Below are 57,671 nucleotides of genomic sequence, written 5' to 3'. Positions count from 1 at the left end.
GGGTACTCTATCCCACGCCCCACCCCTCCAGGAATATTCCTCGCGGAGGGTGGGGGTGGCTGTAGATTTGGCGGTTAATTCCAGAATGTCACAGCATCAACAACCTCTCTTGCGACGGTGCCTACAGGTGCGATGTGGGTATGACCTGATCCGAAGCTGCCACCCAGACCGGCCTGGGGTCCTCCGCTGAAGATGACACTGTGAACGATGTCGCCTCTGCTGTTTCTGGTTCCGTAGGTTCCACGATGTGCGAGAGAGACCGGTCCAAGGGTTCCGTTGAACCCTCCTGCCTCGCCTCGCACTTGGTCAATGGAGTCAGCGTTGCTCCAAACGAGGTCAGCGCTGAAGCCAAGGCCTGCCTCTGGCCCGGCCAGATCTTCTTTAGTCCAGGTGAACGCGTAATCGTCTCCCACGCGCATGAAGCAGGCTGTTCTTCCCTTTCCTGCCCCGGCCATGCCGCCGCCGCTCGCGCAGAGCCCGACGGTACTACTGTACGAAAGGACGTAGTCTACCGCGTCCCCAGCCTTACTCTTGGTGTTGTCCCAAGCTGCTCCCCAGGTGCTTCTGGGTGGGCGGTAGGGCAGTTCCTTGAGTTTGCTTAGCTTGTTCGAGAGGGCCACATGACGGCGTTCGTAGCGGAGTGAACCATCCTCTCCTGCGAACAGACCCCGCTCGTACCGGTCCGTCTCCAGTCGGTCCAGCGCCTGTTCCAGTTCTTCGATCTCCTGACGATGGTCCTCGCCCGCCTCGACTACTTCGACCTTGATAGGCCACGCGCCGACCTTCAGCAGGAATTGCTCTTCGGCGTACTTGTCCACAGCCTCGGCGGATACGGAAGCTGGGGAAGTGCATTCTCGTCCGCGCACTCGTGATCGACAAACGTATGTGCGCCTCCTTGGACGCCCCTTTTCAGTCGCCCAGCCTTGGTATATGCGTTCCTGACATGAGCCGCAGAACACCACGCCCAACAAGGGGTGGGCCGAGGAGGCGCGACGGCGGTCGGGTCGACTGCGCCGCGCGAACTCCCGCTGAAGGGCCTGCCAGGTTTCCGCGTTGATGAGCTCTGGTCCGCGAAGCACGGCATTGGCCTCCCCGTCGCGCACGACTTCGCCCCTGTGCTCTACGCGGCCGCGAATCCGTTCGGACGTGATGATCGCGGTCACGCTCTTGCTCGTCCACGCAATCTGTGGATCGACAGGGCGACCCGCGTTGATGTGGCGTTGATTGGTGGGAGGGGGAACGTCGCGTTCGTTCAGGTCGGCTGCGATGGAGAGATAGGACTCGCGGGAGATCACACGACGCGCGATCTCCCTCACGATCTCCGCTGCTGCTGAATCTTCCACGAGTCGTACGCCCTTGCCTCCCGGGCTTGGCTCCGCCCGGTAGCCGTACGGGGCGAGCCCTCCGCCCCACCGGCCGTTTCTTCGCAAGTAGTCGTGTGAGCCGGTGACGCGCTCGCGAATCGCCTCGGCCTCCATCTCGGCGAAAGCCGAGACGATGTACGCGATCACGCGCCCGATCGGGGAGCGGATGTCGATTGTCTCGGTGGCAGAGATCAGGTTCTTGTCGTGCTTCTGGCACCATCGGATCATCTCCGCGAAGTCCGACACTTTGCGGACGAACCTGTCCAGCCGCCAGAACATGAGTGCGTCCCACCGCTCAGGACATTCCAGCCACGCGGAGAGTTCCGGACGCTCCCAAAGGGACTTTTGGGATGCGGATACGTCGATATCTTCGGCCCAGCCGACGATCTCAGCTCCGCGTGCCGCAGTGGCGTTCTCGATGCTGGCTCGTTGTCGTTCCGGAGAGGTCGTGACATCTGTCCTGTCCGAGAGGCGAATGACGCCGATGATCCGCTCGCTCATGATGCGGCCCGGAAGTAGTGTGCATCCATGAATCAAGGATGGCTGTCCTTCTACGACCCGAAGGACAGCGATGCGGTGGAGCTGATCGAGGACCGCTCCCACGGCATGGTCCGCACCGAGGTCCGCTGCGCGCGCTGCGGCTCGCACCTCGGGCACGTCTTCGAGGGGGAGGGCTATCCGACCCCGACGGACCAGCGGTACTGCATCAACTCGCTCTCCCTGCGGCTGACCCCGGCTGGGGACTGAGCCGGGGAGGGGCACCCATGGGGCGGGATCGGGGCTGAGGTCGGCGCCCGCGCCTGTCCCGTCGGGCGTTCCCTTCCCTCACAGCACCTTGCGCTGCACCAGAGCCGAAAGGACCAGGGCCCCCGGCAACAGTGGTACCCAGACCGTCAGGACGCGGTACGCGATGACGGTCGCCGTGGCGAGGCCCACCGGGGCGCCGAAGGCGGCCATGGTGAACACCAGCGCGGCGTCCACCGGGCCGATGCCGCCCGGAGCCGGTACGGCGCCCACGGCCGTGCTCGAGAGCAGCAGGGCGAGGACCACCTGTGCCCAGGACAGGGGCAGCCCCAGGGAGAAGCCGACCGTGGCGATCACGCTGCCCTGTACCAGCGGAGTGGCGGCGGCCCCGCCCCACAGGGCGAGGACCCGGCTGGGGCGGGTGTGCAGTACCCGGGCGTCGGTCAGGGCGGTGCGCAGGAGGGAGAGGACGGGGCGGCGCAGGGGGCGTACCGCCGTGAGCAGGAGCGCGGTCAGGGCGAGCAGGGTCAGCACGGCTCCGGCCACCAGGGCCATCGTGCGTCCGTCGGGGACCAGTTCACCCAGCCGCAGCAGGCCGGGGAAAGCCAGCAGGAAGACGAGGAGCACCAGCGTCTTCGCCACCGGCTTGACCAGGGAGTACAGGGCGAGTGAGGCGGTCGCGCGGCCCGTCGGGATGCCCTGGCGCTGGAGGAAGCGCAGGGTGACGGCATGGGCGCCCAGGCTCGCCGGGAGGACGTGGTTGGCGGCGCCCGCGGCGAACTGAGAGGCCAGCAGCAGGCCCGGCGGCAGCCGCTCCGGCAGCGCGCCCTGCCGGATCAGCGCGGCGACCACCCAGCTCAGGCAGGTGAAGAAGGCGGCGGCCAGCAGCCAGCCGGGGTCGGCGGCGGCCAGGCGGGCGGCGCCGTCCCGCATGGACGGCCAGTCGGCCGCCGCCCAGGCGCCGATCAGCAGCAGCGGGGCCACGGTCAGCGCCCGGCGCACCAGCCGGGAAGCCGTCGGTGAGCGGACGGCGGTGGGGGGCGGCACGGTCAGGGCGTGGTCGATTCCGAGCTGGGACACGGCGCACGTCGTCCTTCCGCGTCCCGGCCGCCGGGGGAGTGGGCGGGCGGACGCAGGGCGGAGGCGGGGAGGGGGACGGCCGCAATGTTCCCCGGCGGTGTGACGGCCCGGTGTCCGGTAGCCGACGGGGCAGCGTCAGCGGGAGGGCGACGTGGCTCGGGAGGGAAAGAGAGCGGGAGGGCGACGTGGCTCGGGGGGACGGAGAGAGGGAGGGCGACGTGGCTCGGGGGGGACGGAGAGAGGGAGGGGGCGGGCTTCCGGCAACGAGGGCGTCCGCCGTGTACGGCGACCCGGGCGTCCTTCTGTCCGGCGCCGGGACGGTCCACCCCGTCCGGTCATCAGGCCCCGCCCCCCGCCCCGCTCGAGCAGCGGGCGCGGCACCGTGCCTGCGGCTGGCCCGGGGAGCCGACCCCGGCGTCGACCTCGCCGCCGACCGGGGACCGTACCGGCCCTGGGCCGAGGCCCTCACCGATCCGGAGTCGCTGGACGCGCTCCCCGAGCCGCCCCCGGACCTGATGTACGTCCACGGCGCCGCCCTCCGCTGCGACGACCGACCGGCCCCGCGCCGGGTTCATGCCCGGCTGCGTCCCGCCACCGGGGAACTCGTAGGCGCGGGCAGCGGGTTGGTGGCCCTCGGGCCGGTGGACGAGTGGCTGGCGAGGATCGGGCGGGCGCTCGGCGGGCCCTGAGCCCGCGCCCCTGACGAACGCGCATCCTTACGAATCCAGGACATCCCGCCCCGCCCGCCGCGCCCCGGCCCCCGGGATGCGAGGCTGGCAGGATGGAGCAGCAGCTGAGCGGGGCCCCAGGGGCCCGGGTGCTGGTCGTCGACGACGACCCCACCGTCGCCGAGGTCGTGTCCGGGTACCTGGACCGGGCCGGATATGTCGTGGACCGGGCGGCGGACGGGCCCGACGCGCTCGCGCGGGCCGCCGCCCACTGGCCGGACCTCGTGGTCCTCGACCTGATGCTGCCCGGCATGGACGGCCTGGAGGTGTGCCGCCGGATGCGCGGGCGCGGCCCCGTGCCGGTCATCATGCTCACCGCGCGCGGTGACGAGGACGACCGCATCATCGGCCTCGAGGTCGGCGCCGACGACTACGTCACCAAGCCCTTCAGCCCTCGCGAACTCGTCCTGCGGGTCGGCTCGGTGCTGCGCCGCGCCCGCCCGGCCGCCCAGCCCTCGGACACCCTGAGCAGCGCCGGTCTCACCGTCGAACCGGCCGCCCGCCGCGCCCTCAAGGACGGCACCGAACTCTCGCTCACCACCAGGGAGTTCGACCTGCTGGCGTTCTTCCTGCGGCACCCGGGGCGGGCGTTCGGGCGGGAGGAGCTGATGCGCGAGGTGTGGGGCTGGGACTTCGGCGATCTGTCGACGGTCACCGTCCATGTGCGCCGTCTGCGCGGCAAGGTGGAGGACGACCCGGCCCGCCCCCGGTTCATCCAGACGGTGTGGGGCGTGGGGTACCGGTTCGACCCCGCCGACGCCCCGGAATCGGCGGAGGACTGAACCGTGCGCGACACCCTCCTCATAGCCTTCTTCGCCTTCCTCGGCGCCGTCACCGCCGGGGTGCTCGGCGCGGGGGTGCTGCGGATGATCCGGCGCTGGTCGCTGACCGCGCACCTCGCCGTGGTCGTCGGGGTCGCCGTCGGCGCGATGCTCGCCGGAACGCTCGCGGTGGCCCAGGCGATGTTCCTGTCCTCGCACGACCTGCACGTGGTGACCACCGTGGTCGCGATGGCCGCCGTCGTCTCGCTCGGCACCGCCCTGCTGCTCGGCCGCTGGGTGGTGGGCCGCAGCCGCGCCCTCGCCCTCGCCGCCCGCTCCTTCGGCGACGGCGGCGACTTCACCTCCCCCGACGGGCCCGCCACCGCCGAACTGGCCGCGCTCAGCCGGGAGCTGGAGGAGACCAGCCGCAGGCTCGCCGAGTCCCGTGACCGGGAACGCGCCCTGGAAAGCTCACGGCGTGAACTGGTCGCCTGGATCTCCCACGATCTGCGCACCCCGCTCGCCGGGCTGCGCGCGATGTCCGAGGCGCTGGAGGACGGCGTCGCCGCCGAGCCGCAACGCTATCTGCGCCAGATGCGCACCGAGGTCGAACGCCTCGACGTCATGGTGGGCGACCTGTTCGAACTCTCCCGCATCCACGCGGGCGCGCTCGCCCTCAGCCCCTCCCGGATCTCGGTCTACGACCTGGTCGGCGACGCCCTCGCGGGCGCGGCACCGCTGGCCCGGGAGCACGGGGTGCGGCTGGTCGGCGACCAGGTCGACGCGGTGCCGGTCGAGGTGGACGGCAAGGAGATGAGCCGGGTCCTGGGCAATCTGCTGGTCAACGCCATCCGCCGGACGCCTGCCGACGGCACCGTGGCGGTGACCGCCGAGCGCCGCCCGGACGGCGTCGTCGTCTCCGTGACCGACGGCTGCGGCGGCATCCCCGAGGCGGACCTGCCGCGCGTCTTCGACACCGGCTGGCGCGGCAGCGACGCCCGCACCCCGCCCGCCGGTGCCGGTCTGGGCCTGGCCATCGTGCGCGGCATCGTCGAGGCCCACCAGGGCCGGGCCGCCGTACGCAACGTCTCCGGCGGCTGCCGGTTCGAGGTGACCCTGCCGACCACGCGGACCTGAGGTCAGCGCGGCAGCCGCACCGTGAACTCCGTCGCCCCCGGCTCACACGTCAGCGCGATGTCGCCGCCGTGCGCCCGGACCAGCGACGCCGCGACCGACAGGCCGAGCCCGCTGCCGCCCCGGTCGCGGCTGCGGGCCTTGTCGACGCGGTAGAAGCGGTCGAAGACCCGCTCGCGGTCGCCGGGCGGAATACCGGGGCCCGCGTCGGTGACCCGTACCAGTGCCGCCCCGGCCGTGACCGAGGCCACCACGCACACCTCGGTCCCGGCCGGGGTGTGCACGGCCGCGTTGGTCAGCAGGTTGTCCAGCACCTGGCGGACTCGCCGGGCGTCGAGCCGTATCCGCACCGGCTCCTTCGGCACGGTCACCGTCAGCGGACGGGCCGGGTGGGCGGCCCGGAACGCGTCGGCCGCCTCCCGCACCAGCTCCACCAGATCGGCGTCCGCGAGCCGCAGCGGGACCTCCATCTCGTCGGCGTCGAGGCGCGCGAGCAGCAGCAGGTCGTCGAGGAGGAAGCCCATCCGCGCCGCCTCGCCGCGCAGCCGCGCCAGATGGCGGTCGCGTTCGGCGGGCGCGTTGGCGGCGGCGTACTGGAACAGGTCCGCGTAGCCGCGTACCGACATCAGCGGGGTGCGCAGCTCGTGGGAGGCGTCCGCGACGAACCGGCGCAGCCGCCGCTCGGCCTCCGCGCGGACGGCGAGCGAGTCGTCGATGTGCTCCAGCATGGTGTTGAACGCGGTGCGCAGCTCCTCCACCTCGGGCCCGGCGCGCGGCCCGGCGGCGCGCAGCGGCAGCCGGGCCGCCGAGTCGGTCAGATCGTGCGAGGCGATGCCGTGCGCGGTGCTCGCCATGTCGCTCAGCGGCTGCAGGCCGCGCCGCAGCACCTTCCGGCCGATCACCACCAGCGCCACCAGCGCGAGCACGAACGCCACCACCTGAACGGTGATCAGCTGCTCGACCGTCTCCTCGACGTCCGCCGTGGGCGCGGCCGTCACCAGCACCACCCCCGGCCCGACCTCGCAGGCGCGCAGCCGGTAGGTGCCCTCGCCGTCGATGTGCGCGGTGCGCAGCAGCTCCTCGTCGGCGGCGGCCCGTCGCTTGGCGAGGGCGGTCAGCGGGCCGGGGTCGGACGGCGCGTAGGAGGAGGCGCGCAGCTCGGCCGTGTCGCCGGTGACGTCGTAGACGGCGGCGTACCACCCGTAGTACGGCTGCCGTTTGATCTTGCCGTGGGACGCCACCTCCCTGGTCTGGCCCACCTCGACGGCCTTCAGCTGGTCGTCGAGCTGGCGCTCCAGATAGTCCCGCATGTAGGTGGTCAGCACGGTGCCGACCACCGCGAACACCAGCAGCGACAGCACCCCGAGGCCGAGGGCGAGCCGGGTGCCCAGGCGCAGTCGCCGGTACGCGCGCCGCAGCCGGGCGATCACTCGTCGGCCTGCCGGACGACGTACCCGAAGCCCCGGACCGTGTGGATCAGCGGCGGGCCGGTGTCGTCGAGCTTGCGGCGCAGTCGGCTGATGACCAGTTCGACGACGTTGGAGCGCCCGCCGAAGCCGTACTCCCAGACGTCGTCGAGGATCTGCGCCTTGGTGAGCACGGTCGGGGACCTGCGCAGCAGATAGCGCAGCACCTCGTACTCGGTGGGCGTGAGCGTCAGCGTCCGCTCGCCGCGCCGCACCTCGCGCGTGTCCTCGTCCATCGTCAGATCCCCGGCCCGCAGCACCGACCGCTGGAAGCCGGGCCCGCCGCTGCGCCGCAGCACGGTGCGCAGCCGGGCCATCAGCTCCTCCACGGCGAACGGCTTGACCAGGTAGTCGTCACCGCCGCGGGTCAGCCCCGCCACCCGGTCGGCGACGCCGTCGCGGGCGGTGAGGAACACCACCGGCACCATCGTCCCCGAGGCGCGCAGCCGGTCGAGGACGCCGTAGCCGTCCACGCCCGGCAGCATCAGGTCGAGCACCACGATGTCCGGGTGGAACTCGGCGGCACGGCGCAGCGCCTCCTCACCGCTGCCCGCGGTGACCGCCTCCCAGCCCTCGTAGCGGGCGACCGTCGCGACGAGATCGGCGATGGGCGGGTCGTCGTCCACGACGAGCAGTCGAACTTTGTCCACCGTCTCATCGTGCGGCACGGCACCCCGTGGGAGAGGGGGCGGGGTGGGCCCGGGGCCGGATCGATATCCACTTGAAAGTTGAATGACAGTAGATCGACAGCAACCGGCGGCCAAGCTCGTCACACCCCCACCGAGGAGTTGCCGCACGTGACGACCGTCCAGTCCCCTCCCGCGCCCCCCACGGCGATCCGCCCCAGGGTGGTGGCCCGCACCGGCCTGTACGCCGTGCTGGCCGCGAACGTGGCCGTGGTGACGTACTTCTTCACCCAGGCCGGTTTCGCCGGTAACACCCTGATCGTCCTCGGCCGCCTCGCCGGGCTGTACGGCGCCCTGCTGATGGCCTTCCAACTGCTGCTGGTGGCCCGGCTGCCCTGGCTGGACCACCGGATCGGCATGGACCGGCTCACCCTGTGGCACCGCTGGACCGGCTTCACGCTGCTGTGGACGCTGCTCACCCACGCCGTGTTCATCACCCTCGGCTATGCCGAGGGCAGCGGCATGGACCCGGTGAGCCAGCTGGTGGACCTCGCCGAGACCACCACGGGCGTGCTCCGCGCGGTCGTCGCGCTCTCCCTCGTCCTCGCCGTCGGCGCCGTCTCCGCGCGCTGGGCGCGGCGCCGACTCGCCTACGAGACCTGGCACTTCATCCACCTCTACACCTACCTCGCCGTCGTCCTCGCCTTCTCCCACCAGGTGTCGACCGGGACGACGTTCGTCTCCTCGGCGGCGGCAAGGGCGTACTGGTGGACCCTGTGGGGCGTCGCCCTCGGTGCGGTGGCCGTGGGGCGGCTGGTGCTGCCGCTGTGGCGCAACGGGCGCCACCGGCTGCGGGTCTCGGCGGTCGTCCCCGAGAACGACCACGTGGTCTCCCTCCACATCACCGGCCGCGACCTGGACCGGCTGCCCGCGCGGGCGGGCCAGTTCTTCCTGTGGCGGTTCCTGACCAAGGACCGCTGGTGGCAGGCGAACCCCTACTCCCTGTCCGCCGCCCCCGACGGCCGCACCCTGCGGCTGACCGTGAAGGCCGCCGGTGACGGCTCCGCCGCCCTGCGCGACCTCCGCCCCGGCACCCGCGTCTTCGCCGAGGGCCCCTACGGCGCCTTCACCACCCTGCACCGCACCCGCCCCGACGCCCTCCTCATCGCGGGCGGCGTCGGCATCACCCCCCTGCGCGCCCTGCTGGAGGAACTCCACGGGCACGCGGTCCTCGTCTACCGCGTGACCACCGAACAGGACGCCGTCCTCTACGACGAACTGCGCGACCTCGCCCACGCCAAGGGCGCCCAGCTCCACCTCGTCACCGGCCCCGCGACCCCCGACCGGCTGGCCCCCGCCGAACTGGCCCGTCTGGTACCGGACGTGGCCGACCGGGACGTCTACGTCTGCGGCCCGCCCGGCATGACCAGCGCCGTCCGGCGCGGCCTGCGCGAGCTGGGCGTGCCGGGCCCGCAGATCCACTTCGAGCGGTTCAGCCTGGCCGGTTGAGCACGGGACACCTGGAGAAGACCATCGTGAAGCGAGCACTGCCCGTTCTGGTCCTGACCGTCGCGGCGCTGATCCCCGTGTGGCGGTACGCCCCGTCGACCGGTACGACGACCGAGGCGGCGGCACCGGCGCCCGTCCCCAGCGTGTCGACGCCGTCCTCCTCGGCGGGACCCCTCGTCCAGGTCGTCGCGGGCTCCACCGTCGCCACCGACAAGGGCCCCGTCCAGGTCGAGGTGACCTTCGAGGACGACACCATCACCGCCGTCCGCATGCTCCAGCAGCCCCACCACCCGCAGACCACGGACGCCGTGCCCGTCCTGATCGAGGAGACGCTCGAGGCGCAGAGCGCCGACGTCGACACGGTCTCCGGCGCCACCGTCACCAGCGACGGCTACCGGGAGTCCCTGCAGGCCGCCCTCGACGCGAACGGCTCCTGACGTGCCGCACCGCGTCGAACACGTCATGGGCCTGCCGGTCTCCCTGCGCGTCGACGACCCCGGCTTCCCTGGCTCGCTCGGCGACCCCGGCTTCCCCGGCTCGCTCGGCGACGCCGTCTTCGCCTGGCTGCGCGAGGCCGACGAGCGGTTCAGCCCCTTCAAGCCGGACAGCGAGGTCTCCCGCCTGGGCCGCGGCGAGATCGGCCAGGGCGAGGTGAGCGCCGACCTCGCCGAGGTGCTCGCGCTGTGCGCGGAGTACCGGGCGGCGACCGGCGGTGCCTTCGACGCCTGGCTGCCCGGCCGTGGCTTCGACCCGTGCGCGGTGGTCAAGGGCTGGGCGGCACAGCGCGCGGCCCGGCTGCTGACGGACGCCGGGGTGACGCGTTTCTGCCTCAACGCCGGGGGAGACGTGGTCGTCGGGGGCGGACCCTGGCGGGTGGGTATACGGCATCCCGAACACGCCGACCAGGTGTGCCAGGTCCTGGAGGTCACCGACGGGGCGGTGGCGACCTCCGCCCGCTACGAGCGCGGCGACCACATCGTGGACGGCCGCACGGGACGCCCGGCGACCGGCCTGCTCAGCATGACCGTCGTCGCCCCCACGCTCACCGAGGCGGACGCCACCGCCACCGCGGCCTACGCGATGGGAGAGGCGGGCGTGACCTGGGCCGCCGCACGCCCGGGCTGCGAGGTGTATGCCGTGGACACCGGACGGCGGGTGCTGCGTACTCCCGGGTTGCGGGTACCGGTCTAGACTCTCCCCGCAACGGCCCACGGACCGTGGTGAAAGTGGGCGGCAACGGCCAAACCCGAGGGGTATTCGGCGTTTTGATACGGATAGATTCAGTCACCAAGCGGTACCCGGACGGCACGGTGGCGGTCGACCGGCTCTCCCTGGACATACCGGACCGCTCGATCACGGTCCTCGTCGGCCCGTCGGGCTGCGGCAAGACGACCACGCTGCGCATGATCAACCGGATGGTCGAGCCGACCGAGGGAACGATCCTCCTCGACGGCACCGACATCCTGAAGCAGCCGGTCAACACCCTGCGCCGGTCGATGGGTTACGTCATCCAGAACGCCGGGCTTTTCCAACACCGTACGATCCTCGACAACATCGCCACCGTGCCCCGGCTGCTCGGCTGGGGCAAGCAGAGGGCCCGGTCCCGCGCCCGCGAACTCATGGAACGCGTCGGGCTCGACGCCTCCCTCGCCAAGCGCTACCCGTACCAGCTCTCCGGAGGCCAGCAGCAACGCGTCGGCGTGGCACGGGCGTTGGCGGCCGACCCGCCGGTGCTGCTGATGGACGAGCCGTTCTCCGCCGTGGACCCGGTCGTCCGCAAGGGGCTCCAGGACGAACTCCTGCGCATCCAGGCCGAGCTGGGCAAGACCATCGTCTTCGTCACCCATGACATCGACGAGGCCGTCAAGCTCGGCACCATGGTCGCCGTGATGCGCACCGGCGGCCACCTCGCCCAGTTCGCGCCGCCCGCGCAGCTGCTGTCCGACCCCGCCGACGCCTTCGTGGAGGACTTCCTCGGCGCCGACCGCGGCATCCGGCGGCTGTCCTTCTTCCCGGCCGCCGGGCTCGACCTCAAGACCGGGCCGATCGTCGCCGTCGACGCCACCGCCGAGCAGATCGCCGCCCGCACCGCCCCCGACGTGCCCTACCTGCTGGTCACCGGCCTGGACGGCCGCCCACTCGGCTGGGGCGAGCCCGACCGGCTGACCGCCGGGGCCATCGACCCCGAGCGGCTGCTGCCCTGCGGGCGCCCCTTCGCCGCGGGCACCGACTCGCTGCGGGCCGCCCTCGACTGCGCGGTGCTCTCGCCCACCGGCTGGGCCGTCGCCGTCGACCCCGAGGGCCGGGCGGCCGGGGTGATCTCTCAGCAGGCCATCGGCGAGGCGATCCGCGGGGCGCACGCGGAGGGCCGTACGGACTCCCGTACGGACTCCCGTACGGACGCGCCGGTCGAGAAGGCCACGCGATGAACAACCTCTTCGACATGCCCAGCGACCTCCAGAACAGCTACTGGGGCCTGGTCACCCTGCATCTGCGCCTGGCCATGGTGCCGGTGCTGGCCGGACTGCTGCTGTCGCTGCCCATCGCCCAGCTGTGCGTGCGGCTGCGCTGGCTGTACCCGCCCGTGCTGTGGGTGACGACCGTGCTGTACGCGGTCCCCTCGCTGGCCTTCTTCGTCATCCTCATCGACTACACCGGCCTCGCGGAGATCACGGTGATGATCCCGCTGGCCGTGTACAGCCTGGTGGTGTTCGTCCCGGCGATCGTCGACGGCGTCCGCTCGGTGCCCCGCGAGACCCTGGACGCCGCCACCGCCATGGGCTTCGGGCCCGTACGGCGCTATGTCCAGGTGCAGTTGCCGATCGCCGCGCCCGCCATCATCGCCGGACTGCGGGTCGCGTCCGTGTCCAGCATCTCCCTGGTCAGCGTCGGAATGCTGATCGGCAACCAGGGTGCCCTCGGCAACCTGCTCAACAGCGGCATGATCTACAACCAGCCCCGCCTGGTCTGGCTCTCCGTCATCGGCACCGCCGTCCTCGCCGTCCTGGTCGACGCCGCGCTGGTGGTGCTGCGGGTGCTGGTGACGCCGTGGATGCCGCGCGGCGACGGCAGGAACACCCGCACGATCGCAGCGAAGGCGGCCACCCGGTGAACGTACTGAACTTCATCGAGGCGTTCTTCAGCGACAGCGCCCACTGGAAGGGCTACGACGGCATCCCGACCCGGCTCCTGGAACACATCGGGTACTCGCTGATGGCGCTCGGCATCGCCGCCGCCATCGGACTGCCGGTCGGCCTGCTCACCGGCCACACCGGGCGCGGCGGCAACACCCTCGCCCTCATCGCCACCGCCGCCCGCGCGCTGCCCAGCTTCGGCCTGCTGGTCCTGCTGTTCGTGCTGCTCGGCCTCGGTCTGGCCCCGGTGATGATCCCGCTGGTCGTGCTCGCCGTACCGCCCATCCTCGTCACCACCTACGAGGCGATGCGCTCCGTCGACCCCGCGCCGGTCGACGCCGCCCGCGGCATGGGCATGCACGAGGCCGAGGTGCTGTTCCGGGTCGAACTCCCGGTCGCGCTGCCGCTGATCCTCAGCGGACTGCGCTCCGCGGCCATCCAGATCGTCTCCACCGCCACCATCGCCGCCTACGTCAGCTTCGGCGGCCTCGGCCGCTACATCGTCGACGGCCTCTACCAGCGCGACTACGAGAAGGTCGTCGGCGGCGCCACCCTGGTCGCCCTGCTGGCCCTGGCCACCCTCGGCCTCTTCTGGACGGTGGCCAGGCTCACGGTCTCCCCCGGGGTGCGGCGCGGCGCCTGAAACCGCGCCCGCCGCGCCTGAGACCGCGCCCGCCACGCCTGAGACCGCGCCCGCCGCGCCCGGTCGCGCGCTGTCCGATGCTCGCCTTCTGCGCCGGGTCCGCGCACGCCAAGGTGAAAGCGGTGCGCGCACGCCGGGCGAGGAGGGGAACCAAGCCGTGCTGGAGCAGATCTACGACAGTCGCAGCATGCCAGCGCCGGACCGCGTCGCGGCCTGGTACGACATCACGGCGAAGGCGCTGGTCCGCAACGAGTTCCGCATCGACCGCGCCGCCGACTTCCAGGGCTCGCTGCGGGCCGCGGCGCTGGGCGAGGCCCAGGTGACCGACATGGTCTACTCGGCGCTCAGATCGGACCGTACGCCGCGGCTGATCCGGCAGTCCGACCCGGGGATGTACGCCGTCGGGCTCACGCTGAGCGGCGTACAGGGCCTTCTCCAGAGCCGGTGCGAAGCGACCGTGGGGCGCGGTGACTTCGTGGTGTACTCGACCTCGCGCCCCTTCACGGCCCTGGTGGACGCCCGGGGCGGCCCGGCGGGCTCCGTGGTGGTGCAGCTCCCGCGCGGCGCGGTCGGGGTGCCGTCGGACCTGGTGGACCGGCTGCTGGCGGTGCGGATACCGGGCCAGGAGGGCACGGGGCGGCTGCTGACCACGTTCCTCACCCAGTTGGCCACCGACACCGAGGCCTGCCCTCCGGTCCAGGCCCAGCGGCTGGGCCGCGTCCTGACCGAGCTGGTCAGCGCGTGGCTGGCCGAACGCGTGGACGCCCTGGGCGAGCTGCCCGTCGAAACCCGCCAGCAGCATCTGCTGCTGCAGGTCCAGGACTTCATCGCCCGGGACCTGGGCGACGCCGCCCTGACCCCCACGGCGGTCGCCGCGGCGCACCACATCTCGCTGCGCACACTGCACCGGCTGTTCCAGCAGCACGCCGACGGCGCCACGGTCGCCTCCTACATCCGCGGCCAGCGGCTCAGCCACGCCCGGCGCGACCTGGTCGACCCGGCGCTGTCCGCCCGGCCGGTCCAGGCGATCGCCCTGCGCTGGGGATTCCCCCGGCCCGCCGACTTCACCCGGGTGTTCCAGGCGGCCTACGGGGTCCCGCCGACCGAGTACCGCCGTCTGGCACTGCCCGCCCACTCTGGCACGCGGCGCTAAGCGCTTGGCACGCGCCGCTATCCGCTCGCCGACCGGGTTCGGCGAGCATGGGCCGCCAGCGAGCCAACGAGAGGGAAGGGAACAGACACATGGAAGACCGTCAGAAGCGAGGCATCCGACGAGGCATCCGGCGTCCCGCCGGACGGTCCTTACTCGTCGTCGTGCTCGGGGTCCTGCTCTCCCTGGGCGCGGGTCTCGGCACGACCGCCGCGGCGTCCGGCGACACCACCTCCGCGTTCACCGCGGCGGCCGAGAAGACCGGACTGAGCAAGGCACAGGCCAACGGACTCCAGAACCGGGTGGACGCGGAGATCGCCCGGCTCGGCGGCGAACAGATCGCCCCCAACAAGGTCCGGCTGGCCGAAGGGGTCACCCTGACCGTCGTGGTACCCGGCGAGACCTACGTCCGGGACCTCAGCCAGCCGGTCGGCACCCTCGCCGCGTGCAGCTACTACTACTTCTGCGCGTACCAGGGCACCTACTTCAGCGGCAGCCAGATCAACATGTACTCCTGCCGCTCCTACTCCATCCCGTGGACCGGCAACGGCTCCTGGGACAACAACCAGAGCACGGGCACCCGCGCCCGGATGTACAACGCCTCCGGCGGCCTGATCTACACCACCCCCGGGGCCCGCAGCTATGACTCCGTCGGCAGCTGGACCCCGGTCTACTCGGTACGACCCTGCTGACAGGCCCTAGCCCTCGGTGCGGGCCAGCGCCTGTTCGAGTACGACGAGCAGCGCGTCCCGCACCGAGCCGCGTTCGCGGGCGTCGAAGACCAGCACCGGGACGCCCTCGGAGACGTCGAGCGCCCAGCGCACCTCCTCCAGGGCATGCTCGACCGTCCCGTCGAAGGCGTTGACCGCCACGGCGAACGGGATGTCCTTGTGCTCGAAGTAGTCGACGGCGGCGTAGCAGTCGTCCAGGCGGCGGGTGTCGACGATGACCAGCGCGCCCACCGCGCCCTCGACGATGTCGTCCCACATGAACCCGAACCGCTCCTGGCCGGGCGTGCCGAACAGGTACAGCTTCAGCGTCGGGTCGATGGTGATGCAGCCGAAGTCCATCGCGACCGTCGTCGTGGCCTTGCGCGGGGTGAGGGAGAGGTCGTCCACGCCCGCCGCGACCTCGGTGATGGCGGCCTCGGTGGTCAGCGGCTCTATCTCGGAGATGGCCCCCACGGCGGTCGTCTTGCCCACGCCGAAGCCGCCCGCGATCACCAGCTTCACCGGCAGCGGCGGTCGTACGGCCGTGTCGGCGGCCGTGGCGCCGGTCAGCGGTTCAGTCGGTGTCACGGAGTACCCCCCGGGAGTCGGGGATGGCGCGGAGGCCATCGATAACCCTTCGCAGGACGGACGCGTCATGGGTGACGGCGGTGTCGGGCACGTGGACCGCCAGTTGCCCGGCGGCACGCAGGTCCTCGGCGAGGACCCGCACCACGTTCAGATGCAGCCGCAGCCGGGCGGCCAGTTCCGCGATGGACTGCGGCTGCTTGCAGGCGGCAACGATGTCGTGCCGCTCGAAGGAGAGCCGGTCCAGCGCGTCAAGGCCCTCGGCGGTGGCGACCACCTGGGTCTCGACGGGGATCGGCGGACCGGTCGCGGCGCCCGCCACCCGGCCCGCGGTGACGAGGAACGGCCGTACGGCGGGGACGGGAGCGACCGGCTCCGCGCCGGGGGACGACGCGACGCCGTCCACTCCGGTACCGCCCGGGATACGGTCGTCCGCCATGGCTCGTTCTTCTCTCTTCTCTTTCTCTCTCGGCCTGAGCCCGCTGTCCCGGCAGGTCAGCCCGTCGACGGGACGCCGACGGTGTTCTTCAGCTCCAGCACCAGCTGCGGGCTGAGCGCGGCACCGGCGCGGTTGGCGAACAGCGTCATCTCGTAGGCGATGTTGCCCAGCTTGGCCTCCTTGTCGGCGACCACGCCGAGCACGGCGCCGCTGCCGATCGCGGAGACCAGGACGTGGCCGCCCTCCAGATCGATGATGACCTTGTTCAGGGCGCCCAGGCCGTAGTTGCCGGAGGCCCCGGCCGCCAGGCTGGTCAGACCCGAGACGATCGCGGCGAGCCGCTCGGAGTGCGCCCGCTCCCGCAGCTGCGCGACCGCGATGAGCAGACCGTCGGAGGACACGGCGATGGCGTCGACGACACCCGCGGTCTCCGTCGCGAAACGGTTCAGCAGCCATGTGAAGTCCGCTGCGGCGGCCCGCAGCTCGTCCGGCGTGGTGCCGCCTCCCGTGGGAGTGTCACTTGTCGACGTGCTCACTGCTCCGCTCCTTCCGGGAGGCTGTCCTGACCGAGGTCCGGCGTGCGGGAGTCCCGCGTGCGCTCGGGGCTGTCGTGCCGCTGGGGTGCGGGGTGGCTGCCGGTGTCGCTGTCGCGGTGCGCCTGCGCCACGGCCGCCTCGAACTCCTCCAGCGCGTCCCGGACCGCGTCCGCGTCCGCGGGCGGCGTCGCCTTCAGCAGCGCCTGTCGCTCGGCCTCCGACGACGTCGTCCGCAGCGTGGCGCCCTTGACCCGGCGGCGCAGGGGGCGGGCACCCCCGCTGGGGGCCGGTTCGCCGTCGCGCGCCTTGGGGATGAACGGGGCCTCGGCGACGGGGGCCGGGTCGCGCCGGGGGACGCGGCGGGGGAGGGGGTCGGGGGTGTCGTCACCGGGGGGCGGGGCGGTGGCCGTGGGGGTGGGGCCGGTGGGCTCGGGTGCGGCGTCGGCCGGGGTGGCTTCGCCGGTTCCGGTGCTGGCGGTTCCGGTACGGGATCCGACCACGGCTCCGTCCTCGGTGTCCTCGGTCCCTGTTCCGGTCACGGCCCTGGTCTCGACGCCGCCTGCGGGCACCCCGACCTCCGTGGTCACGACCAGCAGCAACGACGCCGGAATGGCCACCTCGGCCGTCACCCCGCCGCCCCGCGTACGGGACAGCGAGACGCCGATCTCCCAGCGGCGCGCCAGCGTGCCGACCACGAACAGGCCGAGGACCTTCGTCGGTACGAGGTCGAGCCGCTCGCGGCGGATCAGCCGGGCGTTCTCCTCGGCCAGCCGCTCGGGGCTCATGCCGAGACCGTGGTCGGAGATGGTGATCGTGGCCCCGCCGTCCGCGGCTCCACCGGCGCGGACGGTGACCTCGACGGGGCTGTCCGCCGGGGAGAACGACACCGCGTTCTCCATGAGTTCGGCGACCATCAGCGTCAGGTCGCCGACGATGTCGGGCTCGACCATGATCTCGGCCCCGGCGTGCAGCTCGACCCGCTGGTACCCCTCGATCTGCCCGAGCGCGGCCCGTACCACGTTGGTCAGTTCGACCGGCCCGGAGCCGAGCACCGTCTCCCGGATCCCGGCGAGCAGCATCAGGCTGTCGGCGTTGCGACGCAGCCGGACCGCGATGTGGTCGATGCGGTAGAGGCGTTCCAGCAGCGCCGGGTCGGTCTCACCGCGCTCCACCGCGTCGATCAGGGCGAGCTGCCGGGTGGTGAGGTTGCTGACCCGGCGGCCCACGTTGCCGAACATCTCGGCGACGTTGCGGCGGCTGAGCACCTGGCGTTCCAGCAGCGCCGCCGCCGTGGTCTGCACATGGTTGAACGCGTCCGCCAGGTCGCCGATCTCGTCGCGCGCGGTGACCGGCACCTCGCGCAGCCGCGGCGGCGCGTCGTCCTCGGTGTCGTCGTCGGCCACCCGGGCCAGCTCCCGTCCGGCCACCTCCGCGACCTGCCGGGCGGCGCCGGTCAGCGCCTGCACCGGCCGCACCACGGACCGCCGTACGACGACGGAGAACGCGAGCCACACCATGAACCCGAAGACGGCCGAGCCCAGCAGCCATCCGGCGTTCCACCAGGCCTCGCCCGAGGCGCCGTCGGCGCGGTCGGCGATCTGGTCGATGAGGGACGCGGTGATCTCCAGCCGGGTCTGGGCCTGCTGGCGGTAGGCGGGGTAGGAGGCGAGCGCGCTGGTGAACTTCTCGCGGATCTCGTCCGGGGTCCCCGCCTGGAGGCCGCTGGGGTCGATCTGGAGCTCGGCGTACTGCCGCACGATGGTGGCCTGCGCCGCGCTGTGCTCGATACCGCGCAGTTCGGCGGTCTGCTCCTCGCTGGCGAACCGGGCGAACCGCTCGGCCTGGTGGGTGTAGACGTCGTAGGAGCCGACCGCGCTGATGAACTCGATGAGCGCGTTGGAGTCACCGGTCGTCGCCGAGAACACGCTCGTCTCGAAGGCGCTGTGGGCGGCGTCGGCGCGCAGCAGCGAGTCGAGCAGGTTGCCGGTGTAGGTGGTGGCGAGCGGTGCGGTGCGGTCCAGGCCCAGACCGTCGATCAGGCCCTTGGTCGCCCCCATGTAGGCGGGGTCGATGTTGTCGGCGGGCAGATAGCCCTGTGCGATGGTCGCGCGCAGGCTGTCCAGTCCGCTGATCTCCCTGAGCGCCTGCGCCTCGGTGGCCGGAAGCCGGTCGCCGAAGGCGTCGCGCACCTTCTCCACCTGCGCGTCGACGGCCTTCTGCGCGTCCCGGTAGCCGTCGGTGGAGGGCCGGGTGCCGGGGCCCGCCGCCTCGTACCGGACGGAGAGCAGGATGGCCTGCTGGTGTTCCGTCGCCACCCGGTCGACCAGCTCCGCGACCTGGATGCTGTCGCGGACCAGCTGGGCCGACTCCGCCGCGTCGCGCGCCTGCTGCACCTGGTCGGCGATGAGATAGGAGAGCAGTACGGCGACACCGGCGAGCGGCACGCCCACGAGGACGTTCAGCTTGCGTCGGAACGGCCAGCGGTCGGCGAAGCCGCGCAGTCCGCGCCGCTCGTTCGAGGACACCAGGCCTCCTTCATGGGGGTGTCGCGAGTGGCCGGAGGTCAACAGCGGGGAGACTATCGTCTCTTGTGATGATCGATCGACACGGCAAGTCAAGAATCCGTTACAACCTGCTCAGTCCTGATCGACGCCAATTGGTGACCCGACTGCACTTGACTGACTGAGAACGACCTGGATTGGATCAGTTGACGGCGCAGGACTTGCCCCGCCCACCAACCCGATAGCCCCGGAACGGGAATTGTGACTTCAACAGTGCAGAGCAGCTGGTCCATCACGAGACACCCCGGCGCGGCCGCCATCGCGTTCGCCCTCACCGCGGCCCTCGTCGCGGGCTGTGGCTCCTCCGACGACACGAGTGACAACCCGCTGTCGGAGGACAAGGCGGACGGCTCCACCGTGGTCGTCGGTTCCAACAACTTCGCCGAGAGCATCCTCCTCGCCGACATCTACGGCGAGGCCCTCAAGGCCAAGGGCATCAAGGTCACCTACAAGCCCAACATCGGCAGCCGCGAGACCACTTACGGCCTGCTGAAGAACGGCACCATCACCGTCCTGCCGGAGTACAACGGCTCGCTGCTCGCCTACCTCGACCCCGAGGCCGAGCAGAAGTCGGTCGAGGCGGTGAACGCCGCCGTCAAGACCAAGCTCGACGCCAAGCTGACGCTGCTGGACTCCGCCCCGGCCGAGGACAAGGACTCGGTGTCCATCAACGCCGAGACCGCCGAGAAGTACGACCTCACCGGTCAGTCTACGCTGGCCGACCTGAAGGACATCGCGCCCGAACTGGTGATCGGTGGCTCGCCGGAGTTCCAGACCCGGCACCAGGGTCTGCTCGGCCTGGAGAAGGAGTACGGGCTGAAGTTCAAGTCCTTCAAGGCCCTCGACGCGGGCGGCCCGCTCACCCAGGCGGCGCTGACGAAGAACACCGTGCAGGCCGCGGACATCTTCACCACCGACCCGACCATCACCAAGGAGAAGTTCGTCGTCCTCCAGGACCCGAAGAACCTCTTCGGCTTCGCCAACGTGACCCCGCTGGTCCACAAGAGCGACCTCTCCCAGGAGGGCATAGACACCCTCAACGCGGTCTCCGCCAAGCTGGACACCAAGACCCTGCTCGACCTGGACTCCCAGGTGCAGCTGGAGAACAAGGACCCGCTGGACGTGGCCAAGGAGTGGCTGAACTCCGTCGGCCTGGACTGACTTCGTACGCCGTACCGTGACGAGGGCGCCCCCGGTCACCGGGGGCGCCCTCGTTTGCTCCCATGAACGGTACGTGCATCCAAAGCGGACAACCTCGGTCAACCAGCCGACATAGAGGGTCAGTTCCCGGCCTGATCGAGGGTTTCCCCCGTATCCGCATCAGTGACCCCTTGCCTATCGTTCGGTCACAGCCGCCCCACAGACAACAACCCCACCGGGGCGGCTTCGCACCAACTCCCCTCCGCCTCGACGACGAGGCGACCGACCGCCGCTCCGCGCTGCCCGGAGCACGGCCACGAAGGGCAAGCCCATGCGAATATCCCCCACTCCCCCCACCTCCCCCACGTTCAGACGGAAGCTGGTCTCCGTCGCCGCGGCCTCCGCGTTCTCCGCCGCCCTGCTCACCGGCGCCACCGCCACCAGCGCGGTCGCCCAGGAGAGCGCCGCCCCGGACCCCGCGCTCACCGAGGCCGCCCCCGGCGCCCCCGCCGAGCGCCTGATCGTCGGCTACAAGTCCGGTGCCGAGGAGGCCAAGTCGAACAAGGCCGCCTCCGCCGACGCCACCGCCAAGGGCAAGGAGACCGGCGAGCGCCTCGACTTCGAGCGCCGCCTCGGCACCGGCGCCGCCCTGGTCGGCCTCGGCGAGGACACCACCCGCGCGGGCGTCGCCGACGTCATCTCCGAGTACGAGGCGGACCCGCAGGTCGCCTACGTCGTACCGGACCGCCTGAACAAGCCGCTGGCCACCCCGAACGACACCGACTACGGCAAGCAGTGGGACCTCTTCGAGGCCACCGCGGGCATGAACGTGCCGGGCGCCTGGGACCGCGCCACCGGCAGCGGGGTGACCGTCGCCGTCATCGACACCGGCTACGTCGCCCACTCCGACCTCGCGGCCAACATCGTCGGCGGCTACGACTTCATCTCCGACACCGCCGTGGCGGGCGACGGCAACGGCCGCGACAGCAACCCGGCCGACCCGGGCGACTGGACCGCCGCGGGCGAGTGCCAGGCCGGTGACCCCGCCTACGGCTCCTCCTGGCACGGCACCCATGTCGCGGGCACCGTCGCCGCCGTCACCAACAACGGCAAGGGCGTCGCGGGCGTCGCCCACGGGGCCAAGGTCTCCCCGCTGCGGGTGCTCGGCAAGTGCGGCGGCTACGACTCCGACATCATCGACGCCATCACCTGGGCGTCCGGCGGCACCGTCTCCGGGGTGCCCGCCAACAGCAACGTCGCCAAGGTCATCAACATGAGCCTCGGCGGCGGCGGTTCCTGCACCTCCGCGACCCAGAACGCCGTCAACGCCGCCGTCGGCCGCGGCACCACGGTCGTCGTCGCGGCGGGCAACAGCAACGCCAACGCGGCCAACTACTCGCCCGCGAGCTGCAACAACGTCATCTCGGTCGCCGCGACGAATCGTTCCGGCGCGCGTGCCTACTACTCCAACTACGGCACGGTCGTGGACATCGCGGCCCCCGGCGGCGAGACCCGCACGACGACGTCGAACGGCATCTACTCCACCCTGAACTCCGGCAGCCAGGGCCCGTCCACCGAGTCGTACGCCTACTACCAGGGCACCAGCATGGCCGCCCCGCACATCGCGGGCCTGGCGGCGCTGATGAAGTCGGTGAACTCCGCGCTGACCCCGGCGCAGATCGAGTCCGCGATCAAGACCAACTCGCGCGCTCTGCCCGGCACCTGCACCGGCGGCTGCGGCGCGGGTCTCGCGGACGCGGCCAAGACGGTGCAGGCGGTGAGCGGCGGCGGCTCCACGGGGGGCACCACCTACACCTCCACCACGGCCGTCTCCATCCCGGACGCCGGTGCGGCGATCGAGTCCCCGATCACCGTCAGCGGCCGGACCGGCAACGCGCCCTCGACGCTGCAGGTCGGGGTGGACATCACCCACACCTACCGCGGTGACCTCGTCATCGACCTGATCGCGCCGGACGGTTCGGCGTACCGCCTGAAGTCCGCCAGCACGTCGGACTCCGCGGACAACGTGGTGGCCACGTACACCGTGAACGCCTCCACCGAGACCGCCAACGGGACGTGGAAGCTGCGGGTGCAGGACCTGTACGCGCAGGACACGGGCAGGGTGAACAGCTGGAAGCTGACCTTCTGAGGTCTCCTCCACGGCTCCTCGAACGGGCGGGCCGACCGGTGCGGATGGGCACCGGTCGGCCCGCCTTTGTCATATGCGGGCCCTCATCGGACGCTCCCTGGTCTGGTAACCAAACCGCGCACCCCGTATTCTTCCCAAGACCGTACGACAGGAGAGTGCGCTCCGTTTGCTCCCTGTACGCTGGTCAGAGCCCCGCCAACCCCTTGGGTCGGCGATGCTCGGTGAGTTATCGTGTACGCGCAGTGACAAAAATACGGTGTGACCCGTACTTTTCAGGGAGTCCAGCCCATGGCGAGGCAGTTCCGCGCCGAACAGACCCGCGCGACGATCATCGAGGCCGCCGCTGATCTGTTCGACCGTCACGGCTATGAATCGACCAGCCTGAGCGACATAGTCGAGCACGCCCGGGTCACCAAGGGAGCCCTGTACTTCCACTTCGCCGCGAAGGAGGACCTGGCGCACGAGATCATGGAGATGCAGTCCAGGACCGTGCGGCGGCTGGCCCATGACGTGGAGGAGAGCGGCTACTCCTCGCTGGAGGCCCTGATGCGGATCACCTTCCAACTCGCGCGGCTCGCCGTGGAGCTGCCGGTCGTCCGCGCCGGACTCCGCCTCGCCTCCCTCGGGGTGGGCGTCCGTCCGCCGCTGCCGCATCCGTTCACGGAGCTGCTCGACCTGTCCACGGCCAGGATCCTCGGCGCGGTCAAGGAGGCAGACGTCCACCCGGACACCGACATCGAGGCCGCCGCCCACGCCCTGGTGAGCTTCTTCGTCGGCACCCGCGTCACCGGCCGCACCCTCGAACCCCACGCCCGCCTGCCCCGCCGCACCGCCGAGATGTGGCGCCTGCTCGTCCGCGCCCTGGTTCCGGTGACGCGGCGTCCCCGGTATCTGAGCCTCGCCGCCCAACTGGAGCGGGAGACCAGGGCGGTGTGACGGTCCGGGTCGCTGGACGGGCCCCGTCCCCCACCCGGGTACGGTGAGGCCATGCCCCACACCCCGCCCGTGATCCTCGGTGACGAGCCCGGTTCCTTCCCCCACGGCGTGCTGGCCGAGCGGCATCCCGCGATCATCCGGCAGGTGCGGGACGCCTTCCCCTACGACCCCGAGCGGCAGCGTGCTCTCGACGCGCTGTTGGAGAGCTGCCTCAAGGGGGTCATCGAGCCGCTGCCCGACGACGCGCACGATCGGAACCTCTGGGACGCGTGGGGCCTCGGTGACCACACCGGGCGGTCCTGGTTCGAGGTGCCGTGGCTGTGGTCCGAGAGCTACTTCTACCGTCAGCTCCTCGACGCCGTCGGCTACTTCACGCGCGGCCCCTGGCAGGGCATCGACCCCTTCCGCCCGGCCAAGCGCGCGGAACTCGACGCCCCGGAGACGGACGCGGAACTGGCCGTGCTGGACGACCTGGAGGCCCGCCCCGCCGAGGAACGCGCCACCGCCCTGCTGCACGGCTCACTGTGGGGCAACCGCGCCGACCTCGGCTTCCGCCTCTCCACGGCGGACCTGGCGGACGCGGTCCCCGCGCTGGTCGCCGACGACAGCGACACCCTGCGCGACCTGCTCACCGGCACCGGCACCCTCTGTCTGATCGCCGACAACGCGGGCCGTGAACTCGTCCCCGACCTGCTGCTGATCGCCCATGTCCTCACCCACAGGCGGGTCGTGCTGTACGTCAAGCCGTACCCGTACTACGTCTCCGACGCCACCGCCGCCGACGTGATCGACGCCCTGCGCAGACTGGTCGCGGCGCCGGGCGTGGCCGCCAGGTACGGACGGCGGCTGTGGGACGCGCTCGTCGACGGGCGGCTCGTCCTGCGGGCCCACCCCTTCGCCGCCGCGCCGCTGCCGTTCGCGGACCTGCCCGCCGACCTGCGCGCGGAGTTCGCCACCGCCACCCTGACCCTCGTCAAGGGCGACCTCAACTACCGCCGCCTGGTGGGCGACCGGCGCTGGCCCCCGACCACCCCCTTCACCGCGCTCACCGCGAACTTCCCCGGCCCGGTCGCCGCCCTGCGCACCCTGAAGTCCGAGGTGATCTGCGGCCTCGACGCCGACACCGAGGCCGCGCTGAACGCCGCCGAGGGCGACCGCTGGCGGACCGCGGGCACGCATGCGCTGATCCAGGTACGGACCTGAGCGCCGGGCCCGTCAACGCGGCGTGATTCACGCGATGGTGTGATCATGTCCCGGCGGACGGATGCCGCCGAGCGGGCCCGGGTAGCCCCCGGCCATGACGCAGCCCTTCGAACTCCCGCAGTTCTACATGGCGTATCCCGCGCGGCTCAACCCGCATGTCGACGAGGCCCGCGCCCACTCGACGGCGTGGGCGCGCGAGATGGGGATGCTGGAAGGCTCCGGGGTCTGGGAGCAGTCCGACCTCGACGCGCACGACTACGGTCTGCTCTGCGCCTACACCCACCCCGACTGCGACGGCCCGGCGCTCTCCCTGATCACCGACTGGTACGTGTGGGTGTTCTTCTTCGACGACCACTTCCTGGACATGTTCAAGCGCACCCAGGACCGCCCCGGCGGCAAGGCCCATCTGGACCGGCTGCCGCTGTTCATGCCGCTCGACCTGTCGACCCCCGTGCCGGAGCCGGAGAACCCGGTCGAGGCGGGCCTCGCCGACCTGTGGGCGCGCACCGTGCCGTCGATGTCGACGGGCTGGCGCCGCCGCTTCGCCGTGGCCACCGAGCACCTGCTGAACGAATCCCTGTGGGAGCTGTCCAACATCAACGAGGGGCGGATCGCCAACCCCGTCGAGTACATCGAGATGCGCCGCAAGGTGGGCGGTGCCCCCTGGTCGGCCGGGCTCGTGGAGTACGCCACCGCCGAGGTGCCCGCCGCCGTCGCCGGAGCCAGGCCGCTCAGGGTGCTGATGGAGACGTTCTCCGACGGCGTGCACCTGCGCAACGACCTGTTCTCCTACCAGCGCGAGGTGGAGGACGAGGGCGAACTGAGCAACGGCGTGCTGGTGCTGGAGACGTTCTTCGGCTGCACCACCCAGCAGGCCGCCGACACCGTCAACGACATCCTCACCTCCCGGCTGCACCAGTTCGAGCACACCGCGCTCACCGAAGTGCCCGCGCTCGCCGCGGAGAAGGGCCTCACGCCCACCGAGGTGGCCGCGATCGCCGCGTACACCAAGGGACTTCAGGACTGGCAGACCGGCGGCCACGAATGGCATCTGCGCTCCAGCCGCTATATGAACGAGAACGCCCTCGCCACCCCCTGGAGCCGCGTCCACACCGGCCCCGGCACCTCGGGCGCCGACATCCGCGCGCTGCTCGCCGGGGCGGGCGCCGAGCGGCTGCGCGCGTACACGCACCTGCCGTACCAGAAGGTCGGCCCCTCGCGGATCCCCGACCTCGCCATGCCGTTCCAGCTCCGCCTCAACCCCGACCTCGACGGGGCGCGGCGGCGCCTGCTGCCCTGGGCGACCAGCATGGGCATGCTCAGCGAAGGCGTCTGGGACGAGGACAAGCTCGCCTCCTGCGACCTGGCGCTGTGCTCCGCCGGACTCGATCCGGACGGCACCCCCGAGGCCCTCGACCTCAGCTCCCAGTGGCTGGCCTTCGGCACCTACGGTGACGACTACTACCCGCTCGTCTACGGCCACCGCCGCGACCTCGCCACCGCGCGGCTCACCACCGAACGCCTCGCCGCCTGCATGCCCGTGGCCGGTGAGCCGCCCCTCGTTCCCGCCAACGCCATGGAGCGCGCCCTGACCGACCTGTGGCGGCGCACCACCGCGGAGATGGACGAGGCGGCCCGCCGCAACCTCAGGGCCGCGGTGAACGTGATGACCGAGAGCTGGCTGTGGGAGGTGTCCAACCAGATCCAGCACCGCGTCCCGGACCCCGTCGACTACCTGGAGATGCGCCGGGCCACCTTCGGCTCCGACCTCACCATGAGCCTGTGCCGGATGGGCCACGGCCCCGCCATCCCGCCCGAGGTCTACCGCAGCGGACCCGTCCGTTCCCTGGAGAACTCCGCCGTCGACTACGCGTGCCTGCTCAACGACGTGTTCTCGTACCAGAAGGAGATCGAGTACGAGGGCGAGATCCACAACTCCGTCCTGGTCGTGCAGAACTTCTTCGGCTGCGACTACCCGACCGCGCTCGGCATCGTGGCCGACCTGGTCAACCAGCGCATGGCGCAGTTCCAGCATGTCGCCGCCACCGAACTGCCCGTCGTGTACAAGGACTTCGAGCTGTCGACGGAGGCCCGCGCGATGATGGAAGGCTATGTCGTGGCCCTGCAGAACTGGATGGCCGGGATCCTCAACTGGCACCGGGAGGTGCCGCGTTACCGCGCCGACTACCTGGCCCGGCGGTCCCACGGCTTCCTCCCGGACCGGCCACCGGCCCCGGCGCTGCCCCTGCCGGTCAGCTGATCCGCTCAGCCGTCCGCGCGTGAGCGACGGCGGCGCGGGCCAGGGCCCGGATCACCGGGTGCGGGCGCGCGCCGTCGCCGGACAGCTCCGGCTGGAAGAGCGTGGCCAGGAAGAAGGGGTGTCCCGGGAGTTCGGCGATCCGGACGTGGCCGTCCTCGTCGTGCCCGGAGAACCGCAGCCCGTGCGCCCGCAGGGTGTCGAGGTGCCGGGAGGGCCCGTACGCGCAGAAGTACCGTTCCACCGTCCGCTCGGCGCCGATCACCCTCTGGGCGAGCGAGCCCGGCTCGATCAGGACCGCGTCCTGGTGGCCGACGAGCGAGCAGGCCAGCGGCTCGATGAGGAAGTCCGCCGCGCCGGGGTCGTTCTCGGCGTGCGCCACCCAGGGCAGTCCGCACACCTCACGGGCGTACTCCAGCAGCGCGTGCTGGAAGCCCCCGCAGGTGCCCAGGAAAGGGATGCCCGTCTCGCGCGCCGCGCGGATCGCCGACAGCACCCCCGCCTCACTGCGGTACGGGCTGCCGGGCAGCACCCACACCGCGTCGAAGCCGCGCACCGCGTCCGGGGCCTCGGCGTCCTCGGAGCCGATCCAGTAGGCGTCCAGGACCAGCCGGTCCCGCGTGGCGAGGGCGTCCAGCAGGGCCGGGACGCGGGTGTGCGAGACGACGGCGGGGGAGCGGTCCCCGACCAGGGCGATACGGGCTGCGGTGGTGGTCGCTGTCATGGCGTCCATCCTGGGCGCGCCCCCTGATTCACGTCCAACGATGATTTCTGCACCCTCCATAAGCGGTGCTGATGCGGTGGCATGCTGTCCGGCATGGACCCGCACCTGCTGCGCACCTATGTCACCGTGGCCCGGCTCGCCTCCTTCTCCGAGGCCGCCCGCACCCTGGGCTACACCCAGTCGGCGGTGTCCCAGCACATCGCCGCGTTGGAACAGGACCTCGGCGCCCCGCTGCTCACCCGCCGCCCCGTCGCCCCCACGGCGGCCGGGGGACGGCTCCTGGAACACGCGGGCCCGCTGCTGCTGCGCCTGGACGCCGCCCGCGCGGACGTGGCCCGGATGGCGGCGGCACCCGAGGCGGGGCTCACCCTCGCCGCCGCGCCGACCGCGCTCGGGCCCGCGGTCCTGGCCGCGCTCCCGGCGTCGGGCGTCACCCTGCGGGTGCTCGCGCGGGACGCCGTGCCCGCCGCCGTCGCCACCGGCACCGCCGACCTCGGCCTCGTCGACGGTCTGGCCGCGCCCAGCGATCCGCTGCGGCTGCCCGACGTGGCGCCGCTCAGCACGCACGGCGTCGCCGAGGAACCCGTCTGCGTCCTGCTGCCGGACACCCATCCGCTGGCCCGCCGCGCCGGAGTGCGCCTCGGCGACCTGGCCGACGCCCGCTGGCTGGACGCCCCCGACGCCGGGCTGCCGCTGGCCCAGCTCAGGGCCGCGCACGCGGGGGGCTTCCGGGGCGCGCTGCGCTATGAGGGCACGGATGTGCGCGCCCTGACCGCGCTGGCCGCCGCGGGCCACGGGCTGACGGTGCTGCCGCGCACGGCGGCCAGCGGGGTGCCGGGCGCCGTCGCGGTGCCGGTCGTGGAGCCGAGGCTCGTGCACCGGACGGAACTGGTGTGCGCGGGGGCACCGAGGGGAGCGGCGGGGGTGCTGGCGGGCGTGCTGCTCGGTTGTCGGTGAGTTGCGGTCAGGGCTGAGTGGCGGCGGGGGTGCTGGCGGGCGTGCTGCTCGGTTGTCGGTGAGTTGCGGTCAGGGCCGCCGTTCCGCTCCTGACCGCGCGTCAGTCTCACTCGTTCGTGGCTCGTTGTGCGCCGGTGCGCGGGGTAGTGCATCAGCCGGAGGCGATCCATGGAACAGACTGCGCTGCGTCCCAAGCCGATGCCCGGTCAGGAGCCCGGCTCGGGCCCCGTCGACCGCACCGGCACGGCCCGGCGCCCGCATGCCGCGCGGCGGCGTGGGCGGCGGCTGACGACCCTGATCTTCGGGCTGTTCGTCGGCACGGTCCTGGTGCTGTCCGGCGTCGGCCTGGGCACGGTGGGCGCCACGGTGATCGGCATGAGCAAGCTCGCGGACATCAAGGGCCAGCCGGGGGCGCCAGGGGCGCCAGGGGCGCCGGGGGCCGCTCCAGGCCGGGGGCCGGGCGCCTCGAGTGGGGCGCCGTCCCCGTCCGGCTCCCCGTCCCCGTCCGCGTCCTCCGCCGGGCCGCCGCCGTCCTCGCGCGCGCTCGCCGCGCCCGCGTCCGCCCGCGCGACCCTCGGCCTGGAGGTCGTGGACGCCGAGAAGTCCGGCGCCCTCGTCGTCGGCGTCCACGTCCCCGGACCCGGGCACACGGCGGGCCTGGTCCGGGGCGACGTACTGCTCACCTTCGACGGCGAGCGCGTCGACTCGGCGGCCGACCTCGTCCAGGCGGTCGCGGGGGCGCGGCCCGGGGCGGACGTGGTGCTGACCGTGCGGCACGTGAGCGGGGGATACCAGCAGCTGACGGTGCGGCCGGGGGTCGTCGTCTGAGCCGTGTGACCTCCTGGACGCGGGCCCCGCGCGGCTCTACTCGCAAACCGGCTCGCGTCGCCCCTCAGGTGCGGGCAGGATGCTGACCGTAGTCTCTTCGCGCCGATCCAGGGAGGCCCGGATGACCGGCATCGCGCCCGCGCCCTTCACCGCCGACACCTACCGGGCCCGTATGGAGCGTGCCGCGCGGACGGCGGCCGACGTGGGGCTCGCGGGGCTGCTGGTGGCCCCGGGCCCCGACCTGGTGTGGCTCACCGGGTACGCGCCGCCCGCCGTCACCGAGCGGCTCACCCTGCTCGTGCTGGCCGCCGGGCGGACGCCCACGCTCGTCGTGCCCACGCTGGAGGCCCCCGACGCGGCCAAGGCAGCGGGCGCGCCGGTGCTGACCCTGCGCGACTGGACCGACGGCGTCGACCCCTACGCCGCGACCGCCGACCTGCTCGGCGTGAGCGGCCGGTTCGGCATCAGCGACAACGCCTGGGCGATGCACCTGCTGGGCCTCCAGCAGGCGATGCCGGGCACCTCGTACGCCTCCCTCACCGAGGCGCTGCCCATGCTGCGGGCCGTCAAGGACGGCGCGGAACTGGAACTGATGGCGGCCGCGGGCGCGGCGGCGGACGCGACGTTCGAGGAGATCCGGAAGGTGCCCTTCAGTGGCCGCCGGGAGTCCGAGGTCGCCGCCGACCTCGCCGAACTGCTCCGCCGCTTCGGCCACAGCCAGGTCGACTTCACGATCGTCGCCTCCGGCCCGAACGGCGCCAACCCGCACCACGAGGCCGGTGACCGCGTGCTGCGCCACGGCGACATGGTCGTCCTGGACTTCGGCGGCCTGCGCGACGGCTACGGCTCCGACACCTCCCGCACGGTCCACGTCGGCGAACCCACCGACGAGGAGCGCCGGGTCCACGACCTCGTGCGCGAGGCCCAGGAGGCCGGTGTCCGCGCGGTGCGGCCCGGCGTGGCCTGCCAGGAGGTCGACCGGGCGGCCCGCGCGGTCATCACCGACGCCGGGTACGGCGAGTACTTCATCCACCGCACCGGGCACGGCATCGGCGTCACCACCCACGAGCCGCCGTACATGATCGAGGGCGAGGAACTGCCCCTGGTGCCCGGCATGTGCTTCTCCGTGGAGCCGGGCGTCTACCTGCCCGGCCGCTTCGGTGTGCGCATCGAGGACATCGTGGCCGTCACCGAGGACGGCGCCCGCCGCCTCAACGACACGACGCGCGAGCTGGTGATAGTGGACTGACCCGCCGCCCCCGCAAGCCCCGGCCTCCCCTGACCTCCCCTTCTTTCCCCGAACGACAGCGGCACGACCATGACCCAGGCACCGACACCCACCGCGGACACCGTCCGCCGACTGCTCCACACCCTCCTCAAGGACACCGGGGCAGCCACGTCCGGTGCGGGTAGCGCCGCCGGGCCCGAGGTCCGGCCGGTCGCCGCGACCGGCGCGTACTCCACGTGGTGGGTCGGCACCCGGCAGGTGCTGCGGCTCGCCCCCGACCGCGAAGCCGCCGTCCGCCAGCGCCGCGAGCTGCGGCTGCGCGACCTGGTCCGGCCGCAGCTGCCGGTCGCGGTGCCGACCAGCGTGGCGTACGGGGAGTGGGCGCCCGGTCTGACGTACACGCTGGACAGCAAGGTGCCGGGCGGCTCCGCCGAGGGGCACGAGGTGTCCGCGGTCGGCGAGGCCGACCTGGCCGGGCTGCTCACGGGGCTGCGCGCGGTGCCGGTGCGGCAGGCGGAGCTGCTCGGCGTCCCCCGGGTCGCCCCGCGGTCCCTGGAGGCGCTGCGCCGGGCCGCCGTACGGGCCGCCGAGCGCCTCGCCGAGGCCGACGAGTTCGACGCCGCCCGGCTGCACCAGCTCACGCCGCCCGCCGCCGTGCAGCTCGCCGCGCCGCCCGGTGGCGCCGTGCTGGTCCACCACGGGCTGGCCGACGACCACCTCGTGGTCAGCGCCGACGGGCGGGTGCGGGGCGTCCTCGGCTGGACCGACGCCGTCGTCGGGGACCCGGCCGAGGACATCGCCGGGCTCGCCCTCGCCGTCGGTGCCCCCGCCGCCGTGCGCGCGGCCACCCTCGCCGGGTACGGCGCCCGGCCCTGTCTGCGCGGCCTGTGGCTGGCCCGCTGCGACGCCGTCACCGACCTCGCCGACCGGCTCTCCGGCCGGGGTGACGCCCCGCTGCCGCTGCTGCGGACCCGGCTGCGCCGGGCCTGGGAGGCGATCCTCCTCGAGCGGGTCACGGAGGAGCTGCGGGACGAGGCCCCGTAACCGAGGGACGAGGCCTGGTAACCGCGGGACGAGGCCCCGTAACCGAGGGACGAGGCCACGTAAGCCGCTGCAGAAGGCTCCTACGGCTGTACGAGCACCACGCACGACTCCCCGGGCACCCGCAGCCCGCCCTCCGCGTCCGGCGGCTCCACCGGCTCCCACGCGGCGAGCACCCGCGCCGGGCGGGCGCCCAGCGGGATCGCGGCCGGTTCCTTCGCGAGGTTGACGGCCACGCACACGTCCCCGCGCCGGAAGGCCAGCCAGCGCGCCTCCTCGTCGTAGGCCACCTTGACCTCCCCGAGGCCGGGATCGGTCAGGTCGGGCTGGTCGCGGCGCAGGGCGATCAGCTCCCGGTACCAGGCCAGCACGCGCGCGTGCGGCTCCTGCCGCGGCTCGGACCAGTCCAGGCAGGACCGCTCGCGGGTGGCCGGGTCCTGCGGGTCGGGCACGTCCTCCTCGGCCCAGCCGTGCGCGGCGAACTCCCGCCGCCTGCCCCGCCGTACCGCCTCGGCCAGTTCCGGGTCGGTGTGGTCGGTGAAGAACTGCCAGGGCGTGCCCGCCGCCCACTCCTCGCCCATGAACAGCATCGGCGTGAACGGCCCGGTCAGCGTCAGCGCCGCCGCGCAGGCCAGCAGCCCGGGGGAGACCAGGGCGGCCAGCCGGTCGCCCTGCGCGCGGTTGCCGACCTGGTCGTGGGTCTGGCTGTAGCCGAGGAGGCGGTGCCCGGCCACCCGGGCGCGGTCCAGCGGGCGCCCGTGGTGCCGCCCGCGGAACGACGAGTAGGTGCCGTCGTGGAAATAGCCGCCCGTGAGCGTCTTGGCGACGGCCGCCAGGGGCTCGCGGGCGAAGTCCGCGTAGTAGCCCTGGGACTCGCCCGTCAGCGCGGCGTGCAGGGCGTGGTGGAAGTCGTCGCTCCACTGCGCGTGCAGCCCCATGCCGTGCTCCTCGCGGGGCGCGATCAGCCGGGGGTCGTTCAGCTCGGTCTCGGCGACCAGGAACAGCGGTCTGCCCGTGTCGGCGGCGAGCGCGTCCACGGCCGTCGACAGCTCCTCCAGGAAGTGGCACGCGCGCGTGTCGACCAGCGTGTGCACCGCGTCCAGCCGCAGCCCGTCGATCCGGTAGTCCCGCAGCCAGGCCAGCGCGCTGCCGACCAGATAGTCACGGACCTCGTCCGAGCCGGGCGCGTCCAGGTTGACGGCGGATCCCCAGGGCGTGTGGTGGGTGTCCGTGAAGTAGGGGCCGAAGTAGGGCAGGTAGTTCCCGGACGGACCCAGGTGGTTGTGTACGACGTCCAGGACCACGCCGAGCCCCAGCTCGTGCGCGCGGTCGACGAAACGCTTCAGCGCCTCGGGGCCGCCGTACGGCTCGTGCACGGCCCACAGCGACACCCCCTCGTACCCCCAGCCGTGCCGTCCCGGGAACGGACACAGCGGCATCAACTCGACGTGCGTCACGCCCAGTTCGACGAGATGGCCGAGCCGGTCGGCCGCCGCGTCGAGCGTGCCCTCGCGCGTGTACGTGCCCACGTGCAGCTCGTACAGCACCGAACCCGGCAGCGGGCGGCCGGACCACTCGGCGCGCCAGGTGTAGCGGTCGTGGTCGACGACCGCGCTCAGCCCGTCCGGGCCGTCCGGCTGCCGCCGCGACCGCGGGTCGGGCCGCACGGGCCCGTCGTCCACCGCGAAGCCGTACCGCGAGCCGTCCCGCGCCCGCGCCTCACCCCGCCACCACCCCACTCGCTCCGGATCCGGCTCCATCGCGCCCGCGACGCCCTCGCAATGGAGCGTCACCCGGTCGGCCTGCGGTGCCCACACCTCGAACTGCACGGACGGTTCCCCTTCGTCTGCTCACCGTGATGTAGCCCGTCCATGGTGCGTCAAACGAGATCAATCCGCTTTCGCATATTCCCTTTTGCCGCAGGTGTCGTCAGATGCGGCCGGACACGGGATGCGGCACGCGCGCGTGGCGCCCGCGGTGTCATCCGGTCCCGCGGCCGGTCCACGGCTTTCTGGACACCGGGGGTTCGCTGCCCGACAATCACCAGCGTGACGTCGTCCTTCGAGTTCCCCACGCCCCTCGCGCGGCCGTCCGACGCGGAACGCGACAAAGCGCTGAAGGTGCTGCGTGACGGCGTCGCGATGGGCCGTCTGTCGCACGACACCTTCATCCGGCGCATGGAACTGGCGCTGGCCGCCCGCCGCTCCGACGAACTGGCGGCGCTCACCGCCGACCTGCCCACCGAGGGCCGGGTCTCCCGACTGGTGTTCGGCACCGTCGAGGCGGTCTCCGGCTTCACCGAGCGGCTGCGCCGGACCTGGCAGGCCGAGCGGCTGCCCAAGCTGCTGCTGCCCCACCCGGGCGCCGGTCACCCCCTGCGGATAGGCCGCGACCCCGTCAACGGCCTGCGGCTCACCCATGAGACGGTCTCCCGCGCGCACGCCGAACTCAGCCGCCAGGGCGGCCTGTGGGTGCTGCGCGACCTCGGCTCCACCAACGGTACGACGGTCAACGGCCGCCGGGTCATCGGCGCCGCCGTCGTCCGCGAGGGCGACCAGGTCGGCTTCGGCCAGCTCCAGTTCCGGCTCGCCGCCCACTGATCCGGGGCCGTCGCCCGACCCAAGTCGCGGCCGTCGTCGCGGTGTTGACGTACACCCCAAGTCGTGACTGACTGTGCGTACACCACGCACACCAGGTGAACCGACGGCACCACTTCGTGGAGGTGTGCCCTGCCGCCACTCCTCCGCTATCCGAGCGTCGACGAGCTGGGCGAGCGAGCGGCCGCACTCGTCGCCCGTCATCCGCGCGACGCCCGGCTGCGCCGGGTCGGCACCTCCCGCGCGGGCACGCCCCTGTGGTTGCTGCGCCTCGGCCACGGCACCCGCCAGGCCCTGGTCGTCGCCGGACCGCACGCCAACGAGCCCGTCGGCGGCGCGACCGCCCTGCGGCTCGCCGAGCGGGTGCTCGCCGACCCCGGCCTCGGCGAGGGCGCCGACGCCACCTGGAACCTGCTGCTCTGCCTCGACCCCGACGGCCTGCGCCGCAACGAGAGCTGGCTGGCGGGCCCGTACCTGCTGGACGACTACTTCCGGAAGTTCTTCCGGCCCGCCTTCCTGGAGCAGCCCGAATGGCTGCCGCACGGCGCGGCGGGCGCCGCGCTGCCGGAGACGCGTGCGCTGCTCGCGCTCCAGGACGAACTGAAACCTTTCTTCCAGTGCTCCCTGCACGGCGTCGACGTCGGCGGCGGCTTCGTCGAACTGACCCGTGACCTGCCGGGCCTGGCCCCGCGGATCGAACACACCGCCGCCCGCCTCGGCATCCCGCGCGAGCTGGGCGCCTACGACACCCTGTACTGGCCCTCCCTGGGCCCCGCCGTCTACCGGATCCCCCCGCCGCGCCCCGGCGACCTGGCCGCCGCCATCACCGAGGCCGCCGTCGAGTCGACCTGGTACCACCCGCACCGCTACGGCACCCTCACGGCCGTCGTCGAGGCGCCCATGTGGGGCGTGCGGGCCGTGGAGGACGCCGCGCCACCCGCCGATCCGGACGCGGCACTGCGGACGGTCAGCCGGAACCTGCGCCATGACACACAGTTGCTGAAACGAATCCTCAACCGTCTTCTCCCCTACGTCGCCACCGCCCCGGACGCCGCCCGGCTGCTCGCCCCGGTCGACGACTACCTGCTCGTCTGCCCCGGCCTCGCCGACGCCTGGGACCCCGACACCACCGAGCGGGGCCGCCCGCTGCCGCCGCTCAGCACCGCCCATGTGACCGCCCTGCACATCGCCGGACGACGGCTCGTGCTGCGCACGGCGGGACTGCTGCACCAGCTCGCCAGCGGCGCCGGGCGGGACGCGGCGGCCCTGCTGCCCGAGCTGGACCGGCTCGTCGACGAGTGGTGCGCCGACTACCGCGACGGCTGCGGCGCCCGCTGGATCCCGATCCCCCGTCAGGTGGAGTACCAGACCCGGGTGGTGCTCGCCGCGTTCGAACTGGCCGTACGGGACGCGCGCGAGGGCTCCCGTTCGGGTGAGCCGGGGTGGGGTGCGGAGCCCGCCGTGCCGATGCACTGGGAATGACGTACACCACGACAGCGAACGCGGTGCGCGGCCCCCTGCTGGCGGCGGCCGTCCTCCTCACCCTCTCCGCCGTCCCCGCGCACGCCACGGCCCCGCGGGGCGGGCTCGCGGGCGACTGGCTCTACCTGACCGTCACCAAGGGCAGCGCCCAGTCCGGCGACACGCGCGGGACGCTGCTGCTGTGCGACCCGCCCCAGGGCCACGCGCGCGCGGCCGAGGCCTGCGACCAGCTCGCCGTGGCGGCGGGGGACATCGGGCGGATCCCGCTGCGGGACGGGTACTGCGCGACGGTCTACGCCCCGGTGACCGCGCAGGCGCGCGGGCAGTGGCGCGGGCAGCCGGTGACGTACCGGCAGACGTTCTCGAACCCGTGCGAGCTGGGCGCGCGGACGGGGGCGGTGTTCGCGCTGGACGAGAGCTGAGGGCGGGCGGCCGGGCGGCTACTCCGCCGCCCGTTCCCGGGTGCGCGGCGTCGTGGAGACGACCGTGTGGCTGCTTCGGCCGTTCCCGGGTCCGCAGCGCGTCAGACGACCGGGCGGCTACTCCGCCCGTTCCAGGGCCCGCAGTGCCGCCGCGACGACCGTGTGGGACTGGTGCTCGACCTGGTGCTCCAGGGGCACCCAGCGGGCCTGGAAGCGCTCCGCGAAGGCATCGCTCCAGGTGGCCACCAGGCGTTCGAGGCGCGGTGCCGCGCGGTCCTCGGTCCGGCGCAGGGTCCGCAGCAGCATCGCCGCCGCGCGCAGCGGCAGTCGGCGGGCGAAGGCGTCCACGCTGCCGACGTAGGCGACCGTGTGCCCGGCGGGCGGGGTGTGCGTCCAGTCCGCGGCCAGCCCCGGCACCAGGTCCAGCACCCACCGGGCGGCCCGCGGCAGCGGCCCGTCGAGGAGGTCAAGGCGCGTGCCGACCTCCGCGAGCACCCGCTCCACCTCCCGCGCGTCCCGCCGCAGCCTGCGCGCCAGCTGCCGCAGCGCCGCGGCCGGGGCCGGATGCGGGGCGGGGTCGTTCACCAGGTCGCTCGCCCACATCGGCACCTCGACGACCGCGGTCAGACCGCCGTAGCGGTGCACATGGAACCAGGTGCTGTGCCGCGCGTCGTCCGGCAGGCTCGGATACGGCACGCCCGACTCCGGCCCCGGCATCACGTGCACGCCGGGACCGGACACCGGCCAGCCCGCCGCGTCGGAGGCGCCGGTCTCCACCGGGATGCGCAGCCGGGCCGCCGACCTCGCGAACGGCTCCGCGAGACCGGGGACGTCCTTGGTCAGCTGCACCCAGCTGCCGCCCAGGTCGGTGCCGTGCAGGGTCACCTGGAGGTACGGGCGCAGTTCGTCGATGACGCCGGTCAGGGTCCGGGTCTCGGGCGGCAGCCGGTCCGGCGGGAGCACGGCCGGGGACCACTCGGGCTGCTCGGCGCTCACGGGGCGGTAGAAGCCGAGGTGGTAGTCGAGCAGGCTGCGCGGCGCCGGGGTGCGGTGCAGACTCGCCCCGTCGGGGTCGGCGCACAGCAGGAAGTGCCAGGACGTCCCGGACCGCAGCCCCCGCTCGTGCACGACCCGTTCGGCCAGGGACAGCAGGGTGGGCCCGCCCGTCGGCTCGTTCGCGTGGGCGCCCGCGACCACCAGCACGGCGCGCCGGGAGCGGCCGACCGACAGCAGGTGCAGGGGTCGTCCCGCGCGGGACGCACCGACCTGTCGGAAGGCGCACAGGCCGGGCTGCTCGGCGGCCAACCACCGCGCGGACGCGACGAGTTGGGGGACGGTGGGATAGCGCGGCTCCGGCAGAAGACTCACCCCCGTCTGGCCCAACCGGCTTCGCACCCGCAGTACCCCACGCCCGCCGCGCACTGTCAAGAACACGCCGGGGAGCCTTCCCCGGGCGCCCGGAGGCGCATGGAGCGCCCGGACACCGGGGCGCGGGACGCGCGCTACGGCGGCACGAGCGCCGTCGCGCCCCCTAGGGCCTGTCTGACCATCCCCGCCCGCTCCGCGGCGCCATGCACGCCCTCTCGACGGACCGGGCCCTGACCCACGTACATCCAGTACGTGGGTCAGGGCCCGGCATTCCCCCAAGCTGTTCGAGCAGGGGGGACCCCCAGAGCACGCACCTGACGCCGCTGAGCCGTCCTCCGGGCGACGACGGGAATGGTCAGACAGGCGCTAGCCGTCCGTCTCAGTCCTCGCTCCGCTCCAGCAACGCCACCGGCAGCCCCTCGAAAAGCTCCGCCACGCGCGCGTGCCCGCTGAACTCCCGGCCCGGTGTGAGGACGTCCGTCCAGCGGCCTGGCGGGAGGGGCAGCGAGGTGTCCTGCCACCCGCCCGCCTCCGCCAGCCGCAGGGACAGGCGGGTCACGGCCGTCAGGACCTCACCGGAGCGCACGAAGGCCACGCAGTGGCCCGCGGCGGGGCCCTCGGCCGTCAGCGCGGTGTACGTCGCCGCGTCGCCGAACACCTCGGGGCGCCGCCCGCGCAGCCGCAGCGCGGCCACCGTCACCGCGCCCTTGGCGCCGGTGTCGCCCGGCGGGAAGGAGACCGGGCGCCGGTTGTCCGGGTCCACCAGGGCCCGGTACTCGCCCTCCGTGCCCTGGTACAGGTCCGGCACCCCGGGCATCGTCAGCTGGACCAGGGCGGTGCCCAGCACGTTCGCCCGGACGTGCGGCTCCAGAGCGTCCCGCAGGGCGGCCACAGGGGCGCCCGGGGGACCGCACGGCCCCGCCGCGACGAACGCGGCCACCGCCTCCTCGTACGGCGGCTCCTGCTCGGTCCAGCTGGTGAACAGCCCCGCCTCGCGCACGTGCTTCAGCATCGCCCCCCGGACCCGGTCCGCGTCCGCCGGGCCCAGCCCGAACACCGTCTGCCAGGCCGCCCACGCGAGCTGTGCGTCGGGCACGCCCGCACCGGTGCGGGTGACCTCGGCGAGCACGTCCGCCCACCGCTCGGGACACTCCGTCAGCACGGCCAGGGCGGCCCGGACGTCGGCGCTGCGCTTGGTGTCGTGCGTGGACACCACCGTTCCGCTGACCGGCCAGTCGCGCTGCACGCGCGCGCAGTAGGCGTGGAACTCCTCCGGGGAGAGCGCGGGCCGCCCCGGGTTCCCGCCCACCTCCGTCGCGGACAGCAGCGGCACGTACCGGTAGAACGCCGTGTCCTCCACGGACTTCGCCCGCAGGGCCGACGCCGTCTGCGCGAAGCGGGTACGGAACTCCGTCTGCCCCGGACCGTCCCCGTAGCGCCCGGTCAGCAGCCCGCGCACCACGTCCACCGCCCCGGCCTCCTCGGGCACCACGAAGGCCAGCCGGGCCTCGGCCGCCGCCTCCTCGGTGACGACGGACGCCGCGTCCACCGAGGTGTACGGCCGGTACACCTCCAGGCGGACCAGCAGCTCGCGCAGCGCGGCGTGCAGCGTCCACGGCGCCCGGTCGCGCAGCGCGGGGTCGGGCGAGGTGACACAGAGCCTGCTCGCCACCCGCGTCAGCCGGTCCACCTCGGCGGCCAGCTCGTGCTCGAGGACCCGGTACGCCGCCCGCCGCACCGTCGCCTCCCAGTGCCCGCCCCGGTCCGTCTGCGGGGCCGCGAAGCGCCGGTACTGGCCGAGGAGTTCCCCGGCGCCCGCGGGGTCCGTGAACAGCCCGTCGACGTGCCGCAGGGCGTCGTAGCCGGTGGTGCCCGCGACCGGCCAGGCGGCGGGCAGCCGCTCCCCGTCCGAGAGGATCTTCTCCACGACCGTCCAGCGGCCCCCGGTCGCCTCGTGCAGCCTGAGCAGATACGCGTCCGGGTCGGCGAGCCCGTCGGGGTGGTCGACCCGCAGCCCGTCGAACACTCCGTCGCGCAGCAGCTGGAGGATCTTGCCGTGGGTGGCGTCGAAGACCTCCGGGTCCTCCACCCGTACCCCGATCAGCTCGGAGATGCTGAAGAACCGCCGGTAGTTCAGCTCCGTACGGGCGAGCCGCCACCACACCGGCCGGTACCACTGCGCGTCCAGCAACCGCGGCAGCGGCAGGTCCTCGGTGCCCTCGCGCAGCGGGAAGGCGTGGTCGTAGTAGCGCAGGACGTCCCCGTCGACCTCCAGGGCCCCGATCTCGGCGCCGAGGGGCCCGCCGAGCACCGGCAGCAGCACCTGGCCGTCCTGCGCCTCCCAGTCGATGTCGAACCACCGCGCGTAGGGCGACTTCGGGCCCTCCCGCAGCACCTCCCACAGCGCGCGGTTGTGGCGCGGGACCATCGCCATGTGGTTGGGCACGATGTCCACCACGATGCCGAGCCCGTGCTCCCGCGCGGTCGCCGCGAGCGCGCGCAGTCCGTCCTCCCCGCCCAGCTCGCCCCGCACGCGCGCGTGGTCGACGACGTCGTAGCCGTGCGCCGAGCCCGGCACCGCCTCCAGGACCGGCGAGAGGTGCAGGTGCGACACGCCGAGCGAGGCGAGGTAGGGCACGGCCGCCGCGGCGGCCGCGAACGGGAAGTCCGGCTGGAGCTGAAGCCGGTAGGTGGCCGTGGGCACCACGGGGTCACGTCGCTCAGGTGTCATGCAGAGCTACGTACCCGCCCCGCCGCCTTTCGTGTCATCACTCCCTCCACGTGGCCGATGACAGGGCCCCCGAGCGCGCCGCTCGGCCTCCCCTAGGCGGGCCGCTGGAGCACCGTCAGGCTCCGGTCGACCAGCGTCAGCCGCTCCCCGGCCGCCACCTTCGGGCCCGTGCCCGGCGGCACCCCCTCCGTGCGGGCGGTGTCGACGACGACCTGCCACTGACGGCCGTGGTTGACCGGCACCACGAAGTCCAGCGGCCGGGGCGCGGCGTTGAACATCATGAGGAACGAGTCGTCGGTGATGCGCTCCCCGCGCGCGCCGGGCTCGGAGATCGCGTTGCCGTTCAGGAACACCGTCAGCGCGGACGCCCGCCCCGACTCCCAGTCCCGCTGGGTCATCTCCCGGCCCTCGGGGGTGAACCAGGCGATGTCGGACAGGTCGTCATGGGTGCCCTCCACGGGCCGCCCGTGGAAGAAGCGGCGGCGCCGGAGGACCGGGTGGTCCTTGCGCAGCCACACCATCGCGCGCACGAAGTCCCGCAGCCCCGGCACGTCGATGCCGTCCGGCACCTCCTCCTCGTCACCGTCGCCGGAGGGGGACGGCCACCGCACCCACGCCAGCTCGCTGTCCTGGCAGTAGGCGTTGTTGTTGCCGCGCTGGGTGCGCGCGAACTCATCCCCGTGGCTGATCATCGGCACGCCCTGGGACAGCATCAGCGTCGCGAGGAAGTTGCGCATCTGCCGGGCGCGCAGCGCGAGCACGTCCGGGTCGTCGGTGTCGCCCTCCACCCCGCAGTTCCAGGACCGGTTGTGGCTCTCGCCGTCGCGGTTGTCCTCGCCGTTGGCCTGGTTGTGCTTGTGGTTGTACGACACCAGGTCGTGCAGGGTGAAGCCGTCGTGGCAGGTCACGAAGTTGATGGAGGCGAGCGGGCGGCGCCCGTCGTCCTGGTACAGGTCGGAGGAGCCGGTCAGCCGGGACGCGAACTCGGCGAGCGCGCGCGGCTCGCCCCGCCACAGGTCCCGTACGGTGTCGCGGTACTTGCCGTTCCACTCGGTCCACAGGGGCGGGAAGTTGCCCACCTGGTAGCCGCCCTCGCCCACGTCCCACGGCTCGGCGATCAGCTTCACCTGGGAGACCACCGGGTCCTGCTGCACCAGGTCGAAGAACGACGACAGCCGGTCCACCTCGTGGAACTGCCGGGCCAGGGTGGCCGCGAGGTCGAAGCGGAACCCGTCGACGTGCATCTCGGTGACCCAGTAGCGCAGCGAGTCCATGATCAGCTGGAGGACGTGCGGGGACCGCATGAGCAGCGAGTTCCCGGTGCCGGTGGTGTCCATGTAGTACCGGGGGTCGTCCGCCAGGCGGTAGTACTGCGGGTTGTCCAGACCCCGGAAGGACAGCGTCGGGCCCAGGTGGTTGCCCTCGGCCGTGTGGTTGTAGACGACGTCCAGGATGACCTCGATCCCGGCCTCGTGCAGCGCCCGCACCGCCGACTTGAACTCCAGCACCTGCTGCCCGCGGTCGCCCCAGGAGGCGTAGGCGTTGTGCGGGGCGAAGAAGCCGATGGTGTTGTAGCCCCAGTAGTTGCTCAGGCCCATGTCGACCAGCCGGTGGTCGTTCACGAACTGGTGTACGGGCATCAGCTCCAGGGTGGTCACCCCGAGCCCGGTGAGATGCTCGATGACCGCCGGGTGCGCGAGCGCCGCGTAGGTGCCGCGCAGCTCCTGCGGCAGCCCGGGGTGGCGCATGGTCAGGCCCTTCACATGGGCCTCGTAGATTACCGTCTCGTGGTACTCGGTGCGGGGCCGCCGGTCGTCGCCCCAGTCGAAGTACGGGTTGACCACGACCGACGTCATCGTGTGCGGCGCCGAGTCCAGGTCGTTGCGCCGGTCGGGGGCCCCGAAGTGGTAGCCGTAGACCTCCTCGCCCCACTGGATCTCCCCGCTGATCGCCCGCGCGTACGGATCGAGCAGCAGCTTCGCGGAGTTGCAGCGCAGCCCGCGCTCGGGGGCGTACGGGCCGTGCACGCGGTAGCCGTAGCGCTGTCCCGGCATGACGCCGGGCAGATACGCGTGCCGCACGAACGCGTCGCTCTCCCGCAGCTCCACCGCCGTCTCCGAGCCGTCGTCGTGCAGCAGACACAGCTCTACTCGGTCCGCGCTCTCCGTGAAGACCGCGAAATTGGTACCGGCGCCGTCGTACGTGGCGCCGAGTGGATATGCCTCTCCAGGCCAGACCTGCATGGATACGACTCTTTCAGGTGTGCCGCGCCGCTGGGGGTGCCTTGACCCCGAGTCTCCCCGAAAGTGAGGGAACCACCCCTGCCGCGCGCCCCTCTTACGTGCCGACCAGGCATACGTCGTATGCCGAAACCGTGGGGAACACACGTACTCCCGACAGACCAAGGGGGAGTAGGGGGAAGATGTGCGCACAGCAGTGCACCGCCATCTCGGGAAGATAGTCGCCGGCGCGGCCATCGCGGTGGCCGGGACCGCCGTGATGATCGGAGTCACCCTGCCGGGCACGGCGGGCGCCGACGACGCCACAGGAGACGGCCGGGAGGCCGGGCAGACGGTTCCGGGGCAGGAGGGCCAGGGAGCCCGGGGACAGGCGGCGGAGGTCCCTCCAGCCGTCGTCGAGAAGGCACCGGAGCAGGGCGAGCGGGGTACCGGCCGCGACCCGCTGACCGACGACGAGACCGAGCGGGTCGAACAGATCGCCCTGAACCGTCAGCTACGCTCCGCGGCCGAGGACGTCGACGGGGACCGGGGCCCGGAGCGCCTCGGCGTCGAACTCGCCGAACCGGAACCGGGCGACCTGGACGCGCCGACCGCGCCCCGGCGCGCCGACGTCACGTTCTACGACTACGCCGACGACACGCTCGTCACCCGGACCGTCAACCTCGACACGGGCGAGGTCGAACGGACCGCCACCCAGCGGGGCGTACAGCCCCCGGTGACCCGCGCGGAGGCCGCCGAGGCCGCCCGGCTGCTGATCGCCGACCCGCTGGGCGCGGGCCTCAGGGCGGACTACAAGGACGCGACCGGCAAGGAACTCACCTCGCCGGACCAGCTCCTGCTCAACAGCATGGTCTACCAGGCCGTGCCGGGCGGCCAGCCCGCCGTGCTCGACGACTGCGGCGAACACCGCTGTGTGCGGCTGTTCCCGAAGGTGAAGAACGGCCCTTGGGTCGACGCCCGTGACTTCGTCATCGACCTGAGCACCCGCAAGGTCGGCAGGCTGGGCCGCGACTGACTTGGCCCCCGTTCGGTCCACTTTTCCAACTCACTCCTTACAGGAGTCATTTCGTCATGCCTGAGAACGACAGGAACGACACCACCAGCCGCACCCGCGCGCGGACGGCGGCCCTCGCCCTCGCCGTGGCCGCGTTGACCACCGGTGCCGCGACCGGCGCCGGACCGGCCACCGCACGCCCCGTCGACGGCCCCGCCGCGGCGCCCACGGCGGCGGCCGAGTGCAGCGCCGCCTACCGCATCGAACAGAAGCTCAGCACCGGGACCACCTGGCGCATGTGCTGGCGGTACCACAAGCAGGCCGGACTGGTCCTGGAGCACATCTCCTACCAGCCGCCCGGCGAGGCGCAGCCCATCAAGGTCCTCTCCAGCGCCAAGCTCAGCCAGATCCACGTGCCCTACGACGACGGCAGGAACGAGTACCAGGACCTCACCCAGGCGGGCTTCGCCCAGGGCCTGATGGACCTCAAGCCCGGCGAATGCCCCGGCGGCACCCTCAAGACGGTGAAGGTCCCCGACGCCTGGGACCCCAGCCGCGCGAACGTCAAGGGCCTGTGCACCACCACCCGCGCGCGTGGGCACGCCTACCGCATGCAGGGCGACACCGCGAGCAAGGTCTTCCAGAAGCAGGGCAAGGACCTGCTCGTCTACACCGTCAACCAGGTCGGTTGGTACGAGTACATCTCCGAGTGGCGCTTCCAGGACGACGGCACCATCACCATGAACGTCGGCGCCACCGGCTCCCTCTCGCCGTTCGACTACGACGCCGGGGACGGCCGCGGCTGGCCGCTCGGCAAGGGCGCCAAGGACTACGCCACCAGCCACAGCCACAACGTCTTCTGGCGGCTCAACTTCGCCCTCGACGGCTCCACCAAGGGCCGCGTCGAGCAGTACGACTCCAAGGTCAGCCCGCCCGCGAACGGCGACGGGGGCCCGCGGAACACCACCACCCGCACCAAGGTCACCAAGGAACTCGCCGGTGACGCCAAGAACATGCGCTGGTGGCGGGTGGTCAGCGCGAACGGCAAGAACAAGGACGGCCACGCCCGTTCGTACGAGATCGTGCCCGGCGCCTCGTCCAAGTACCCCGGCCGCGGCTACACCCGGCACGACGTGTACTTCACCGAGTACAACAAGTGCGAGCAGTTCGCCAGCGACAACCTGCCCGACTGCGGGACCGGACACGGCAGATCCGTGGACAAGTGGGTCGGTGAACAGCAGCTCAAGCGTCCCGTCGTCTGGGTGAACATCGGCTACCACCACATCGCGCGCGACGAGGACCAGCAGCCCATGCCGGTCCACTGGCAGGGCTTCTCGCTGGCCCCGCGGGACGTCACCGCCATGAATCCGCTCACTCCCGCGGAGCTGGCCGACCAGAACGGCCACATCGAATAACGGAGGTTGGGCAACGACCCTGCCCATCCGGCTGCACCGCCGACCGCTCCCGGAGTACCCTTCCTTGATCGTTGAGACGGGGAGTGCCCGGGTGAGCGGAAGGCGGTGCGCGGGTGGGCTCGGGAGGCCTGGAGCTGCCCCCTGGTGACGAGGGTCACCAGGGGAACTCCAAAGACGCCCCGCCCGGCACGGTGTCGCTGGCCAGGCCGATGGAGACGCACTCCATCGGCCCGGAGCTGGACTGGGACGCCGAGGCCTGGCACGAAGTCCGCACCCGCGCCCAGCGCGCGGGCCGGGCCTACATCTGGCTGAACCTCGTCGAACAGCGGCTCCGCGCGGTCGTGGCCGCCGTACTGCGCCCGATCTACGAGCCGGTGCACGGCGACGACTGGGTGGTCGCCGCGGCCGGACCGGCCGGACAGGAGTGGGTGCAGCGCGCGGTCGCGGTACGCGAGGTCAGCCGCCGCAAGGGCTATCTGCTCGACCCGGCCGACGACAACGTCCTCAGCTTCCTCACCCTGCCGCAGCTGCGCGAGCTGATGGTGCAGCACTGGCCCTGCTTCGAGCCGTACGTCGACGACCGCCGTGACGTCGAACTCGCCCTGGACGAGCTGGAGGTCAGCCGCAACGTCGTCTCCCGCAACCGCGCCCTGTCCGAGGCCGTGCTGGCCCAGGCGGAGCGCGCGTCGGCCCGACTCCTCGACATCCTGGGCGCGGGCAGCGACGTGCCGTCCGCGCGCCGTCTGCCGGTCGACGCCGTGGAGGACCTGGTGGGCGACCGGTACGCCGACGTCGTCGCCGTGCACGCGGACCGGGTGCGGCTGCTGCGCCAGTTCCCCGCCGAGGACATCTTCGGCGGCGCCCGCCGCATCGACGCCTTCGGCATCGGCCTCAACCTGCTGGTGCAGAACTTCTCCGGGCGCCGCCTGGTCCGGCTCGCGGAGATGGGCTGCCGGGTACGCCTGCTGTTCCTGAACCCGGCCTCCAGCGCGGTCAAGCGCCGGGAACGCGAACTCGGTATCAAACGGGGCGAACTGAGCCGCGCCGTGGAGATGAACATCCTCCACATGCGCCGGGTGCGGGCCCGCCTCCGCGACCCCGGCGCCTTCGAGATCCAGGTCTACGACGAGACGCCGCGCTCCACCGCCTACCTGGTCGACGGCGACGGCTCCGACGGCATCGCGGTCGTGCAGTCCTATCTGCGCCGGTCGCGGGGGATGGAGGCGCCGGTGCTGGTGCTGCGGAGCGGCAACAAGGTGGTCAGGCCGGGCGAGCGGGACGACCCGGGTGAGGTCGGACTCTTCGCCACGTACCGGGAGGAGTTCGAAGTGGCGTGGGCGGATTCGCGCCCTGTGTCATGAAATGCCGTCGCGCCCTCTCGGGAGCTGACCGGAAGCCGGTCCTCCGATTGTCAGTGGCGCATGCGAAGGTGGAGATCACTGGGGGAGAGCACCACCAAGAAGGGGGGCCACCATGGGCTGGCACCGGGAGCTGCTGATCGGCTTCGACCTGGAGACGACGGGCACGGATCCGCATGAGGCGCGCATCGTCACGGGAGCCGTGATCGAGGTCAGGGGCGGACAGCCCGTGGGACGCCGTGAATGGCTCGCGGACCCGGGAGTGGAGATCCCGGCGGACGCGGTCGCCGTGCACGGCATCAGCAACGAGCGCGCGGCCACCGAGGGCCGCCCCGCAGACCAGGTCGCCGACGCCCTCGCCGACGTCCTGACCGGCTACTGGAAGACGGGCGTCCCGGTCGTCGCGTACAACGCGGCCTTCGACCTGACCCTGCTCTCCGCGGAACTGCGCCGCCACGCGCTGCCGTCCCTGCGTGACCGCCTGGGCGGCCTCGACCCCGCCCCGGTCATCGACCCGTACACCATCGACCGCCAGGTCGACCGCTACCGCCGGGGCAAGCGTAACCTCGAAGCCGTCTGCGCCGAGTACGGCATCACCCTCGACACCGCCCACGACGCGTCCGCCGACGCCCTCGCCGCGGCCCGCCTCGCCTGCGCCATAGCCGACCGCCACCCCAAGATCGCCTCCCTCGGCCCGGCGGAACTCCACCGCCGCCAGATCGAGTGGTACGCGGAATGGGCGGCGGACTTCCAGAGCTTCCTGCGGCGCAAGGGGGACGCGAGCGCGGTGGTCGACGGCACGTGGCCGGTGCGGGAGTTGGCGGGGGACCGGGCCTGAGGCGAGGGTCGCCGCCGTCAGAACGGATACCACCGCACCGTCTCGTCCCCGTCCCGCAGTGACGCCACCCTGCGCCGGAACTCCGCCAGCGCCTTGGGGTTGCCCGGTGCGTGCTGGGCGACCCAGGCGCAGCTGGCGGTCTCGCGGGCGCCGCGCAGGACCGCGCAGCCGTCCCACTCGCGTACGTCCCAGCCGTAGGTGTCGGTGAAGGAGGCGTAGGCCTCGGACGGGAGGCCGTAGCGGTCGTGGGAGAGGGCCATGACCACCAGGTCGTGCTCGCGCAGGTCGGCGGAGAAGGTCTCCAGGTCGACCAGGACGGGGCCGCCCGGGCCGATGTGGACGTTGCGGGGGAGCGCGTCGCCGTGGATCGGGCCCGGGGGGAGGTGGGGGGTGAGCGCGGCGGCGGCCGTCGCGAAGCCGTCGCGGCGCTCGCGCAGGTATGCGGCGTCCGCCGGGTCGATCGCTTCACCGGCCAGGCGGAGCCAGCGTTCGACGCCGCCCAGGAGGTCACGGGGTGGCAGTTGCAGGGAGGGGCCCGGCGGCAGCGGCAGTGCGTGCACCAGACGGAGCAGTTCCGCCAAGTCCCCTGGCTCCGCGGGGCGTACGGCGTCCGGCATGCGGTGCCACACCGTCACCGGGTGCCCGTCGACGAGCAGCGCCTCGTCCGTCGCCGCCCGCACCGCGGGGACGCCCGCCCCGGCGAGCCAGTGCGCGATGGCCAGCTCGCGGCGCGCCCGGCCGAGGAGTTCGGCGTCGCGGCCGACCTTGACGACCAGGGCGTCGGCGGCGAACACGGCGTTCTCGCCGAGGGAGAGCAGCCGCGCCGCTCGTTCGTCCGGCAGGACCCCCGCCGCGGCCAGTACCTGGCGCGCGCGTGTCTCGTCCATCGTCCGCTCCTCCGGGTCCGTCTTCACGCGTTCGCCGGTCAGTCTCGCATTTGTGCAGGTGGGGGCAGGGGGAGGGGCCCACTGCCGATTTAGGTTGCACGAGACGTCTCGTCTCGCGTACCGTCGTCGGCATGACGACACCCGCACACCCCGCACCCCTCACCCGCCCCGCCCACATCGCCATGTTCTCCATCGCCGCCCACGGCCATGTGAACCCGAGCCTTGAGGTGATCCGCGAGCTGGTCGCGCGCGGGCACCGGGTGACCTACGCGATTCCGCCCGCGTTCGCCGAGAAGGTGGCGGAGACCGGCGCCGAGGTGAAGACCTGGCACTCCACGCTGCCCGGCCCCGACGCCGACCCGGAGGCCTGGGGCTCCACGCTGCTGGACAACGTGGAGCCGTTCCTCGACGACGCCGTCCAGGCGCTGCCGCAGCTCATCGAGGCGTACCAGGGGGACGAGCCGGACCTGGTGCTGCACGACATCACGTCCTATCCGGCCCGGGTCCTCGCCCACCGCTGGGGCGTGCCCGCGATCTCCCTCTCGCCGAACCTGGTCGCCTGGGACGGCTACGAGCAGGAGGTCGCCGAGCCGATGTGGGAGGAGCCGAGGAAGACCGAGCGCGGCCGGGCCTACTACGCCCGTTTCCAGGGCTGGCTCGAGGAGAACGGGATCAGCCTGCACCCCGATCCCTTCGTCGGCCGCCCCGCCCGTTCCCTGGTGCTGATCCCGAAGGCGCTCCAGCCGAACGCCGACCGGGTGGACGAGAGCGTCCACACCTTCGTCGGAGCCTGCCAGGGCGACCGCGCCGCCCAGGGTGACTGGGTGCGGCCCGCCCACGCCGAGAAGGTCGTGCTGGTCTCGCTCGGGTCGGCGTTCACCAAGCAGCCCGCGTTCTACCGGGAGTGCGTGCGGGCCTTCGGCGCGTTGCCGGGGTGGCACACGGTGCTTCAGGTGGGACGGCATGTCTCTTCCGGCGAGTTGGGCGACGTGCCCGCGAGCGTGGAGGTGCGCTCGTGGGTGCCGCAGCTCGCCGTGCTCCGGCAGGCCGACCTGTTCGTCACGCACGCCGGGGCGGGGGGTAGTCAGGAGGGGCTGGCCACCGCCACGCCGATGATCGCCGTGCCGCAGGCCGTGGACCAGTTCGGGAACGCGGACATGCTCCAGGGGTTGGGTGTCGCCCGGCACCTTCCGATGGAGGAGGCGAGGGCGGACTCCCTGCGTGCGACCGCGCTTGCCCTGGTCGACGATTCCGAGGTGGCTCGTCGGCTGAAGGACATTCAGGAGGAGATGGCCGGGGAGGGCGGTACCCCGCGGGCCGCCGACCTGATCGAGGCGGAGCTGGAGCTTGCGGGGGGTGGGGTGCGGGGCTGAGTGGGTGGTCGTCCGCGGGTCGTCGTCCGTCGGTCGTCGTCTGCGGGTGGCCGTCCGCGGGTGGCCGTCCGCCGGTCGCCGTCCGCGGGTGGCCGTCCGCGGGTCGTCGTCCGTCGGTCGTCGTCCGCGGGTTGTCGGGGGCTGGTCGCGCAGTTCCCCGCGCCCCTGGGACGTGCGGTCGTCCCGCGTCTCAGGGAGACGCCGTTGTCCCGGCCCCTGGGACGTGCGGTCGTCCCGCGTCTCAGGGAGACGCCGTTGTCCCGGCCCCTGGGACGTGCGGTCGTCCCGCGTCTCAGGGAGACGCCGTTGTCCCGGCCCCTGGGACGTGCAGTTGTCCCGCGCCTCAAGGGCGCGCCGTCGTCCCGCCCCTCAGGGGCGCGCAGTCGCCCCGCGCCTCAGGAACGCGCAGTCGCCCGCGCCTCGTGCGAGGCGCGGGCGACTGGCGTGGCGTGGCGGTGGGTCAGACTCCGACCCGTTCGCCTTCCTCCTCCTCCGCGAGCCCCGACGGCCGCTCCCCGGCCACCACGTCGGCGGACTCGTCGTGCGTCAGGTCCGGCAGGCGGTGCATCCACCGCGGCAGGTACCAGTTCCGCTCGCCGAGCAGGGCCATGACCGCCGGGAGCAGCACGCCGCGGATGATCGTCGCGTCGATCAGGACGGCCGCGGCGAGTCCGACGCCCATCTGCTTCATGGACTGCATCGACAGGGTTCCGAAGATCGCGAAGACGGCGACCATGATGACGGCGGCGCTGGTGACGACGCCCGCCGTGGTGATGACGCCGTGGGCGATGGCGTCCTGCGTCGTACGGCCCCGCAGTCGCGCCTCGCGGATCCGGGAGACCACGAACACGTGGTAGTCCATGGACAGGCCGAACAGGATCACGAAGAGGAACAGCGGCAGCCAGCTGACGATGGCGCCGACGCCCTCCGCGCCCACCAGCGACGCGCCCCAGCCGTGCTGGAAGACGGCGACGAGGATGCCGTAGGCGGCGCCCACCGAGAGCAGGTTCAGCGCGATCGAGGTGATGGCGACGGTGAGGGAGCGGAAGGACAGCAGCATCAGCAGGAAGGCGAAGACCACCACGAAGACGAAGACCGGGACGACCGAGCCGACCAACTGGTCGTTGAAGTCCTTCGAACCGGCGACCTGCCCGGTGATCGGCGCCTCGACGCCGTCGACCCGGCCGAGGGTGTCGGGCCGTACGTCGTCGCGCAGCTTGTCCAGGCTCTCGCCCGCCTTGTCCAGGTCGGAGCCGCCGACCAGGGGGACGTAGACGAAGGCGACGTTCTGGTCGTCGTGCAGCTTGATGTCGACCGGGCCGCGCGAGGCGCCCGAACTGATCGCCTTCGCACGGAAGTCGGCGAGCGCCGACCGCACCTCGGGCGCGTTGATGTCATCGGCCTTGACGACCACCTCGGCCGGGTCGGAGCCGCCGGGGAAGGCGTCGTTGACTCGGTTGTAGGTCTGGACGATGGGCAGCGAGTCGCCGAACTCCTGGTCCAGGGTGAGGTTCTGGGTCTTCATGCCGACCGCGGGCGCGGCGATGGCCAGCAGCGCACCGGCGGCGACGACGACGGCGAGCACCGGCCGGGCGAGCACGCCCTTCAGTACGGCGCTCCAGAACCGGCTCTCCCGGCCCGCGCCCTTGCCGCCCTTGCCGCCGCGGCGCCGCAGGAACGGGATGCGGCCCTTCTCCACCCGCTCGCCCAGCAGCGACAGCAGCGCGGGCAGCACCGTGACCGAGCCGACCATGGCGACCGCGACCACCATCAGCGAGGCCAGGCCCATCGCCTCGAACTCGGCGAGCCCGGTGAACAGCATGCCCGCCATCGCCACGCAGACCGTGACGCCGGAGACGACGACCGCCCGGCCGCTGGTGGCGGCGGCGATCCGCAGGGCCGTCTGCGCGTCCCGGCCCGCCTCGCGCTCCTCGCGCTCACGGCGCAGGTAGAACAGGCAGTAGTCGACGCCGACGGCCAGACCGACCAGCAGCATCACGGAGTTGGCGGTGTCGCTCATCGGCATGACATGGCTGACGACGCCCATCAGACCCATCGTCGCCATGATCGCCGTCACGGCGAGGAGCACCGGCAGCAGCGCGGCCACCAGGGCGCCGAAGGCGATCAGCAGGATGCCGAGGGCGACGGGTACGGCGGAGTACTCGGCCTTCTTGAAGTCGTCGCCGAAGGCGTCGTCGAACGTCTTCATCATGCTGGCGCCGCCGATCTCCTCGATCCGCAGCGACGCGTGGTCCTTCTGGACCTCCTCCACGGCCGTCAGCACGGGCTCCACCCGCTCGCCCGCCGTGTCCGAATCACCCCGCATGTCGAACTGCACGAGTGCGCTGCGGCCGTCCTCGGAGATCGTCTGCGTGTCGTACGGCGACTGTATGCCGTCGACCGCATCCGTGGCGTCGACCGCCTTCATCACCGCGTCGACCGCGGCCCGGAACTCCGCGTCGGTCGCCTTGAGCCCGCCGTCCTCGGCCTGGATCAACACGGTCTCGCTCGCCGGTTCCTCGATCCCGGCATCCTCGATGATCTTGGCGGCGGTGTGGGTCTCGCCCTTCAGCTGGTCGCTGTCCTTGACGTCCACCCGGCCCGCCGCCGACCCCAGCCCCATCGCCAGGACGACGAACAGCACCCAGATGCCGACCGCCGCCCACCGATGCCGGGCGCTCCAGCCACCGGCCCGCGCGGCGAATCCCCGCACTCGTGTTTGTCCGTTCCCCATGACGGGCTGCCCCTCGTCGCACGGTGACAGCCCCCTGCCGCCACCTTTCGCTACTGAAGGTATGGGCCGGATAAAGCCATATCGTCGTACTGCCTGGTGAGAGTGGGTGGGCCCGCTCTCCTCCCGACGGCCCCCTCTCCCTCCCCTCTGGGGAGGACAGTGGGCCCTTACATCTATCCAAGGTCTCGGGGAGTGGCCTCGGGGGTAGTGTTCCCGAGGGCCCCCGCACCAGGGCGGATGCCGCGCCCGCCCCCACGGGGCACGGCACCCGCCTATGGTGTGGGGGTGACCCAGAGCTATGCGGTGCTGCTGCGCGGGATCAACGTCGGCGGCAAGAAGGTCCCCATGGCCGAGCTGCGCACTCTGATGGAGCGCCTCGACGGCTACGACGCCGTACGCACCTACCTCCAGAGCGGTCAGGCCGTCTTCACCGCCGACCACGGCGACGAGGACACGCTCGCCGCCGAACTCACCCGGGCGATCGAGAAGCACCTCGGCTTCCACGTCGATGTCCTCGTCCGCGACCACGCCTACCTCAAGGCGATCGCCGACGACTGCCCCTTCCCGGCCGCCGACCTGGAGCCCCGACAGCTCCACGTCACCTACTTCTCCGCACCCGTCGGCCCCGACCGCTTCGCCGGGATCGACCGGGCCGCCTACCTCCCCGAGGAGTTCCGCCTCGGCGACCGCGCCCTCTACCTCTACGTCCCCGACGGCCTCGGCCGCTCCAAGCTCGCCGACCAGCTGGCCAGGCCCCGCCTCACCAAGGGCGTCATCGCCACCAGCCGCAACTGGAACACCGTACGCAAACTGGTGGACCTGACCGCGCCCTGAGGTACAGGACAGGCCCGCGCAGAAGGACGCCTTCCTAGGCCGTCGCCGCCAGCCGTGCGTGATGGACGCTCGCCCCGTCGTCGTACCGCTCCAGCACCACCCGCGCCACCTCCGGCGCCGCCCCCAGCACCTCGGCGAGCACGTCCGCCTGGGCCGCCCCCCGCGCGATCCGGTCCGGCAGGAAGCCGGGCGCCAGGACGTACGGGGCGACGGCGACGCGCTCACAGCCCAGGGCGCGCAGCTCCCGCACCGCGTCCTCGGTGCGGGCGAACCCGGCGGGAGAACCAGCGGAGGCGAACGCAGGTCGCACGGCGCACCAACCGGTGTGCCGCCACTCCCGCGCGATTGCTGCGATCACTGCGATCGCCTCCGGGTCGGTGGACCCCGCCGAGGCCAGTACGACCCCGGTCGAGGACTTGTCGGCGGGCGTCAGCCCGGCCTCGTACAGCCGCCGCTCCAGCGCGCGCAGCAGCAGCGGTGCCGGTCCGAGCACGTCCGCCTGACTGATTCTCAATTGTTGGGGCGCACCCTGGAGTACCGCTGGAATGTCGGCCTTGGCGTGGAACGCCCGCGTGAGCAGCAGCGGCAGCGCTACGACGTCCCGCACGCCCTCGGCCGCCAGGGACTCGAGGACACCCCGCGCGGACGGGATGTTGAAGTCCAGGAAACCGGTCTCCACCCGCAGTCCGGGCCGCAGCGCACGGACCCGCCGGACCAGCGCGTGCACGGTCGCGGCGTGCCGGGGATCGCGGCTGCCGTGGGCGATGACGAGGAGAACCGGTGTGCTCATGGGATGTCTCAGCTCCTCACCAGGAGACCGCGGCTGCGCAGCACCCACCGCTCCAGCGGGCTGAAGATCAGCAGGTCGATGGCGATACCGACGATCAGGATGAGCAGGATGGCGAGGAAGACCATGGACATGGAGCTGTTGTTGCGGCCGTTCTCCAACAACTGCCCCAGTCCGACGCCCAGGTCCGGCGAGGACGCGATGATCTCCGCGGCCATCAGCGACCGCCAGGCGAACGCCCAGCCCTGCTTCAGACCCGACACATAGCCGGGCAGCGCGGCGGGCATCACGATGTGCCAGGTGCCCTTCAGCCCGGTGGCACCCAGCGTGCGGCCCGCGCGCAGGAACAGCGGCGGCACCTGGTCGACGCCCGACACCAGTCCGTTGGCGATGGACGGGACCGCGCCGAGCAGGATGACGGCGTACATCATCTGGTTGTTCAGGCCCAGCCAGATCACCGCCGGGGGCACCCAGGCCACCGACGGCAGCGACTGGAGGCCGGACAGGACCGGCCCGATCGCCGCCCGGACGAACTTCACGCGCGCCACCACCAGGCCCAGCGGCGTGCCGATCGCCAGCGCCATCAGGAAGCCGAGCAGCCCGCGCGAGACGGACGTCCACACGTACTCGTGCAGGGTGCCCTGGAGCCAGGCCTGGCGCAGCTCGTCCCAGACGTCGGACGGCGCGGGCAGCTTGCTCGGGTCGTCGGCCACCCCGGACGACACCAGCAGCTGCCAGACCGCCAGCACCAGCAGGACGGCGACGACGGGCGGCAGCACCTTCTGGGTGAGGGTGTCGCGCAGGGGAGTGCGTCCGGTCTGGACGGACTCCAGGGCGTCCAGGCCCGCTTCGAGTCCGGCGAGGTCGTTGCCGTCCTTGGCGTTGGTGTCAGTGCTGGCCATGGCGGCGGATCTCCCCACGCAGTTCTTCGGTGATCTCGACGGACAGTTCGGCGACGTCGGCGTCCTCGATGCGGCGTGGCTGGGGGATGCCGACCGTCCATTCCTTGGCGATGCGGCCGGGGCGTGAGGAGAGCAGGACGACGCGTTCGGCGAGGCGGACGGCCTCGCGGACGTTGTGGGTGACGAAGAGTACCGAGACGCCTGTCTCGCGCCAGATGCGGGTGAGTTCGTCGTGCAGGACGTCGCGGGTGATGGCGTCGAGGGCGGCGAACGGTTCGTCCATGAGGAGGAGGTTGCTGTCCTGGGCGAGGGCGCGGGCCATGGCGACGCGCTGGCGCATGCCGCCGGAGAGTTCGTGCACGCGTTTGCCGTGAGCGCCCTTGAGGCGGACGAGTTCGAGGAGTTCCTCGGCGCGGTCGCGGCGCTCGCTCTTGGGTGTGCCGCGCAGTTTGAGGGCGAGTTCGATGTTCTTGCCCGCGGTGAGCCAGGGGAAGAGGGCGTGTTCCTGGAACATCAGGGCGGGGCGGCCGTCGGTGGTGATGGCTCCGGCGGTCGGTGCGTCCAGGCCCGCGACGAGGTTGAGCAGGGTGGACTTGCCGCAGCCGGAGGCGCCGAGGAGGGTGACGAACTCGCCGGGGGCGACATCGAGGGTGATGTCGTCGAGGACGAGCTGCCGTCCGGCCGGTCCGGCGAAGGACTTCGACACGTGGTCGATGCGCGCGGCGTGCTCCACGGACGTGTCCGTGTCCGCGGCCTTGGCGAGGGCGGTTGCCATGGTCGTCACCTCCTGGGATCTCACGGGACTGGTGGTCACTTGACGGGTCGTTTGGCGGGTCGTTTGGCGGGTTGCCTGGTTGGTCACTTGACGCCGAGCCCGGCGTCGTCGACGGTCGGCTCGCCCTCGGCGGCCAGCACCCTGTTCAGCGGCCGGAGGTCGTAGATGCCGTTCAGGTCGGGGCGCTCCAGCAGCCCGGCCCGGACCGCGTGGTCGGCCTGGCTGTCGAGGGTCGCGGCCAGCGGGTCGTCGAGGAAGCCGATGGACTCCCACGCCGGGTCGATCACCTCGGCGGGCAGTTCCCTGCCGGTGTCCGCCGCGAGCTGGGCGTTGGCCGCGGCCTTCGCCCGCCCGGGGTTCTCCGCGATCCACCGGTTGGTCCTGACGGAGGCCCGCAGTACGGCCTCCACCGCCTCGGGGTGCTCCCTGAGGAAGCCCTGCGACACGATGACGTTCGTGATCACGAACTTCTTGTCCGGCCACAGGTCGGCCTCGTCGAGCAGCACCTTCGCGCCCTCGGCGACCAGCTTGGACGCGGTCGGCTCGGGCACCCAGGCGCCGTCGACGGAACCGGAGCGGTAGAGGTCGGGGGTGACCTTGTTGTCGGAGCGGACCACGGACACATCGCCCTTGCCGCTCTGCGCGTCGACCTTCCAGCCCTGCTCGGCGATCCACTGGAGGAAGGCCACGTCCTGGGTGTTGCCGAGCTGCGGCGTGGCGATCCGCTTGCCCTTGACGTCCCTCGTCGACCTGATCTTCTCCGGGTCGACCACGAGCTTCACCCCGCCCGACGCCGAACCGGAGACGATCCGCAGGTTGTCGCCGCCCGCCCGGGCATAGCCGTTGATCGCCGGGGACGGGCCGATCCACCCGATGTCGATGGAGCCCGAGTTCAGCGCCTCGATCTCCGAGGGACCGGCGTTGAACGTGGCGTACTCCGCCTTCGTCCCGCCCAGCTCCTGCTGGAACAGCCCCTGCTGACGGCCGACGAGCGCGGTCGCGTGGGTGAGGTTCCCGAAGTAGCCGATCCGCACCGAGTCGAGGCCGTCGACCTTGGCCGCCCCGGCGACCGCCCGCTCGGTGTTCTCCACGGCCTGGGAGCCGTAGCCACAGGCGGCCAGCGCCAGCAGCGGCAGGGTGACCAGCACCGCGAGGGTGCGGCGGAGGGCGGGGGAGGCAGGCACGGGAGGTGTTCCTCTCGGTGGCCCGGCTCGGGCGCCCTGCTCAGGCGCGGCCGGGGGGACGGCAGTTGGACGGGGAGCGGGTCAGTCGGCACATCGCGCGACCCCGCCCTCGCCGCTGCCGAGGGCGCCGCTGCCGACCCGGCCGCCCTCTTTGGCGAACGACGCGTAGTAATCGGTGGGACGGCGCATGCTCAGAAGTCCCACCCGTCGTCCTCGGCCTCGTCCTTGACGGGCTCCGGAGAGGCGAAGGACTCGCCGACCATCCCGGCGGTGAGGGTCGTGCCGTCGCCGGGGTCGATCAGGATGAACGAGCCCGTGCGCCGCGAGTCTGCGTAGGAGTCGACCGGCAGCGGCTCGGCGGTGCGGATCTTCACCCGGCCGATGTCGTTGGCGACGAGCTGCCCGGGGTGCGGGTGCAGGGACAGGTCGTCGAGGGTGAGCCGGGACGGGATGTCCTTGACGATCGCCTTGACCGTACGGGTGCCGTGCTTGATCAGCACCCGGTGCCCGACCGTCAGCGGCTGGTCGGCGACATGGCAGACCGTGGCCTCGAGGTCCTGCGTGGTCGCGGGCGCGTCCTTGGTCGGCACGATCAGGTCACCGCGGGAGATGTCGATGTCGTCCTCCAGCAGGAGGGTCACCGACTGCGGCGTCCAGGCGGCCTCGACCGGCTCGCCCAGCAGATCGATCCCGGTGACCTTCGACGTCCGGCCGTACGGCAGCACGGTCACCGAGTCGCCCACGCGGAACGTGCCCGCGGCGATCTGACCGGCGTATCCCCGGTAGTCGGGGTGCTCGGCGGTCTGCGGCCGGATCACGTACTGCACGGGCAGCCGCGCGTGGCAGTGCGCCAGGTCATGGCTGACCGGGACGGTCTCCAGGTGCTCCAGGACGGTCGGACCGGCGTACCAGTCCATGACCGCCGACGGCTCCACGACGTTGTCCCCGGCCAGCGCGGAGATCGGGATCGCGGTGACCTCGGGCACGCCCAGCTCGAGCGCGTACGCCGTGAACTCCTCGGCGATGGCGGCGAACACGGACTCCTCGTAGCCGACCAGGTCCATCTTGTTGACGGCGAGCACGACGTGCGGGACGCGCAGCAGGGCGGCGATGGCGG

Annotated in this window: 49 protein-coding genes and 2 pseudogenes; 30 read left to right on the top strand and 21 right to left on the bottom strand. The window is 72.4% G+C overall.

Annotation, left to right across the window (positions count from 1 at the left end):
- Positions 1 to 74: 74 nt before the first annotated feature.
- Positions 75 to 1,865, bottom strand: a complete 1,791-nt coding sequence (locus ACFVQG_RS37880) for a recombinase family protein (RefSeq protein ID WP_383393028.1) — start codon at positions 1,863 to 1,865, stop codon at positions 75 to 77.
- A 36-nt stretch (positions 1,866 to 1,901) separates the two neighbouring features.
- Here ACFVQG_RS37880 and ACFVQG_RS37875 point away from each other — a divergent pair.
- A pseudogene (locus tag ACFVQG_RS37875) lies at positions 1,902 to 2,111 on the top strand (peptide-methionine (R)-S-oxide reductase); the annotation flags it as partial.
- Between the two features lie 78 nt (positions 2,112 to 2,189).
- On the opposite strand, the gene ACFVQG_RS37870 reads toward ACFVQG_RS37875, so the two are convergent.
- Positions 2,190 to 3,188 (bottom strand): YbhN family protein, encoded by a 999-nt coding sequence (locus ACFVQG_RS37870; protein WP_383393025.1) that lies wholly within the window; start codon positions 3,186 to 3,188, stop codon positions 2,190 to 2,192.
- Positions 3,189 to 3,466: 278 nt separating this feature from the next.
- Here ACFVQG_RS37870 and ACFVQG_RS37865 point away from each other — a divergent pair, with 278 nt between their 5' ends.
- From ACFVQG_RS37865 to ACFVQG_RS37855, 3 genes are all read left to right on the top strand, one after another.
- Entirely contained in the window at positions 3,467 to 3,877 is a 411-nt protein-coding gene (locus tag ACFVQG_RS37865) for a hypothetical protein (RefSeq protein WP_383393022.1), read from the top strand.
- 92 nt (positions 3,878 to 3,969) lie between these two features.
- The gene (locus ACFVQG_RS37860; RefSeq protein ID WP_383393019.1) at positions 3,970 to 4,698 is read left to right on the top strand and encodes a response regulator transcription factor; all 729 of its coding nucleotides are present in this window, start codon (positions 3,970 to 3,972) and stop codon (positions 4,696 to 4,698) included.
- 3 nt (positions 4,699 to 4,701) lie between these two features.
- Positions 4,702 to 5,814 (top strand): sensor histidine kinase, encoded by a 1,113-nt coding sequence (locus ACFVQG_RS37855; RefSeq protein WP_383393017.1) that lies wholly within the window; start codon positions 4,702 to 4,704, stop codon positions 5,812 to 5,814.
- 2 nt (positions 5,815 to 5,816) lie between these two features.
- Here ACFVQG_RS37855 and ACFVQG_RS37850 read toward each other — a convergent pair whose 3' ends face one another.
- Positions 5,817 to 7,241 (bottom strand): ATP-binding protein, encoded by a 1,425-nt coding sequence (locus tag ACFVQG_RS37850; RefSeq protein ID WP_383393015.1) that lies wholly within the window; start codon positions 7,239 to 7,241, stop codon positions 5,817 to 5,819.
- Positions 7,238 to 7,927 (bottom strand): response regulator transcription factor, encoded by a 690-nt coding sequence (locus ACFVQG_RS37845; RefSeq protein WP_383393012.1) that lies wholly within the window; start codon positions 7,925 to 7,927, stop codon positions 7,238 to 7,240. The genes ACFVQG_RS37850 and ACFVQG_RS37845 overlap by 4 nt, the downstream gene beginning before the upstream one ends.
- A gap of 147 nt (positions 7,928 to 8,074) precedes the next feature.
- On the opposite strand from ACFVQG_RS37845, the gene ACFVQG_RS37840 reads away from it, so the two are divergent.
- From ACFVQG_RS37840 to ACFVQG_RS37805, 8 genes are all read left to right on the top strand, one after another.
- Entirely contained in the window at positions 8,075 to 9,412 is a 1,338-nt protein-coding gene (locus tag ACFVQG_RS37840; RefSeq protein WP_383393009.1) for a ferric reductase-like transmembrane domain-containing protein, read from the top strand.
- Positions 9,413 to 9,438: 26 nt separating this feature from the next.
- Positions 9,439 to 9,849 (top strand): FMN-binding protein, encoded by a 411-nt coding sequence (locus ACFVQG_RS37835; protein ID WP_383393036.1) that lies wholly within the window; start codon positions 9,439 to 9,441, stop codon positions 9,847 to 9,849.
- A 25-nt stretch (positions 9,850 to 9,874) separates the two neighbouring features.
- Complete coding sequence (locus tag ACFVQG_RS37830) at positions 9,875 to 10,603, top strand: FAD:protein FMN transferase (RefSeq protein ID WP_383393035.1); 729 nt, start codon at positions 9,875 to 9,877, stop codon at positions 10,601 to 10,603.
- A 74-nt stretch (positions 10,604 to 10,677) separates the two neighbouring features.
- Positions 10,678 to 11,841, top strand: coding sequence for an ABC transporter ATP-binding protein (locus ACFVQG_RS37825; RefSeq protein ID WP_383393008.1), 1,164 nt, complete (start codon positions 10,678 to 10,680; stop codon positions 11,839 to 11,841).
- On the top strand, positions 11,838 to 12,524 hold the full coding sequence (locus ACFVQG_RS37820; RefSeq protein ID WP_383393005.1) for an ABC transporter permease: 687 nt from the start codon (positions 11,838 to 11,840) through the stop codon (positions 12,522 to 12,524). The genes ACFVQG_RS37825 and ACFVQG_RS37820 overlap by 4 nt, the downstream gene beginning before the upstream one ends.
- Positions 12,521 to 13,189 carry an ABC transporter permease gene (locus ACFVQG_RS37815; protein WP_383393002.1) on the top strand — a complete coding sequence of 223 codons (669 nt, stop codon included), beginning with the start codon at positions 12,521 to 12,523 and terminating at the stop codon, positions 13,187 to 13,189. The genes ACFVQG_RS37820 and ACFVQG_RS37815 overlap by 4 nt, the downstream gene beginning before the upstream one ends.
- Before the next feature lie 187 nt (positions 13,190 to 13,376).
- A complete protein-coding gene (locus ACFVQG_RS37810) occupies positions 13,377 to 14,342 on the top strand; it encodes an AraC family transcriptional regulator (RefSeq protein WP_383392999.1) in 966 nt (321 codons plus the stop codon).
- A gap of 89 nt (positions 14,343 to 14,431) precedes the next feature.
- Positions 14,432 to 15,031: a hypothetical protein gene (locus ACFVQG_RS37805; protein WP_383392996.1), complete on the top strand. Its 600-nt coding sequence runs from the start codon at positions 14,432 to 14,434 to the stop codon at positions 15,029 to 15,031.
- 6 nt (positions 15,032 to 15,037) lie between these two features.
- Here the strand turns inward: ACFVQG_RS37805 and ACFVQG_RS37800 are convergent, their stop codons facing one another.
- The 4 genes from ACFVQG_RS37800 to ACFVQG_RS37785 are packed head-to-tail and all read right to left on the bottom strand — an operon-like array spanning position 15,038 to position 19,134.
- Entirely contained in the window at positions 15,038 to 15,637 is a 600-nt protein-coding gene (locus tag ACFVQG_RS37800) for an ATP/GTP-binding protein (RefSeq protein ID WP_383392994.1), read from the bottom strand.
- The gene (locus tag ACFVQG_RS37795) at positions 15,624 to 16,073 is read right to left on the bottom strand and encodes a DUF742 domain-containing protein (RefSeq protein ID WP_383392991.1); all 450 of its coding nucleotides are present in this window, start codon (positions 16,071 to 16,073) and stop codon (positions 15,624 to 15,626) included. The genes ACFVQG_RS37800 and ACFVQG_RS37795 overlap by 14 nt, the downstream gene beginning before the upstream one ends.
- 56 nt (positions 16,074 to 16,129) lie before the next feature.
- Positions 16,130 to 16,609 (bottom strand): roadblock/LC7 domain-containing protein, encoded by a 480-nt coding sequence (locus ACFVQG_RS37790; RefSeq protein WP_383392988.1) that lies wholly within the window; start codon positions 16,607 to 16,609, stop codon positions 16,130 to 16,132.
- Positions 16,606 to 19,134, bottom strand: a complete 2,529-nt coding sequence (locus tag ACFVQG_RS37785; protein WP_383392985.1) for an ATP-binding protein — start codon at positions 19,132 to 19,134, stop codon at positions 16,606 to 16,608. Before ACFVQG_RS37785 ends, ACFVQG_RS37790 begins: the two co-directional genes overlap by 4 nt.
- 237 nt (positions 19,135 to 19,371) lie before the next feature.
- Here ACFVQG_RS37785 and ACFVQG_RS37780 point away from each other — a divergent pair, with 237 nt between their 5' ends.
- From ACFVQG_RS37780 to cyc2, 5 genes are all read left to right on the top strand, one after another.
- Positions 19,372 to 20,331, top strand: a complete 960-nt coding sequence (locus tag ACFVQG_RS37780; protein WP_383392982.1) for an ABC transporter substrate-binding protein — start codon at positions 19,372 to 19,374, stop codon at positions 20,329 to 20,331.
- 310 nt (positions 20,332 to 20,641) lie between these two features.
- Positions 20,642 to 22,459 (top strand): S8 family serine peptidase, encoded by a 1,818-nt coding sequence (locus tag ACFVQG_RS37775; RefSeq protein WP_383392979.1) that lies wholly within the window; start codon positions 20,642 to 20,644, stop codon positions 22,457 to 22,459.
- A gap of 288 nt (positions 22,460 to 22,747) precedes the next feature.
- Positions 22,748 to 23,395 carry a ScbR family autoregulator-binding transcription factor gene (locus ACFVQG_RS37770; RefSeq protein ID WP_383392976.1) on the top strand — a complete coding sequence of 216 codons (648 nt, stop codon included), beginning with the start codon at positions 22,748 to 22,750 and terminating at the stop codon, positions 23,393 to 23,395.
- Between the two features lie 51 nt (positions 23,396 to 23,446).
- A complete protein-coding gene (locus ACFVQG_RS37765) occupies positions 23,447 to 24,598 on the top strand; it encodes a damage-control phosphatase ARMT1 family protein (protein ID WP_383392973.1) in 1,152 nt (383 codons plus the stop codon).
- 94 nt (positions 24,599 to 24,692) lie between these two features.
- On the top strand, positions 24,693 to 26,858 hold the full coding sequence (cyc2, locus tag ACFVQG_RS37760; RefSeq protein WP_383392971.1) for a germacradienol/geosmin synthase Cyc2: 2,166 nt from the start codon (positions 24,693 to 24,695) through the stop codon (positions 26,856 to 26,858).
- Here cyc2 and ACFVQG_RS37755 read toward each other — a convergent pair.
- A complete protein-coding gene (locus ACFVQG_RS37755; protein WP_383392968.1) occupies positions 26,851 to 27,579 on the bottom strand; it encodes a hypothetical protein in 729 nt (242 codons plus the stop codon). The two genes, cyc2 and ACFVQG_RS37755, sit on opposite strands and share 8 nt — an antisense overlap.
- A gap of 93 nt (positions 27,580 to 27,672) precedes the next feature.
- On the opposite strand from ACFVQG_RS37755, the gene ACFVQG_RS37750 reads away from it, so the two are divergent.
- From ACFVQG_RS37750 to ACFVQG_RS37735, 4 genes are all read left to right on the top strand, one after another.
- A complete protein-coding gene (locus ACFVQG_RS37750) occupies positions 27,673 to 28,536 on the top strand; it encodes a LysR family transcriptional regulator (protein ID WP_383392965.1) in 864 nt (287 codons plus the stop codon).
- A 168-nt stretch (positions 28,537 to 28,704) separates the two neighbouring features.
- The gene (locus tag ACFVQG_RS37745) at positions 28,705 to 29,364 is read left to right on the top strand and encodes a PDZ domain-containing protein (RefSeq protein WP_383392962.1); all 660 of its coding nucleotides are present in this window, start codon (positions 28,705 to 28,707) and stop codon (positions 29,362 to 29,364) included.
- A 121-nt stretch (positions 29,365 to 29,485) separates the two neighbouring features.
- On the top strand, positions 29,486 to 30,613 hold the full coding sequence (locus ACFVQG_RS37740) for an aminopeptidase P family protein (RefSeq protein ID WP_383392959.1): 1,128 nt from the start codon (positions 29,486 to 29,488) through the stop codon (positions 30,611 to 30,613).
- 69 nt (positions 30,614 to 30,682) lie between these two features.
- Positions 30,683 to 31,636 carry an aminoglycoside phosphotransferase family protein gene (locus tag ACFVQG_RS37735; RefSeq protein ID WP_383392957.1) on the top strand — a complete coding sequence of 318 codons (954 nt, stop codon included), beginning with the start codon at positions 30,683 to 30,685 and terminating at the stop codon, positions 31,634 to 31,636.
- An 80-nt stretch (positions 31,637 to 31,716) separates the two neighbouring features.
- Here ACFVQG_RS37735 and treZ read toward each other — a convergent pair whose 3' ends face one another.
- The gene (gene treZ / locus ACFVQG_RS37730) at positions 31,717 to 33,462 is read right to left on the bottom strand and encodes a malto-oligosyltrehalose trehalohydrolase (protein ID WP_383392954.1); all 1,746 of its coding nucleotides are present in this window, start codon (positions 33,460 to 33,462) and stop codon (positions 31,717 to 31,719) included.
- Between the two features lie 219 nt (positions 33,463 to 33,681).
- Here treZ and ACFVQG_RS37725 point away from each other — a divergent pair, with 219 nt between their 5' ends.
- From ACFVQG_RS37725 to ACFVQG_RS37715, 3 genes are all read left to right on the top strand, one after another.
- Positions 33,682 to 34,233, top strand: coding sequence for an FHA domain-containing protein (locus ACFVQG_RS37725; protein WP_383392951.1), 552 nt, complete (start codon positions 33,682 to 33,684; stop codon positions 34,231 to 34,233).
- Positions 34,234 to 34,362: 129 nt separating this feature from the next.
- On the top strand, positions 34,363 to 35,712 hold the full coding sequence (locus ACFVQG_RS37720) for a M14 family zinc carboxypeptidase (RefSeq protein ID WP_383393033.1): 1,350 nt from the start codon (positions 34,363 to 34,365) through the stop codon (positions 35,710 to 35,712).
- On the top strand, positions 35,709 to 36,134 hold the full coding sequence (locus ACFVQG_RS37715; protein ID WP_383392949.1) for an SSI family serine proteinase inhibitor: 426 nt from the start codon (positions 35,709 to 35,711) through the stop codon (positions 36,132 to 36,134). Before ACFVQG_RS37720 ends, ACFVQG_RS37715 begins: the two co-directional genes overlap by 4 nt.
- Positions 36,135 to 36,251: 117 nt before the next feature.
- On the opposite strand, the gene ACFVQG_RS37710 is transcribed toward ACFVQG_RS37715, so the two are convergent.
- The 3 genes from ACFVQG_RS37710 to glgX all read right to left on the bottom strand — a co-directional run bounded on the left by ACFVQG_RS37710 (position 36,252) and on the right by glgX (position 42,476).
- A complete protein-coding gene (locus ACFVQG_RS37710; protein WP_383392946.1) occupies positions 36,252 to 37,502 on the bottom strand; it encodes a M14 family zinc carboxypeptidase in 1,251 nt (416 codons plus the stop codon).
- A 379-nt stretch (positions 37,503 to 37,881) separates the two neighbouring features.
- The gene (gene treY / locus ACFVQG_RS37705; protein WP_383392945.1) at positions 37,882 to 40,233 is read right to left on the bottom strand and encodes a malto-oligosyltrehalose synthase; all 2,352 of its coding nucleotides are present in this window, start codon (positions 40,231 to 40,233) and stop codon (positions 37,882 to 37,884) included.
- A gap of 92 nt (positions 40,234 to 40,325) precedes the next feature.
- A complete protein-coding gene (gene glgX, locus ACFVQG_RS37700) occupies positions 40,326 to 42,476 on the bottom strand; it encodes a glycogen debranching protein GlgX (RefSeq protein WP_383392942.1) in 2,151 nt (716 codons plus the stop codon).
- 181 nt (positions 42,477 to 42,657) lie between these two features.
- Here glgX and ACFVQG_RS37695 point away from each other — a divergent pair, with 181 nt between their 5' ends.
- The 4 genes from ACFVQG_RS37695 (at position 42,658) to ACFVQG_RS37680 (ending at position 47,078) form a co-directional block, all read left to right on the top strand.
- Positions 42,658 to 43,488 carry a Tat pathway signal sequence domain protein gene (locus ACFVQG_RS37695; protein ID WP_383392940.1) on the top strand — a complete coding sequence of 277 codons (831 nt, stop codon included), beginning with the start codon at positions 42,658 to 42,660 and terminating at the stop codon, positions 43,486 to 43,488.
- 56 nt (positions 43,489 to 43,544) lie between these two features.
- Positions 43,545 to 44,882, top strand: coding sequence for a copper amine oxidase (locus ACFVQG_RS37690; RefSeq protein WP_383392937.1), 1,338 nt, complete (start codon positions 43,545 to 43,547; stop codon positions 44,880 to 44,882).
- A 113-nt stretch (positions 44,883 to 44,995) separates the two neighbouring features.
- Positions 44,996 to 46,243: an SAV2148 family HEPN domain-containing protein gene (locus ACFVQG_RS37685; protein ID WP_383392935.1), complete on the top strand. Its 1,248-nt coding sequence runs from the start codon at positions 44,996 to 44,998 to the stop codon at positions 46,241 to 46,243.
- A gap of 112 nt (positions 46,244 to 46,355) precedes the next feature.
- Positions 46,356 to 47,078 (top strand): 3'-5' exonuclease, encoded by a 723-nt coding sequence (locus ACFVQG_RS37680; protein WP_383392933.1) that lies wholly within the window; start codon positions 46,356 to 46,358, stop codon positions 47,076 to 47,078.
- Between the two features lie 17 nt (positions 47,079 to 47,095).
- Here ACFVQG_RS37680 and ACFVQG_RS37675 read toward each other — a convergent pair whose 3' ends face one another.
- The gene (locus ACFVQG_RS37675) at positions 47,096 to 47,965 is read right to left on the bottom strand and encodes a phosphotransferase enzyme family protein (RefSeq protein ID WP_383392930.1); all 870 of its coding nucleotides are present in this window, start codon (positions 47,963 to 47,965) and stop codon (positions 47,096 to 47,098) included.
- Between the two features lie 58 nt (positions 47,966 to 48,023).
- Here ACFVQG_RS37675 and mgt point away from each other — a divergent pair.
- Positions 48,024 to 49,338 (top strand): annotated as a pseudogene (mgt, locus tag ACFVQG_RS37670) (macrolide-inactivating glycosyltransferase).
- 460 nt (positions 49,339 to 49,798) lie between these two features.
- On the opposite strand, the gene ACFVQG_RS37665 reads toward mgt, so the two are convergent.
- Positions 49,799 to 52,072, bottom strand: a complete 2,274-nt coding sequence (locus ACFVQG_RS37665; protein ID WP_383392927.1) for an MMPL family transporter — start codon at positions 52,070 to 52,072, stop codon at positions 49,799 to 49,801.
- 285 nt (positions 52,073 to 52,357) lie between these two features.
- Between ACFVQG_RS37665 and ACFVQG_RS37660 the strand changes: the two genes are divergently transcribed.
- The gene (locus ACFVQG_RS37660; protein WP_383392925.1) at positions 52,358 to 52,906 is read left to right on the top strand and encodes a DUF1697 domain-containing protein; all 549 of its coding nucleotides are present in this window, start codon (positions 52,358 to 52,360) and stop codon (positions 52,904 to 52,906) included.
- Between the two features lie 34 nt (positions 52,907 to 52,940).
- Here the strand turns inward: ACFVQG_RS37660 and ACFVQG_RS37655 are convergent, their stop codons facing one another.
- The 6 genes from ACFVQG_RS37655 to ACFVQG_RS37630 form a co-directional block, all read right to left on the bottom strand.
- Entirely contained in the window at positions 52,941 to 53,696 is a 756-nt protein-coding gene (locus tag ACFVQG_RS37655) for a sirohydrochlorin chelatase (RefSeq protein WP_383392923.1), read from the bottom strand.
- Between the two features lie 8 nt (positions 53,697 to 53,704).
- Positions 53,705 to 54,595 carry an ABC transporter permease gene (locus ACFVQG_RS37650; RefSeq protein ID WP_383392922.1) on the bottom strand — a complete coding sequence of 297 codons (891 nt, stop codon included), beginning with the start codon at positions 54,593 to 54,595 and terminating at the stop codon, positions 53,705 to 53,707.
- A complete protein-coding gene (locus tag ACFVQG_RS37645; protein ID WP_383392920.1) occupies positions 54,582 to 55,370 on the bottom strand; it encodes an ABC transporter ATP-binding protein in 789 nt (262 codons plus the stop codon). Before ACFVQG_RS37645 ends, ACFVQG_RS37650 begins: the two co-directional genes overlap by 14 nt.
- 83 nt (positions 55,371 to 55,453) lie before the next feature.
- Complete coding sequence (locus ACFVQG_RS37640; protein WP_383392917.1) at positions 55,454 to 56,554, bottom strand: aliphatic sulfonate ABC transporter substrate-binding protein; 1,101 nt, start codon at positions 56,552 to 56,554, stop codon at positions 55,454 to 55,456.
- A gap of 81 nt (positions 56,555 to 56,635) precedes the next feature.
- Complete coding sequence (locus ACFVQG_RS37635) at positions 56,636 to 56,758, bottom strand: hypothetical protein (protein WP_383393039.1); 123 nt, start codon at positions 56,756 to 56,758, stop codon at positions 56,636 to 56,638.
- The coding region (locus ACFVQG_RS37630) for a hypothetical protein (protein WP_383392914.1) at positions 56,746 to 57,671 on the bottom strand (926 nt) is incomplete at its 5' end. The genes ACFVQG_RS37630 and ACFVQG_RS37635, both read right to left, overlap by 13 nt.

Source organism: Streptomyces sp. NPDC057877, from assembly GCF_042796855.1.
Lineage (GTDB): Bacteria > Actinomycetota > Actinomycetes > Streptomycetales > Streptomycetaceae > Streptomyces.
The sequence above is the reverse complement of the archived record's forward strand: the minus strand, read 5'-3'. Positions and strand labels throughout refer to the sequence as shown.

Bases quoted from the DNA above. Each gene is read 5' to 3' on its own strand.
- ACFVQG_RS37880 (WP_383393028.1), bottom strand. From the start codon at position 1,865: ATGAGCGAGCGGATCATCGGCGTCATTCGCCTCTCGGACAGGACAGAT.
- ACFVQG_RS37860 (WP_383393019.1), top strand. From the start codon at position 3,970: ATGGAGCAGCAGCTGAGCGGGGCCCCAGGGGCCCGGGTGCTGGTCGTC.
- ACFVQG_RS37830 (WP_383393035.1), top strand. From the start codon at position 9,875: ATGGGCCTGCCGGTCTCCCTGCGCGTCGACGACCCCGGCTTCCCTGGC.
- ACFVQG_RS37820 (WP_383393005.1), top strand. From the start codon at position 11,838: ATGAACAACCTCTTCGACATGCCCAGCGACCTCCAGAACAGCTACTGG.
- ACFVQG_RS37810 (WP_383392999.1), top strand. From the start codon at position 13,377: ATGCCAGCGCCGGACCGCGTCGCGGCCTGGTACGACATCACGGCGAAG.
- ACFVQG_RS37805 (WP_383392996.1), top strand. From the start codon at position 14,432: ATGGAAGACCGTCAGAAGCGAGGCATCCGACGAGGCATCCGGCGTCCC.
- ACFVQG_RS37795 (WP_383392991.1), bottom strand. From the start codon at position 16,073: ATGGCGGACGACCGTATCCCGGGCGGTACCGGAGTGGACGGCGTCGCG.
- ACFVQG_RS37775 (WP_383392979.1), top strand. From the start codon at position 20,642: ATGCGAATATCCCCCACTCCCCCCACCTCCCCCACGTTCAGACGGAAG.
- ACFVQG_RS37770 (WP_383392976.1), top strand. From the start codon at position 22,748: ATGGCGAGGCAGTTCCGCGCCGAACAGACCCGCGCGACGATCATCGAG.
- ACFVQG_RS37765 (WP_383392973.1), top strand. From the start codon at position 23,447: ATGCCCCACACCCCGCCCGTGATCCTCGGTGACGAGCCCGGTTCCTTC.
- cyc2 (WP_383392971.1), top strand. From the start codon at position 24,693: ATGACGCAGCCCTTCGAACTCCCGCAGTTCTACATGGCGTATCCCGCG.
- ACFVQG_RS37755 (WP_383392968.1), bottom strand. From the start codon at position 27,579: ATGACAGCGACCACCACCGCAGCCCGTATCGCCCTGGTCGGGGACCGC.
- ACFVQG_RS37750 (WP_383392965.1), top strand. From the start codon at position 27,673: ATGGACCCGCACCTGCTGCGCACCTATGTCACCGTGGCCCGGCTCGCC.
- ACFVQG_RS37745 (WP_383392962.1), top strand. From the start codon at position 28,705: ATGGAACAGACTGCGCTGCGTCCCAAGCCGATGCCCGGTCAGGAGCCC.
- ACFVQG_RS37740 (WP_383392959.1), top strand. From the start codon at position 29,486: ATGACCGGCATCGCGCCCGCGCCCTTCACCGCCGACACCTACCGGGCC.
- ACFVQG_RS37735 (WP_383392957.1), top strand. From the start codon at position 30,683: ATGACCCAGGCACCGACACCCACCGCGGACACCGTCCGCCGACTGCTC.
- ACFVQG_RS37715 (WP_383392949.1), top strand. From the start codon at position 35,709: ATGACGTACACCACGACAGCGAACGCGGTGCGCGGCCCCCTGCTGGCG.
- treY (WP_383392945.1), bottom strand. From the start codon at position 40,233: ATGACACCTGAGCGACGTGACCCCGTGGTGCCCACGGCCACCTACCGG.
- glgX (WP_383392942.1), bottom strand. From the start codon at position 42,476: ATGCAGGTCTGGCCTGGAGAGGCATATCCACTCGGCGCCACGTACGAC.
- ACFVQG_RS37690 (WP_383392937.1), top strand. From the start codon at position 43,545: ATGCCTGAGAACGACAGGAACGACACCACCAGCCGCACCCGCGCGCGG.
- ACFVQG_RS37680 (WP_383392933.1), top strand. From the start codon at position 46,356: ATGGGCTGGCACCGGGAGCTGCTGATCGGCTTCGACCTGGAGACGACG.
- ACFVQG_RS37675 (WP_383392930.1), bottom strand. From the start codon at position 47,965: ATGGACGAGACACGCGCGCGCCAGGTACTGGCCGCGGCGGGGGTCCTG.
- ACFVQG_RS37665 (WP_383392927.1), bottom strand. From the start codon at position 52,072: ATGGGGAACGGACAAACACGAGTGCGGGGATTCGCCGCGCGGGCCGGT.
- ACFVQG_RS37655 (WP_383392923.1), bottom strand. From the start codon at position 53,696: ATGAGCACACCGGTTCTCCTCGTCATCGCCCACGGCAGCCGCGATCCC.
- ACFVQG_RS37650 (WP_383392922.1), bottom strand. From the start codon at position 54,595: ATGGCCAGCACTGACACCAACGCCAAGGACGGCAACGACCTCGCCGGA.
- ACFVQG_RS37645 (WP_383392920.1), bottom strand. From the start codon at position 55,370: ATGGCAACCGCCCTCGCCAAGGCCGCGGACACGGACACGTCCGTGGAG.